The sequence below is a fragment of the Corallococcus caeni genome, assembly GCF_036245865.1.
In the GTDB taxonomy this organism is placed as follows: domain Bacteria; phylum Myxococcota; class Myxococcia; order Myxococcales; family Myxococcaceae; genus Corallococcus; species Corallococcus caeni.
Genome location: NZ_BTTW01000010.1, coordinates 282,088 through 323,146, shown reverse-complemented (window position 1 = coordinate 323,146; position 41,059 = coordinate 282,088). Strand labels below are relative to the sequence as shown.

The following is a 41,059-nucleotide window of genomic DNA, read 5'->3' as shown; positions in this document are numbered from 1 at the left end:
TTGCTGTCAGCTTCCTTCACCGCTTGCCGTCCGTGTGTTGCCTGCCGGACTGCTTCTCTTCGGTGGGGGCGCGGCTTCTATCTCTTCGCCGCGTTCGCTGTCAACCCGCTCGTTGACTGCCCTATTTTCTTGTCGGCCCTGCGCTCTCTCCGAAGTGCCTTCCGCGCCAGTGCGCGGGCTTCGAAGCGAGGGGCGCGGCTTGTACCACCACCGCATCCGCGATCAACCATTTTTGGTGGCGACCGTTTGCTGCTGTCCGCCCTGCGTTCCGAGCTGCTTCGTTCGGAGCCGTTCGGGCGGGGCGCGGCTTCTACCTCTTCGCCGCGTTCGGGATCAACAACCTTCGTCGATCCTTTTCGTCCCCCGCGCTGACTCTCCTAGGCCCGGGGGCCAGCGGTTCGTTGCGCGGGGGGCCAGTGTCTAACGCTTCGGTTCGGCGACGTCAAACCCTGGTTGAGCCGGGCCTGATCATTCGTCCCCAGCCGCCGGGGATATGGACGCGCGGGCCCACGATGTGAACCCCTTCTTCCTGGCAGCAGCCTGCTGGGTCGTGGAGCGAGGCAGCTTCCTTTGTGCTCCGAGGACGGTGGCCGGACGGGCGGGCTCCTGGGCGCCGTGCGGCTCCGCACACAAGAAGGCCCCCGACCTTTTCACGGGTCGGAGGCCCTGGGCCCTGCGGATGCCGCTTCAGCTCACGGCGTCGCGGGGTCGAACGTGGACAGGCTCCAGCCCATGCGCTCGTGACCGAACTTGTTCCAGTCCGGGTTCTTGCCGTCGACAACCTGGGCGTCCGTGTAGGACGGCGCCGCGGAGCCGGAGCCGGAGCCGGAGAAGATGTTCACGCTGATGGTGGAGCCCGTGTACGTCGGGTGCGTGTTGTCGGACTGGATGTAGTCGTAGCTGGTGCTGCTGTTCGCCAGGTGGCCGTTCGCGTCGCGCAGCGTGCTGCGCAGGGTGACGCTGATGCGCTGCACGTAGGCGTCCTCGGTCTCGCCGGCGCGGTACGCGATGGCCGCGGAGTCCACCTGGCCGTCACCGTTGCGGTCGTAGTCCGCGGCCATCATCTCCGCGAAGGCGTCCGCGCACTTGAAGCCGTACTTCGCCGCCAGGTTGCAGGCGCGCCAGTTGCTGCGCGCCAGGAGGGGCAGGAAGTACTGCTGCTTGTTCACCTTCTGGCCCGTCGTCGCGTCCGTGCAGGCCGTCAGCACGTTGTCCGCGTCATAGCCGGGGTAATAGATGTTCGAGATGACCTTCACCTTGGCGGTGGTCGCGTACTGGTTGATGGTCTGCATGCCACGTTCCATGTACGTGGTGCAGGTCGCCAGCGCGTTCTGAAGGCCGCTGTAGTTGCACGTGCCGGTCTGGTCCGTGAACGCGCTGCGGGCCTGCAGGTAGTCGTTGCCGCACATCTCGAACATCACGACGCGCGTCCTGGCGTCCTGCATGTACGAGCGCTCGGAGACGATCTTGTTGTTGTAGATGTCGTCCGCCTTCGCGCCGGACTTCGTGCGGCGGATGACCTCCACGTTCGTGCCCCACTTCTTCGCCGCGTACTCACCCTCCACCACCGGGGCCGCACGGCGCGCCACGCTGCTGATGCCGCCGTTGTAGCCGGCGAAGATGGAGTCGCCGTAGGCCACCACCCGGTACGTCTGCGACGCCGAGCGGTTGATGGTCCACGACGTGTTCTGGTTGATGGTGCTGGCCATCGCGGTGCCACTGAGGGTGGTGGCGGCGAGGACGGCGGCGAGGGACAGCCCGCTGCGACGAACGGACATACCGGCTCCTGAAGAGGTAGGGGGTTCCCGCCCCGGCAATGGGGAGAGGCCGCGCACGGTACACGGGTTTGATTCTGGAATCACTCCTCAGACCAGAATTAACCCCGCAATATGTATTCCATGTTGAACATGAATTCCGCCACGGCGCGTCAGAATGGCGTGTCCTTCGCTGACGCGACGCTCCGAATTGACGCATTGTTTCACGGCTAGAGTGCGCGGACATGAACCTCTCCCGGAGTGCCCGAGCGTTGGGTCAGTGGCTGCTGCTGGGCGCCATCGTGGGGGGCGTGTGCGGCGTGGCGTCCGCGGTGTTCCTGGCGCTGCTCGAAGAAGCCACGGCGTTCCGGCTGGCGCATGAGTCGCTGGTGTACGCGCTGCCCGTGGCGGGGCTCGTCGTGGGCGCGGTGTACGGCCGGTGGGGTGCGTCCATCCGGGGCGGCAACAACCTGGTGCTGGACACGGTGCACGTGGGGGACGCGGTGATTCCCCTGCGCATGGCGCCCATGGTGCTGCTGGGCACGGTGCTCACGCACCTGTTTGGCGGGAGCGCGGGACGCGAGGGCACCGCGGTGCAGATGGGCGCGAGCCTGGCGGACCAGATTGCCTGGCGCTTCCGCGTGACGCCGGACACGCGGCGCGAGCTGCTGGCGGCGGGCATCGCGGGCGGCTTCGGTTCGGTGTTCGGCACGCCGCTGGCGGGCACGGTGTTCGGGCTGGAGGTCGTGTGCGTGGGCCGGCTGGGCTACGAGGCGCTCCTGCCGGCGCTCACCGCGGCCGTCGTGGGCGACCTGGTGACTCGCGGGCTGGGCATCCACCACACCGCGTATCCGTCACCCCAGGTGCTGGCGTTGACGCTGCCCGTGCTGGGCCGGTGGCTGGTGTTCGCGGTGGGCATCGCGGGCGTGGCGGTGGCCTTCATCGAGGGCACGCATGGGCTGAAGCGGGTCCTGGAGCGCCGCGTCCCCTGGCTGCCCGTGCGCATGGCGCTGGGCGGACTGGGCGTGGTGGGGCTCTGGAAGCTCGCGGGCACCAGCGACTACCTGGGCCTGGGCGTGCCCGGCATCCTGCGCGCGTTCGAGGACGCGTCGCTGCCCTGGGGCGCGTTCGCGTGGAAGCTCGTCTTCACGGTGGTGACGCTGGGCGCGGGGTTCCTGGGTGGCGAGGTGACTCCGCTGTTCTTCATTGGCGCGGCGCTGGGCAACGTCCTCGCGCGGTTGCTGGGGCTGCCGGTGGACCTGGGCGCGGCGGTGGGCATGGCGGCGCTGTTCGCGGCGGCGGCCAACACTCCGCTCGCGCTGTCGTTGATGGCGGTGGAGCTGGTGGGCGCTTCCGTGCTGCCCCACGTGGCCATCGTCGCCACGGTGGCGTACCTGCTCACCGGGCACCGGGGCATCTATCCGTCCCAGCGCATCGCTCGGAGGAAGCTGGGGGGGCCGCTGCTGGACCGCGTGGTCGCGCTGCGTGACCTGCATGCGGCGCCACCGAAGCCTCCAGAGCCTCCGGCGTCCCAGGCGGACGCATAGGCGTTCCGCGCAGACGCGAGCCCCGCGGCTCACGCCGGTCCACCGGGCGTGGGTCGGGGAATGGTCCTTGCTTGGATGCCTCTCCCGCCGCATGCCCCGGGAGGGCCAATGCCAATGGACTTCGACGTCTGCGTCGTCGGGCAGGGACCGAGCGCGACGTTCTATCTGCACACCTACAACGCCCGGCCGGACCTGAGGGACCACGTCGTCTGGACGAGCCTGAACCCGTGGATGACCCATCCGGTGGCGTCCGAGCGCTTCGGCCGCGGGCGCGATTACTCGCTGGGCCAGAGCTCGTGGATCAACAGCGTGAAGAACCAGCGCGTGCACTCCACGGCGCTGATGCGGCGCGAGGACTTCTACGCGGAGCAGAGCGAGATCCTCTCCCAGGCGCGCACCGAGCGCGGGCTCACCTTCCTCGTGGGATGGGTCCGGAAGATTGAAGCGCTGGGCACCGGGGGCTACCAGGTGTCGGGCGTCGTCGCCAGACCGGATGGAAGAACGGAGGAGCGCACCCTGCGGGTGAACAAGATCCTCCTGATGATGGGCAACGGGGCCGAGCGCGTCCCCACGCCGGAGGACGGCATCCACATCTGGCCCCGGCCGGAGAACAACCCCCGGGTGTTCTCGCTCGATGCGTACATGCGGATGGTGCCGTACGGGTTTGGCCCCAACCATGAGTCGCTCGAGGGCAAGACGGTCGTCGTCCACGGGGGCAACGCCGCCATCGATGCGGTGCAACAGTCCTTCAACTACGGGATGAACGTGGTGTGGCTCACCCGCGGCGGAGCCCAGGTGCTGCCAGACACGCCCCTGACGCTCGTGGATCTGCTGGCGAGCGGTGGGCGGCTGGGCGACGACAACCACTACTACACGGACGTGACGGGCCTCATCGTGATGAACAAGGACGGGCGCCTGGGGGTTCGCATCACCTCCGTGAAGCAGCCCGCCGAAGGGGCGTTCCCGGCGCGGAGCAACATGGCCTTCGACGCCGACTTCTACGTGTACGCGCTGGGGCAGGACGCGCGCGTGGGCCCCACGGGCGTCCAGAAGCTGCTCACGGACAGCGGGCTGGTCAGCACGCCCATCAAGGACACGGACTTCGAGCCCATCCCCGACCGCAACTTCGTGCTCTACCAGCCCCGGTCCCCCACCGAGCGCTATGACGGCATCCTGGGACTGCGCAAGCCCAACCCCGCGGGCGGCTACGTCGACATCCTGGGGGCGGCCTCCATCGCGGCGCTGCCGCCGACGAGCAAGTACATCCGGCGGCTGAAGTACGGCGTCTACCACCAGGTGGGCGCCGTCCTGGACGTGCGGCAGATTGGCGGCATCCGCGCCGTGATGAAGGCCTACAACTCGCACGTGGAGGCGTACTCGGACGCGCGCGGCAGGAAGACGGACCTGCACCTCAACTACTTCGCGGCCATGCCGGACGACATCGCCGCGTTCCTGGCGGCGCGGTACGACATGACGCCCACGTTCGCCAACATGATCACCGACTTCCTGCTGTGGGTGCGCGTCCAGCCCGGCAACACCAATGGCTTCCAGTCCGACATGGTGGGCCGGATTGAACAGGCGCTCGAGCGCAGCGAGGCCATCTCCCTGGAGTTCGAGACCGCCGCGAAGCGCATCCAGAAGGAATGGGAGACGGTGTTCGGCGTGACGTGGCCGTCCGAGTCCCAGCGTCACCAGAGCATGACGGACCGCGTGTTCGGCCGTCCGCCCCGGCCCGTTCGGGAGCGCCCCCGGGTGAGCGGGGGCCAGTCGTGTCAGGTCGAGTTCCTCAGCAAGGGCGGGAGCTTCAAGGGCTGAGCCCCGCGCCCGTGACGGCTACTTGCAGGTGAACGACCAGCGGCAGGTGCCGGACGCGCACTCGCGATCGCTGGAGCACGCCGCGCCCCGGCCTCGCTTGTTGATGCACTTGCCGGAGTTGAGCCCCCACCCGCAGAACTGGTTCGTGCCGCAGTGCGAGTCGCTGTCGCACAGGCAGCTGCCGGTGGGGTTCACGTAGCAGTCCGCGCTGCAGCGGTCCGTGGTGCACTCGCGGTCCGACTTGCACGTCTGACCGTAGGCCTTGGAGCGCGGCGTGTAGCACCAGCCCACCGCGTTGAAGCAGCCTCCGCACGCTCCGGAGAGACACTGGCCGTCGCGGCTGCACGACGTGCCGTCCGTCTTGCGGTCCACGCAGTCGTTGTCACTGGGGTTGCCCGGGATGTCGTTCTGGCAGTAGCGGGACGCGCCGCAGTCCCCGTCGTCGTTGCACACGCAGCGGCCGTCGAAGGTGGCGCAGAGCACGGAGGTGCACTGCTCGCTCTGGCACTCGTCGTCGAAGCGGCAGCCCTGGTTCAGCGTCTTGGAGTCCGGCGCGTAGGCCTTGCCGCACACGGTGGGGTAGGCCTTCTCACGCTCGTCCGGTGGCACCCACGGCGCGATGCCGCTCGTGTCGACGTCCAGCGCGGGGTCCGCCATGCCGGTGCGCGCGCTGCTCGCGGTGCGCTCCCACATGCGGATGAACACCTCCGCCGAGCGGTCCAGCGGCGTGGTGTCCGCGCCCAGGTTGCGCACGTCGCGGAGCAGGTCGGGCAGCAGGCCCACGTGCGCGAGCCCCTGCTCGTCGAACGGCGTCCCCAGCCGGCCCGGGGCTTCGAGCTCCTGCTGGTGGGCCTGCGCGTCCGCCTCCGCCTGGAAGCCCGCCGAGCACGCGCCGTTGGGACCGAAGCGCGGCCGCGTCTGCTGGATGAAGCCGTTGAAGTCCGCGCCGAAGGCCATGGGGACCTTGAGGCCCTGGCGGCCGAACTCGTAGGCCTGGGCGAAGGAGCGGCTGGAGCCCTGACAATCATTGGCGATGTTCGCGGGCGTGTACGTGCGCGTCTCGTCGTGCGCGGTGCGCAGGCCGAACATGCCTCCCGTGCGGCGGAGCAGCTGCACCACCCAGGCGGGGGTGGTCTTCTCGTTCCCGGCGAGCTTGCCGTTCATCACCTCGCGGAAGTGGCCGTGGCTGATGAAGAGCGGGTAGTAGCGGTTCGTCTGGGAGACGGCGTAGGCGTCACGCACGCCCTTCTCCGACAGGTGGGCCAGGTCGATGAGCATGCCCTTGTCCATCATCGCCTGGAGCAGCTGCTGGCCGTCCGCGGTGAGGCCCTTCACGTTGCGGCACTGGGCGTCCACGTCGAAGCCCAGCGTGAAGCCGGCGGCGGTGATGCCGCAGTCGGTGTCGATGTGGCAGTTCTCCAGGAACTGCGCGGCCTGGAAGATGGCGTTGTGCGGGGCCGCTCCGCCGAAGCGGTTGTCCAGCTGGTGCACGGGCTGGAGCGTGCGCACGCCCAGCGCGTGGAAGCGGTTGAGCTCCGCTCGCCAGTCCTTCGTGCCGAAGAGCTTGCTGGTCTCGATGGAGAGGACCATGGCGAGCTTCCCCTGCGAGATGATGCGCCGCGCGTCCGCGGGCGACAGGGCGATCTCCACCCAGTCATTGGCCGCGTCGAAGGCGTGGGCCATCTGGAGCTGGACCTCCACGTCCATCATCTCGTCGCAGGCGCGCTTGCGGTTCTGCGGGGGCAGCGCTTCGCAGAGGAAGCCATTGCTGACGGCGGACACCACCACCAGCGACATGCCTCCGTCGTGCGCCTGCTTGAGCCACCCGCCCCAGGACTGCTGGTGGGCGATGGTGTCCCAGCGGGGCCATTCCGAACCGGGCTGACGGCGGCCCATGTGCAGGCCGGTGTCCCCTTCCGTGCCCTCGATCTTCCCGATGAACTCCGAGCCCACCGCGCCCGCGACGCCGAAGAGCTGGGACAGGACGGGCACGCCGCTCAGGTCCACGCCTCCGGAGTTGGGACACAGGTTGAGCAGGCCGCTCAGGTCCATGCGGACGCGGGCGTGGTCGCTCTCCGGCCAGCCGCCGTCACAGGTGTCGAGCGTGCCGTTGACGCCGCCGTGGAACCAGCCGCCGCCGAAGGCCTCCTCGGCGAACATGTGGTGGTGCAGTTCGGCGAAGCCCGGGACGTCCACGCCCTGCTTCTGGGTGGCTGGCTGTGGCGGGGGCTCCAGGTCCTCGATGGGGGCACAGGACAGCGAGGCCGCCAGCGTCAGGGCCAGGGGACTCCAGCGGAACCACGGGAGGGGACGGGACACGAACGCTCCAGGATGAGGGGAGCGTCCACATGCGTCAGCCCGGACCCGGCGTGCAAGACGCGGCGTCCCAGAGTGCGTTCCGTGCGCGGTCGCCGTGGTGCCCGGCTTCGTGGCGGGGGCGAGCCCTTCCGTGTGCAAGAACTCCACGTGCCCTGTGTCGAGCGAGCAGCCGGGCGGTAGGCCCTCCTGGGCCAGCGCACATCTACCCGTCAATAAAGTGCGCACCCGCTCAACTGCATGAGTTCATGCCTATTTGCACCCGTTGATGCACCCGATTATCTACTCATCCATCTACCCATGGCCGCACCTCCCGTCCGACAGCTCCTGGAAGCCGTCCAGCGTCTTCAACCCGTCCGGGTGGAGACGCTTCAGGAGCACTTCGGCGTCTCGCAGCAGACCCTGTCGCGTTGGCTCAGGGACGCGGGTGATTTGATCTGCCGCATGGGCCGGACCCGGGGTGCGCTGTATGCGCGGACGCGCTCCCTGCCGGAGCTGGGGACCCGCGTTCCCGTCCATCGGGTGGACGAAGCGGGACAGCTTCATCGCGCGGGAACCCTCCACTTCCTGTCCAATGGCGGGACCTGGCTGGAGCAGGCCAACGGGCCCGGGGAGCGTTTCGAAGGCCTGCCTCCCTTCGTGGAGGAGATGAGCCCCCAGGGATACATGGGCCGGGGGTTCCATGAGCGGCATCCAGACCTGGGGCTCCCCCTTCGCACCACGGACTGGAACGAGGATCAGGTGCTCATCGCCCTGGCCCGGCGCGGGGAGGACTGCACGGGGGACCTCATCCTGGGACAGGAGTCGCTGGACCGGTACCTGGCCACACAGGTCCACGCGGTCCACCGCGACAGCTACCCTGAGCTTGCCAGGAGCTTCCTCGCGGAAGGTGCGGGTTCCTCCGCAGGAGGTGAGCAGCCGAAGTTCGCCGTCCATGCCGATGGCAGGCATGTGCTCGTGAAGTTCGCGGATGCGAGCGAAGGCCGGGCGGGACAGCGATGGCGGGACCTGCTCGCGAGCGAGGCTCTTGCACTGGAGGCGGTCCGCGCGGCGGGCATCGACGCGGCGACCGCGCGCTGGTTCGACCTGCGGGACCACCGGTTCCTGGAGGTCGAGCGGTTCGACCGCGTCGGTCTTCGCGGAAGGCGCGCACTGCTGTCATTGCGCGCCATTGATAACGAATACATCAGGCTGGGGACGAACTGGACGGAGGTGTCGCTGCGGCTGCTCGCAGAGCGTCGCCTTCCTCCGGAGGACGTCCGGCGGATCCGCTGGTTGGATGTCTTTGGCCAGCTCATCGGAAACATCGACCGGCACCTCGGCAATGTCTCCTGCTTCGTGGAAGCGTCAGGACGGTTCCGGCTCGCGCCGCTCTACGACATGCTGCCCATGGTCTTCGCACCCGATGGCGCGCACCTGGTCGAGCGGACCTTCAGGCCCGCAGCTCCAACCTCCAACACCCTGGATGTCTGGGCCGACGCCGCCGGCCATGCGCTGAAGTACTGGGACAGGCTCATTGTCTCGCAGGACCTCAGCGAGGAGTTCCGCCAGCGCTGCGCCACCTGCCGGGGACAGCTCGCGGAGCTCATTGCTCGCGTGCCGCTTCACGGCACGGTCTGAGCCGTCAGCCCCACGGCGCCGTCGTGCCGCCTCCGGAGCTCGGGGGTGGCCACCTGGAACTCCGCGGGCAGCATTCTCAGGATGCGCTCGCGGCGGTAACGGGCGGTGGCCAGGCGCTGCTCGAGGGCGGCCTGCTCCGCTCGGGTGGCCTTGTCCTGCGTCGCGGTGCGCTGGGTCAGGGCGGCCAACCTTCTTGAGACCTCTTCGATTTCACGGTCGATGAGCACCGGTTGGATGTTCCGTTTGGCTTTTGCCTTGCGGCCCTGGGCGTTGTTTTCAATCCAGACCGGCAGGACCGAGACGTCTGCCAGCGACACCGGGGCTCCCTGCTCCGCCCTCGTTACTCCGACTCGCAGGAGCAGCGTGTCCCGCTTGTCCCCTTCCTTCCCCTGCTGCCCCTTCACGTGCCGGTAGAAGCGCGCCTGGTTCGCCACCAGGTTGCCCAGCGAGTACGCGATGAAGCCGCGGCGCCCGGACTTCGTCGTGTACGCCTCCAGCGGCTGGAGCACATGCGGATGGTGCCCGATGACCGCGAACGCTCCGGCTTCCAGGAAGGCCTGCCCCAATGCCCGGTCCTGGGGATTGGGCGCTTCCGTGTACTCACGCCCCCAGTGCCCCATCACGAACAGCGCGTCACACTTCGCTGCCGCGGCTCGCACCTTCTCCAGGGCTTCCTCCGGCTTCAGCCCTCTTCGGGAGACGTGCTCCGGATAGGGCAACAGCGCCACGTGCGGCGCGTCCGCTTCCTTCGGGTTGCTGAAGCCGTTCAGGCTCCTCGTGAAGGAGAGGAAGCCCAGCTTGATGCCTCGCACCTCCACGAACACCGGCTCCCAGGCCGCGTCCTTCGTGGCTCCCGTGCCCGTGTGGCGCAGCCCCACCGCGTCCAACTGACGCAGCGTCTCAACCAGGCCCTCCACGTGCTGATCCCTTGCGTGGTTGTTGCCCGTGGACACCACCTTCACGCCCGCGCGCACCAGGGCCTGTGCCATCGCTGGCGGCGCGTTGAAGACCAGCTCCTTCGTGAATGCCTTGTCGTTGGCCGTGACGGGCGTCTCCAGGTTCACCACGCCCACGTCCGCTGTTCGCAGCACGTCCGACAGGGGGCCGAAGACGTGGTCCCAGCCTTCGTGGTTCCCGCTTCGCGCGTGGGCCTTCGCCACCGACTTCACTTCGCCGTGCGGAATCACGTCCCCGCCAAAGACGAGCTCCACGCGCGCGGGCGCGGCCATCCCCATGAACGGGATGAACAGCAGCAGGGCCCCCCACCCTCGCATCACTCCGGCTCCCGGACCCCGATGAAGACCTCCCGGTTCCAGGGGTCTCGCCGCGTCGTCGCGGGGATGCCGGCCTCCCGCATCCACTCGAGCCAGTCGTCACGCCGGAACAGGCCGAAGCGGTGGCGCTCCTGCGACATGCTCACCGTTCCGTCCGCTTCCCTCAGCAGATAGGCGAACGCGGTCTCGAATGTCTCGTCATCCGGATCCGGGTCCCACGTCCACATGAGGTAGCGCATGCCTCGCCCGTCCGGTGAGTCGTGACCTCCGGACTCGGTGAGGGGCTCGAAGGTCTCACGCACGCAGTCCGGCAAGAGCACCACCCTGCCCCCGGGACGGCAGTGCGCGGCGGCCGTGCGGACCGTGGCCCTCGCGGCGTCCCGGTCCACCGCGTACATGATGGCGTCGTGCACCATCACCCGGTCGAACGTGCGTCCCAGCCGCAGGGACGTCATGTCCCCCACCAGGTTCTCGCACTCGGGATTCACGGCCCGGCTCACCGCGACCATCTCCGGCGAGCGGTCCGTCAGCGTCAGCGTGAAGTGCTTCTTCAGGTGGAAGGCCAGGCTTCCACCGCCCGACCCCAATTCCAGCATCGTGCGCCCGGGGCCCTCCTCCGGACGCAACATGGGGAGCAGGTCTTGCGCCTCCTCCACGTACTCCTCCGGTGGCGAGAACAGCGGCCACCAGGAGGCGAGGTCCGTGTAGAGGTGGGGCTCCTCCACGGGGGGCGGAATCACGGTGCGCAACGACGCCATGCAGGGCTTCCTCGGAGGCGAGTCACCGTTCTACCGCCAGGACCTCCAGTGCGTCCATGAGCCCTAACGGACCTGGATGGCGTCCGCGACCACGTAGGTCCCCGCCGTCACCCAGCGGCTCAGCTGGACCTTGTTCCAGCCCGCCGGGAAGCTCCACGTGCCCAACGTGTTCCACTTCGCTCCGTTGAGCGTCTGGTTCACCTTCACGTTCGCCAGCTGCGTGCCGGACGCGTTCGTGATGATGAAGGGCGCCGCCGTGGAGCGGTCGGTCGCCGCCGTCCACCAGGCGTCCACCGTCTTCGTGCCCGCGGCGGAGAGATAGAACCAGAACGTCGCCGGCTCCGACACCGCCGCGCCCGGGGACACCAGGTAGCTGGTGCCGTAGTAGCCCGCCACGTTCGTGGAGGACGCCCAGCTGGTGCCCGTGAGCTGGATGTAGCCCTTCGTCTGGTCGTTGTTCGCGTTGTTGCTGTCGATGACCAGCCCCGTCGTCGAACCGCCGCCGGACGTCCACAGGTACGTCACGTCCACCCAGTCGTTGTTCGACATGCCCAGGTCCGTCCAGAACGTCCCGTCCGCGATGTCGATGCCTGCGGGGTTCGACGGCCGGCGGCCGAACTGATCCAACCCGCCGTTGAAGTTGTCCTGGTACGCCGCCTGCGCCTCGGGCTTGCCCTGCGGCAGCGTCTTCCACATCTCGCGCACGCTGGACGGGTTCCAGTAGTCGTCCTTCGTGTTCCACGGGCCCACGTCCCAGACGGACGTCGTCGCGCACTTCGCCGTCTTCGAATAACAGACGCGCACCTGGTACTCGGAGCCTCCGTTCGACGCGAGCCCCCGCCGCGACGGCAGCGCCACGAAGCGGTCGTTGCTCTTGATGACGTGGCCGTTCGCCGTCGTGCCGCCCACCAGGCCCTCACGGGTCGCATAGACGCGGTAGGTCAGCGGCGCGAGCGTCTGGAGTCCTTCCTCCGTGCCGCTGCCTTCACGCCAACCCTCCAGTTCCACGCCCTGCACCACCGGGCCCCGGCCGCGCTCGTCCGCGATGAGCGCCAGGCGCACCTGCACCTCCGTGCCCGAGCGGGGCAGGCGCACGGACTCGTCGCCGGTGGCGGTGCGCCACTCGGTCCAGGCGCCTCCGGGGACCCGCACGCGCACGTCCACTTCGACGCCCTGCCCCAGGCCCACCGCCGCCTGGACGCGCGGACGGAAGGTGTCCACGGGCTGCTCGAGCGTGCGCGCGGGGAACTCGAAGAGGCCCGTGAGCCGGCTCAGGCCTTCAGGACGTCGCATCACCGCGTTGGGTTCGTAGCGCAGCCCTTCCCGCGTGCCCACGAGCTCCGACGTGCCCGTTCCCTCGGAGAGGTTCTCCGTCCAGCGCTGCGCGCCGGCCTCCTGCCGGAGCGACTCCGGCGCCGGTTCCGCCGCCGCCACTCCTTCCGCGAAGACCGCGCCCAACATCACCGCCATCAAGGTGGACCGCCACGACGCGCGCATGCCTGGACTCCCGGGAAATGGACAAAAACGTTTAGACCGTTCAACGTTTAAATCCGTCTTTCCCGGTTCTCAAGAGCCAAGGCGTGAAACAGCGTTGGCTCAACGCGGCATGTCTCGCGCGAACGTGCCCTGACCTACTTCGTACCGAAGAGGCGGTCTCCGGCGTCGCCCAGGCCGGGCAGGATGTAGCCGTGCGAGTCCAGCTTGTCGTCGATGGCCGCGGTGAAGACGCGCACGTCGGGGTGGTGTTCGCGCAGGTTCGTCAGGCCCTCCGGACATGCGAGCAGACACACGAAGCGCAGGGAGCCCGGGCGGCTTCGCTTCACGCGCTGGAGCGCCGCCACCGCGGAGTTGCCCGTCGCGAGCATGGGGTCGCAGACGATGACGTCTCGGTCCTCCAGGTTCGCGGGCACGCGGTAGTAGTACTCCACCGCGCCCAGTGACTCCGGGTCGCGGTACAGGCCGATGTGGCCCACCCGCGCGGAGGGCACGAGCTGGAGCAGGCCGTCCAGGATGCCCTGCCCCGCTCTCAGGATGGGCACCAGCACCAGCTTCTTGCCGTCCAGCGCCCAGCCCGTGGTGCGCGCCATGGGCGTCTCGATCTCCTCCTCGCGCAGCTTCAGGTCGCGCAGCGCCTCGTACCCGAGCAGGAGGGAGATCTCCTCCAGCAGCGCCCGGAAGGCCGCCGTGCTCGTGTCCGTCCTGCGCATCACCGTCAGCTTGTGCTTCACCAGCGGATGATCCACCACCGTGCAGTTCGGGAAGTCCATGCGTCGTCCTCCGTGTATGGGTTTCAGAACACCGTGCCGTCACTGCGGATGCGGATGGGCGGCACGCCCCCGGGGCGCAGCTCCGCCGCCACCCGGCGCCCCGCCGTCCACGTCCCGCCCTGGAGCACCTTCGCCAGCGGCAGCTCCTCCGGGGTCAACTCCAGACGCCCGCGCACCAGCGCGGCCACGCGGTCCAGCAGCGCCACCGTCAGCGCCCGCCACTCCACGATGGGCGCGTCCCCCGGGGCGTAGACCTCCATGGTCAGGCGCGGGTCCTGCGGCACCAGCACGCCCAGGTCCACGAAGAGGCCGCCGTTGCGGTACTCCGGCAGACCGGTGAGCGCGTCCAGCTCCGTCACCGTCACGCCGGCCTCCGCCAGCGGCTCCACCAGCGAGTACGCCAGCCACTGGGACAACTTGTGGAAGGGCACCAGCGCGTCCGCGCTGCCCGGTGGGCCCAGCGCCGGGTGCGGCCACACGTCCCCCAGGTTCACGCCGTCCACCGTCGTGCGCCCCGGCCAGATGGGGCCCAGCACCTCCAGCACCGTGCCCAGCACCTCCGCGGCCCTCACGCTGCGGCGGTGCGCGGCCAGCATGTCGAACATGGACCCCGGCCGGGGCAGCACGCGCGACAGCCCCTGCAACAGGTGCAGCCGGCCCTCCACGCCCAGCAGCGGGTTGGACTCCGACACCTGGAAGCCGCGCTCCAGTTGCTCGCGCGTCATCCGGCTCAGGGCCTCCGCGTCCGCGCGCAGCGGCCGGTCGGGGTCGGATGAGAAGCCGCCCGCCATGAACATGCGCAGCGACGCCACGGCCAGGCCCTCCGAGCGCACGTACGAGGCGCCCCCGGGCTCCTGGTAGCGCCACGCCGGGCCGCTGCCCGCGTCCAGCAGCACGCTCACCACGCCCAGGTCCACCTTCGCCCTGGCGCGCTCCTCCGGCGGCAGCGAGGCCAGCCTCGCCTCCAGCTGCGCGAGCCGGGGCACCCCTCCCGCGTCGAAGTGGCGCCAGCGGCTGTGCACCGGGATGTCCAGCCGGGGGTACGCCTCGTGCGTCACCGCCAGCACCCGGTCCACCACCGTGGGCAGCCGGGACGGCTCCACCTTGAAGTACTCCAGCCGGCCGGCGAGCCCCAGGTCCAGCACCTGGTGACAGCGCTCGCGGATGGCCGCCGGGCTGCGCAGCCACGCCACCGTGGGGGACACCTCCTGCACCCGGATCGCGTCAAGCATCGAGGTCCCTCCCCTTCACCTGCGCCAGTTCGCCCGCGTCCGCCACCGGCCCGCGCGTGAAGTAGCCCGCCGCCTTCTTCGCCTCCATCTCCACCCTCGCGTCCGCGGGGATGAGCCCGTCCGGGATGGGCACACGCTCCAGAATCTCGATACCCGAGCGCACGATGGCGTCGTGCTTCATGTCGCTCATGGAGACGAAGCGGTGGATGCGCGTGATGCCCAGCCAGTGCAGCACGTCCGGCATCAGCTCCTGGAAGCGCATGTCCTGCACGCCCGCCACGCACTCCGTGCGGTGGAAGTACGTGGCCGCGGAGTCGCCGCCCTCCTGGCGCTTGCGCGCGTTGTAGACCAGGAACTTGGTCACCTCGCCCAGCGCGCGGCCCTCCTTGCGGTGGTAGACGATGAGCCCCACGCCACCCTGCTGCGCCATCCGCACGCCCTCCTCGATGCCGTGCACCAGGTAGGGCCGGCAGGTGCAGATGTCGCTGCCGAAGACGTCCGAGCCGTTGCACTCGTCATGCACTCGCGCCGCCAGCGGCACGTCCCGGTCCGCCAGCGAGGCGATGTTCCCAAACACATACAACGTCAGCCCACCAATGGGCGGCAGGAAGACGTGCAGGTCCGGGCGGGTGATGAGCTCCGGGTACATGCCGCCGGTGTGCTCGAAGAGGCCCCGGCGCAGCGCGCCCTCCGTCAGGCCGAAGCGTTCGGCGATGCCGGGCAGGTACCAGACGGGCTCCACCGCGGCCTTCACCACCTTCACGTCCCCGTTGGCCGCCACCAGCTCGCCGTCCACCTTGAGGCGCCCGGCGGCGATGGCCTCGCGCACCTCCGGCATGTTGATGTGGGCCCTTGTGACGGCGATGGTGGGCCGGTAGTCCACGCCCTGCTCGGCGTAGGCGCGGAACGCCTGCGACGCCACCGCGCCCCAGGGGTCCAGCGACACGATGCGCCTGGGGTCGCTCCACGACGGGTACGGGCCCACCTGCGCCGCGGGCGAGGTGTTGGTCAGGTCCGCCTTGTGGTCCTGCGGCAGCTTGCCCGCGGACACCGCCAGCGCGCGGTAGATGGAGTACGCGCCCGAGTGCGTGCCGATGACGTTGCGGTTCGCGGCGTCGGAGAGCGTGGCCACCACCGGGCCCCGGCGCAGCGGCTCCGACTCGCCCCAGCGCAGCGGCACTCCGGGCACCTGTCCGTCGGGGTGGGACGTGAGACGGATGTGATTGACGGGCTTCTTGTCAGCCATGGGTGCACCCTCCTTGTGGGGCGCGGGAAAGGTCAGACGTCTGGGAATGGGGGAGAGGCAGGGGGACGCCGGCGCGCGGCGTCAGCTCATCCAGGAGCCGTCGGTGCGCGCGGACCACTTGCGCGTCACCTTCTTGAGCTGGCTCCAGAAGTCGAGGCTCGACGGTCCGGTGACGTCCCCGTGGCCGAACTTCGACTCGCCCGTGCCGCCAAAGGAGAAGGGCTCGCGCGGCACCGGCACGCCTACGTTCACGCCCACCATGCCGGCCCTGGCGCCCTCCACCACCGACTGGGCCACCGCGCCGCTGGTGGTGAAGATGGACGCCGCGTTGCCGTAGGGCGACGCGTTCTCCACCGCGAGCGCCGCCGACAGCGTGGGCACGCGCACGATGGACAGCACCGGGCCGAACAGCTCGCGCCGCGCGGCCTCCATCTCCGGCCGCACGCCGTCCAGCACCGTGGGGCCCAGCCAGTGGCCGTTCGCGTAGGCCTCGCCCGCGGGCCGCTTGCCGCGCCCGTCCAGCAGCACGCGCGCGCCGTCAGCCTGGGCCTTGGCGATGGCCGTCTCCAGCCGGTCCACCGCGCCCCGGTCGATGAGCGCACCCATGCCCGGGCCGACCTCCAGCCTCGCCGCCCGGCGGACCAGGTCGTCCACCAGCGGCTGCACGTCACCCACCGCGAGCATCACGCTGGCCGCCATGCAGCGCTGGCCCGCGCAGCCGGTGAACGAGTCCACCACCGCCTGCGGCGTGAGGTCCGGGTCCGCGTCCGGCACGACGATGAGGTGGTTCTTCGCGCCGCCCAGCGCCAGCACGCGCTTGCCGTGGCGGCTGCCCTCCACGTAGACGTGCCGCGCGACGGGGGATGAACCCACGAAGGCCAGCGCCTTCACGTCCGGGTGCTCCAGCAGCGCGTCCACCGCGGGCTTCGCGCCGTGCACGACGGAGAAGACACCGGGCGGATAGCCCGCCTCCACCATCAGCTCTCCCAGCGCGGTCGCGGTGAGCGGCACCTTCTCCGACGGCTTGAGGATGAAGGCGTTGCCCACCGTGACGGCGATGGGGAACAGCCACAGGGGCACCATCGCGGGGAAGTTGAACGGCGTGATGCCGGCGACGACGCCCAGGGGCTCGCGGCGGTATTCGCAGGTGACGCCCCGGCTCACCTCCAGGTGCGCGCCGCTGTCCAGGTTCTGGAGCGACAGGGCGAAATCACAGACCTCCAATCCCTTGAGCAAGCCCGCGCGGCCCTCCGCCACCGTCTTGCCGGATTCACTGGCGGCCAGGTGCGAGAGCCTTTCCAGTTGCGACTCCAGCAGCGCGCGGAAGCGTTGCAGGAATTGGGTGCGCTCGCGCAGCGGGGTGACGCGCCAGCCCTGCGCGGCGGCCCTGGCGGCCTCCACCGCCTGGGCGACACCGGAGGCCGTCGTCAGCGGCACGCGGCCGATGAGCGCGCCTGTGTAGGGACTGCGGACCTCCTGCGCGGACGCTCCGGCGGGAGAGACCCACTCTCCGCCCACGAGGTTGCGACAAGAGACAACGCTCTCGGGAAACCGAACAAAGGACACGCGCACCCCCCCGGTGTTGCGTGACGAATGGACGGCAAGGATAGACGCAAACCTGGAAGCCAGGGCAAGGCGGGGGGCGTCACCGTGTCATTGCTTGATCGGAAGCGATGGATCTCCCCAGCTTGCTGTGTCGCAAACCCGACCCATGCACACGGCAGGGATTGCCACGGCCCGGGTGCGCGAACGTGCGCGCCGCGCCTCGTCAGGCCTGGGAGAGCATCCGCTGGTGCCGCTCCGACAGCGCGGTGACATCAATGAGGGTGCGCAGCTCCGCGATGGCGGTGGCGTCCGCGGTGTCCGGGTTGAGGCCGAGCGAGATGGCCTCCAGGTACAGCTCCAGCGACAGCAGGAAGCGCGAGTCGGCGGTGAGGGGGTCCCCCTGCTCGCGCATCAGCTCGCCGTCCTCGCGCACCAGCTTCGCGAGCATCCGCGTGCGTGCGGCGGTGCCGAGCAGGCGCGAGGAGGACTCGGCGTCCGCGAGGACGAGCGCGCCGTACTCCATGCCCAGCACGGTGAGGGCGGTGTCGCGGATGTGGTTGCGCGCGTCCCCATACCGCTTCTCCTTCCGGGCCTTGAGGATGCTGGAGATGGCGGCGGCGAACTGCTCGACAGCTCGCTCGATGAAGTCCTTGCGGAGGGACATGGGGCACTCAGGGTAAGCCCGTCCCGGGGCGCACGCACCTTTCCCACCGTGACGCCACCCCGCTGTCACATGAAACCCAGGGGGTTTCGCGCGTTTTCACTGTCCGGTGAGACAGCGAGAAAGCGGCGGACCGCACCGCCGGTGTCCGCGTCCCGGGAATCCGACGACCAACCCGGAGGGCCGGGCCCGTATCCCTTTCAAGCGCGGATCCACGGGAGCCCGGGGTGATTCGCGCGCCCCCGCCGTCATTCACCTGGAGAGTCATCGTGGGAGCGCATTCCGCTCGCGCACCGCTGCGTCCGTTGTCCGAGGCACCCGCCCTGGAATGGAGTGTCCGGTGGGACGTCACCGATCCCGAGCGCATCCGCATCATCCTCGCCGCCGCCGCCGCGCTGGGCTCGCCCGCCCTGCTGCGCCAGGGGGACACGGCGTCGCCTCTGCGGCTGGAGACGCTGGAGCCGGAAGGCGGAGGACTCCACTGGTCCGGCCTGACGGTGGAGCCGGGCGCGGACGCGTGGGAGGTGGAGGTGTCCGGTCACGGCTGCGTCTACCGGATGCTCCTGTCCGGCGAGACGGTGGAGCCGGGGACCTGGGTGACGCCGCCGCCGCGCCAGTTGATCCAGGTGCGCCGCCGGGCCCACCGGCGTGCTCGCGCCCCCGCGGACCTGCGCGTGCGGCTGCCGCTGCCCGGCTGGCTGGGCCGCGAGCGCGAGGCGGTGGACGTGTCCCCGCACGGACTGTCACTGCGGCTGGGCGCGGGAGAGCGGCTGTCCCCGGGCCGGGTGCTCCAGCCCGTCGAGCTGCGCACGGAAGGAGGCGAGGCCATGTCGCTGCGCGGTGAGGTGCGCCATGTGTCCGAGCGCGCCGACGGTGAGCTCCAGTGCGGGCTCCAGGTGACGCCGCTGTCCTTCGAGGATGCGGAGCGATGGCAGGCGCTGGTGGCCCGGGTGCTCCATCCGGCGACGCGCACCGATGGGGCCCTGGCGGAGGAGCACTGGCGGCTGTTCATCGACTCCGGCTACTTCAACCTGGCGGGCCGGTCCGCGGAGGACTTCGAGGCGCGGCGGCGGAGCTTCGTCGAGCTGGGCCGCCAGGCGGGTTCGAAGGGCGCGGTCCTCACCGAGGTGGTGTGGCCTTCGGAGCGCGGCGTGGAGGCGACGCTCTCCGCGATGAAGCCGTACCGCTCCCTGTGGATGGTGCACCAGCTGGCGCGGCGCCAGGACGCCACGCGGTTCGAGCGCCTCAAGGGCCAGATGCTGCGCGACGTGTACGTGCACTGCGTGGAGCATGCGCAGCGGGACAGCGGGTTCAGGTGGCTCGCGGCGTACATCGAGTCGACCGTGCCCTTCACGTACCGCGCGCACGTCGGCTTCGCCGACCGGATGGCGGCGACGGGGCGGACGTTGCTCCTGCCGCTGCGAATGATTGACGTCGAGTGCGGTCATCCCCCTGCCCCACAGCGGACGGGCCTGGAGGTGGGGCCCGCGACGGAGGCGGAGCGGCGGCTGCTGGTGGAGCGGATCGCCCTCACCCGCCCCGCCTGCTACGCGGAGGCGCTGGACCTGCGCCTGGAGACGCTGGACCTGCGGGACGCGGCTCGGGAGTGGCAGACGGTGGGGCTGGAGCGTGAGCGGCGCCTGCTGGTCGCTCGCGAGGGCGCGAAGCCGGTGGCGGTGGCCGTCCTGGAGGCGGGACCGCCCGGCACCAACCCCTTCGGGCTGCTGGACTCCGTGCGGCTGTTCGCGCTGTCGCCGCGAGCGCGACAGGCCTACCCGGCGCTGATGGACGGAGCGCGCCGCTGGTTCGCGCACCGGGGCCGCGACAGCTTCACCTTCCTGGCCGAGGAGGCCGGCGACGTGGAGGCCGCAGGCCTGCACGACGCCGCCCCCGACGCGAAGCCCTTCCTGTGGCTCATCCCCGCCGACCTCGCTCCCGAGTTCCTGGAGCACCTCCACGAGCAGACGGCACCCCGTCCGCTCTCCCATCCCCAGAAGGAGCTGTCATGAGCCTCATCCAGACGCAGTACCTGCCGCACGTGAAGGAAACCCGAGCCCGCCTGGAGACGGACGCCGTCGTGCGCACGCTCCTGTCGCCGGACATCTCGCCGGACCTGATGGCGCGCTTCCTCATCGAGTGGTCCGCCCGGGGCGCGTACATGACCGAGCCCGTGGACGGGTGGATCCGCGGCGCCGGTGAGCGCTGCATCGCGCTGGGACAGGAGAAGGTGGGCCGGCAGCTCATCACCCACGCGAAGCACGAGGCCGGCCACCACCTGATGACCCTCCAGGACGCGCGCGTGTTGACGGAGCAGTGGAACGCGAGCCACACGCAAGCGATGGACGCGGAGGCGCTGGTCGCCCAGGCGCCCACGGCCGCCATGCGCGAGTACCGGCAGGTGCACGATGAGGCCATCACCGGCGACCTGCCGCTGGGACAGGCGGCCATCGAGTACGAAGTGGGCTACCTGGCGGTGGTGCTGGTGCCGCGCATCCTGGCGCGCGTGCGCGAGGTGCTGGGACAGGGCACGCTGGACACGCTCACCTTCCTGCGCGAGCACGCGGAGGTGGACGTGGGCCACACCGCGCTCAACGAGCGGATGATGGAGGGGCTCCTGAGCACCCACCCCGAGGAAGGCCGGCGGCTGGCGGCGTTCGGCGCGCGCGGGCTGGACTGCTACCTGCGCTTCCTGGACGACTGCCTGGAGGCGGCGCGCCGCAGCCTGGGCACCGGCGTCACCGCCGCGGCGGCCTGAAGGGACTCACGGCGCCGCGTGGCTCCGTGACTTCCAGTACTCGCGCTGTGCCGGCACGGAGACGAGCTGTCGCTCCGGATAGCGCAGCGCGGTCAGCTTCCCTCCGAACACGCAGCCCGTGTCCAGACAGACGGTGTTGTTCACCCACTCGGCCTCCGGCACGGAGGTGTGTCCGTACACGACCGTCGCCGGGCCCTGGTACTGCTGCGCCCAGTCGGCGCGCACCGGCAGGCCGTAGGCGTCCGCTTCGCCGGTGGTCTCTCCGTAGAGGGCGAAGTCGCGCACCTCGGGGGTGTCCCGGCCGTGCATGGGCTCCTTCAGGCCCGCATGCGCCACCACCAGGTGGCCATCGTCCAGGACGTAGTGCGGAGAGCGGGCTTCGATGAAGTCGGCGACCGCCTGGGAGAACCCGGGCGGCTCGCGCTCCAGCTGCTCCAGCGTCATCGCGAGGCCGCGCCCCACTCGCACGTCCTTGCCACGCAGCTTCTTGAGCAACTTGATTTCATGGTTGCCCGGCACGCACAGCGCCGTGCCCGCCTCCACCATCCCCATCACCAGCCGAAGGACGTCCGTCACGCCGGGGCCGCGGTCCACCAGGTCGCCCAGGAACACGACCTTGCGGCCCGCAGGCGTGCCCACGTCGTAGCCGGGCGCTCCGTCCGCGCGCGGTGCGACCGTGTAGCCCAGCTCCGTCAGCAGGGCCTTCAGCTCGTCGAAGCACCCGTGGATGTCCCCGATGATGTCGAAAGGCCCGTGCTCGTCCTGGCGGTGGCTGGGGAGCGGACGGTGCTCGAACGACACCGCGTCCACCGTCTCCGGCGTGAGCACGTGCACGTGCCGGATGCCTTCCTTCGTCAGCCCCTTCAGCGCGTTCTGGAGCTGCTGCACCTGGTTGCGCAGCGCGCGGGGACTGGGATGCGACCCGGTGCGCGTGCGGTTGCGCTCCAGACAGAGCGCTTCCGGCGTGTCCATGGCCACCGCGACCAGGGCGACGTGGTGCTCACGCGCCACGGTCACGTAATGACGGCGCGACTCGGCGCTGAGGGGCACGCCGTCGATGACGGTGAGCGTGCCCTGCTTGAGCCTTCGCGCCACCTCGTCGTGCAGCTTCGCTTCGTTGCCCGTGCCGGACAGCACGTCCTCCGGGAGGAAGTGCGCGTTCGCGACGGTGGACTTGCCGGAGCCAGAGGGACCGATGAGCAGCACGAGCGACTGCTCGGGAATGGGAATCTTCATGATGGGAACACCGGGATGGAGGTCGGCGTGCCGACCGGCGCCCCTTCCGGGGCAGGGCGCACGCCACCACTCCAGCGCGCGATCCCTTCCGGTGCCCGGGTCACGCGAGCCTTCGCGGACCCTCCGGCGTCAGACGGGATGCGCAATCCACGGATGAGCGCGTTCCCGCCTGACATGCGTCACTTCATGGGCAGCAGATACGCTTCCAGGTACACGTCCGGAAGACGGTCGATGTCGCCCTCCGGCGCCCGCTGGTAGCCCCGGCGCTCGTACATGCGCGCGACGCCCTTGGCGCCCCGGCGCACGTGGAGGGAGATGGCGTCCACGCCCCAGCGCTTCGCGAGGGCTTCCGTCTCCACCAGCAGCGGCTGGGCCAGCCCCTGTCCCTGGAAGCGCACCCCGGTGGCCAGGGCGCGCAGGTCCGCCGTGTTGGGCAGCCAGGCTTCGGTGCCGGGCGCGCCGGGCGGGTACAGGGCCACCGTGCCGGCGATCTGCCCGTCCACTTCCGCCACGAGGATGGTGCACACCTTGCGCCGGGAGGCGACGTCGCGCAGGAACGCTTTGCGCTCCTCGGAGTAGACGACCTCCGGCATCAGCTTCGCGTACTGCGTGGTGTAGGCCTCCACCAGCAGTTCCCCAATCACTTTGTCGTCCTCGGGCCGCGCCTCGCGGAGGATGACCCGGTTCGTCACGTCCGTGCTCATGCGCCGCCCTCTAGCATGAGGCCCCAGAGCACGCCTCCGGCATGCGCGGCGCCTACATGCCCACCGAGCCCCCGGACATGAGCGTTGTACATCCCGGGTCCGACACGGTCCCTCAACAGGCCCGGCTGTCGGACCGGTTTCCACGCCCCGGCTGGGGCGGGCGCCCTCCGGCCGCCGACTGCCCAAACCTGTCCGACTGTCGGACCCGTTTCCGCGCCCCGGATGGGGTGGGAGCGCGCCGAACCAGAGTCGTCCAAACCTGTCCGACTGTCGGACCAGTTTCCGCGCCCCGGATGGGGTGGGAGCGCGCCGAACCAGAGTCGTCCAAACCTGTCCGACTGTCGGACCAGTTTCTACGGTGCCCGGCAGCCAGGGCGGCTCCGCGAGGAATCCAGGTCCGCGGGTTTGGTGCGTTGCGGCAGGCTTCCATGCTTCGGACCTGGCTACCTCCGTGCCTGCTTCCGACGCGCGGGTACGGTCACCCGGGCTCGCTGACGGCGCATGCCGCCGAGCGCCCAGGCCGCGAACAACAGGCCTCCCGCGACCGCCGCCGTGCCGCCTCCGCCCGTGGTGCAGCCTCCCGCCTGCGCGCCGGCGACCGCGCCCGGTGCCACGTCGGAAGAGGAGCCGGGCGTCCCCCGCGACGGTCCTCCCGCGGCCTCTTCCGGCGCGGATGCCGTGCCTCCGTCCGCCGGCGGCTTCGTGCCTGCGTCCGGCGGCGTGCCTGCGTCCAGCGGCGTGCCCGCGTCCGGGGTCTGGTGGGCGGTCAGCTCCTCGTAGCGCTGGATGAGCTTCAGCCTCGCCGCGTCGAACGCGGCGCCGTCGTCCGTCACTCGCGACGCGGCCGGAATCAGGTCCCTGGCCACCTTGCGCGCGAAGTCCGGGTCTCCCGCGTCACTCACCGCCTTGAGCCACTCATAGTCCTGCATGCCCTGGCGGAGGAGCTTGAGCCGCAGCGACGCCACCGGCACGTCCGTCCTGCCGCCAATGGCTGCCGGCGTGCCCGGGTAGAAGAGCGTCCCATCCCCGTTGCCATTGAAGCGGTACTGGTCCGTCCACGCCGTGGAGAGCATGCCCACCGTCTGGTAGTAGAGCTCGCCCGTCGCGCCCTCCAGGAACGTGACCCACTCCATCGCGCGCGCCTTCGCCGCCGACCGGTCCAGCATGTACGACGGCCAGCCCGCGCCCGGCTGGTTCTCCGGCGCGTTGGTCCCATACGCACAGCCGTGGCTCATGCAGCTCTGATACATCCACAACGCGGTTCCCGGACGCTCCAGGAAGCCCGTGTACGTCCCGCGCTGGTCCCCCCGGAAGTTCGCGTCCGTGCCGTCCAGGTGGTTCACCAGCGGCACCGCCACGTCCACGTGCTTCTCCAGGCCGTTGCCCTTCAGCTCGCGCGAGTTCGTCGTCAGCATCGTGCGCAGCCCGGGGGCCGCCTGGCGCACCAGGTCTCCCGTCGCGCGCACCTGTTCGAAGGTCGTGCCGTAGGGCGGCTCGTCCCCCAGCTGCACGTAGGCCCGGTCCAGCCAGCCCCGCTCCTTCATGTGCGCCGTGAAGTCCCGCAGGTTCGCGGCGTCCAGCGGCCCCACGTACTCCAGGCTCGTCATCCGCGCGCCTTGCAGCCGCGTGGGCGCGGTCCCGTCCAGGTACGGCCCCCACGTCGCGTCGAAGTCGCTCCACGCCGGCGGCCACGGCTGGCGCGGGAAGAGGCTGGACAGCGTGAAGCGGTGCTCCAGCGCCATCCGCTGGTAGCGCGCGAGCAGCGGCTGCAGCTCCTCCGGCGTGCAGTCCTCGCGCCCCGTGTGCGCGCGACAGACGTGCGGCGGCCAGAGCAGGAACGCCGACGGCAGCGAGGACGTGCTCGGCAGCGCCGCGTCCACCACCGTCAGCCTCGCCGTCACCTGCCGCTGGAAGCCTCCGTCCGCCTCCACCGTCACCGTGCCCACGTAGTCGCCGGGCGGCGCATCCTGGGGCACGTGCACGTCCACCCAGACGGCCCGGGCCTCTTTCGCGGGCACGTCGAAGGGGAAGGCGCCGCGCGTCTCACCGGCGATCTCGTCCGTGTCCGGTACCAGCCCGTCCGGCCACGCGCCCACCGCCTCTCCCGCCACCGACGCCTTCTTCGTGGAGACGAGCGCTTCGCGGTACAGCGTCACGTCCGGCCCGGACAGCGTCGTGGCGCCCGGGCCCTCCAGCGCGGGCAGCTTCGCGCGGACGTTCTTCAGCCCCGTGTCGCCGCCCTGCAGCGCGACCTGGAAGGAGACGAACTCGTTGCGCGCGGCGGTGAGCCGCACCTCGGTGGCGCTCCGGGCGGCGGTCCCCGGCCGCACCTTCACCATCATCCCCTCGCCCCACACGGCGGGCCCGGCCGCGAACACCGGCAGGGCCACGGTCAGCGACAACAGGGCAGTACGGAACGGTCGAATCGAAGGCATGAAGGGACCAACGCGCCCCGGCCCCGCGTGGCTTCCCGCATCGGCCATCCCTTGTCAGCCGGACAGGCAGGCGGCCGAGGGCCCCACGCCTCGTGCGGTGGGTCCAAGGCGTCGTTCCTGAAGGCCAGCGTGCACGCGGCTCACAGGAAGTCGCCGATGAGCCCCGGGAGCTGTTCCCCCAGCTTCTGGAGCAGGCCTCGCCTCTTCCAGCCCTGCCAGTGGACCTCCGCGGCGTGCGTGAGGTCCTGCTCGAAGGCGGCGGCCAGCTCCTCCGCCAGCACCGGGTCCTCCACCAGCACGGAGCCCTCGTCGGTGTGGTTGAGCGCCAGCGGATCCAGGTTGGTGGAGCCCACGACGCTCAGCGTGTCGTCCGCGACCAGCGTCTTGGAGTGCATCATCGAGAGCTCGTACTCGTAGATGCGCACGCCCCCCTCCAGCAGCCGCGCGTAGGACGCCCGCTGCGCGGCGCGCACGGGCCCTACGTCGTGGTAGCGGCCGGGCACCAGCACGCGCACGTCCACGCCCTCGCGGGCCTTGAGGATGAGCATGTCGCTGATGGCTTCCGATGGCAGGAAGTACGAGTTGGCGATCCACAGCCGGTGCTTCGCGGCCGCGATGGACAGCAGCCACATCCTCGACGCCTGCGAGAGGAAGCGGTGGCCGGTGCTGGCGACGAAGCAGGCCCGCGCGTTTCCGGCGGGAGCGAGCTCCGGGAAGGACTCCGGGGGCAGGAAGTCGCCGCCGGACTCCTGCCAGTTCTGCGCGAAGGCGATCTGCATGCCTCGCACGACGGGGCCCCGGACCCGGATGTTGGTGTCCCGCCAGGTCTCCGGCGCGTCGCCATTTCCCAGCCAGCTGCGCCAGATGCCGAAGCCTCCGGTCAGCGCGACCTCGCCGTCACGGATGACCATCTTGCGGTGCATGCGCGCGCGGATCCGCACCGCGTCCAGGGACGTCACCGCGCCCTGATAGGGACGGTAGATGCGCACGTCGCAGCCGGCGTCCGCGAGCACGGGGGCCACGACCTCGAAGTTCACGCTGCCCAGCGGATCCACGATGATGCGGCACTGCACGCCGGGGGCGCGCTCGCGCAGCGCGATGAGCAGCCGGTCCGACGGGATGCCCGGACGCCAGATGTAGCTGGCGATGTGGATGCTGGAGCGGGCGGCGCGGATCTCCTCCTCGATGACGTCGAAGACGCGGCCGTTCTGCACCAACTCCACGCCGTTGCCGGGCTCCATGGGGAAGCCCAGCGTCTGCTCGATGGCGAGCTCCCTCGCCTCCGGGTCCTCCGGCAGCGCGCGCAGGCGCAGGTCCTGCCGGTGGTTCGGGTAGGGACACCCCGCGGCGAGCAGGGCGAGCAAGATGGGCCAGACCAGCCGCACGGTCCGGAAGCTAGGGCAGCCCCCGCCCTTCCGCATCCGCCGTGTGACTCCGAGAGGAGGAAGGGCGTCAACGGGCAGAGCCACCGTCCACCCGCCGACGGTTGAAGCGCGTGAAACACATACCCGGTGGTGCCGGACACGCCGCATGCGCACTGCTGGGAGCGCACAGCGGGGCACGCGAGGAGGACGGACACGGCATGGGTCGACGGGGGATGGCACCAGCACTCGGGACGCTCCTGCTGGTGGGCCTGCCAGGCGCACCGTTCGCGACCGCCGCCGTGAGGACACAGGAGGCTCCTCCGGCAAGCTCGGGCCCACCCGCGACCGGCGGTGGCGCCGCACTTCAAGTGCCCTTGCCGGATGCTGGCGACACACTCGCGCCTCGCGATGAACCCCACGAAGCGGAGCCGCCCGCATCCGCCGCGCCGCCGCGCGAAGCCGGCGCTCCCGAGCCCTCCGCGCCGCGACCCCGGGACGCGCCGCCTCCGTCCCGCGCGCCGGACCCGCCTCCGCCTCCGCTGGAGCCCACCGTCAAGGATGCGCCGTTGCTGGACGCGGATCCTCCGCCTCCCGCCGTGCCTCCGCGCGCGCTGCGGCCCTTCATTCCCCACGGAGAGCCCGACACGGAGGCGCCCTTGTCCGGCGCCACCCTGGCCGCGCATGGCGGCGTCACGCTGCTGCCCCTGGGCGCGGTCTGGGCCGCGACCCGCGTGGGCGGGGACACGCGCCTGGGTGCCACCGCCGCGGAGGCCGCCGCTGGCACCGTGCTCGCCTCGCTTCCCGGACGCTTCCTCTTCGTCCACCCCTCGTATCCGCAGGGCCGGTGGATGGAGCTGGAGGTGGGCGCGTTCGGCGCCGCCATGGTCGTCACGCCTCCCGTCGCCGCGCTCGGCACCTGGGGCATGGGCGAGGTCGCGTTCGGCGACAGCGAGGATCGCGGCCGCGCGTACCTGGGCGCGCTCGGCGGCGCGACGGTGGGGATGCTGCTGGGCCTCGCCGCGCATGAGGGCCTGCGACACCTGGCCGGCTCCAGCGAACGGCTGGACTTCCTGCGCCGCTACCTCGCGCTGTCGCTCATCGGCTCCGGCGCGACCGTTGGCTATCAGTGGAGCCGCACCCCCACTCCCAGGCGTTGACGCGCCGTTTCGCCGCACCGGCGTTTCAATTTTCTTCCCGCGTGCGGCGCCTCGGCGCCCCGCCCTCCACGCCAGCGCACGAGCCCGAGACATTGGCGCTGGTGTTGTCAGCCCCCGTCCCTAGAGTGCTCCGTGCAGCGCCAACACCACGTAAGGAGACGACACCATGCAGGCTCGCAAGAACGTCCGTCGCATCGCCTTCGTCCTCGCCGCCGCCGCCACCGTGATGGGCCTGGGCATCGCCGCCACGCCGTCCTCCGCCGACGCGCAGGACTGCACGCCCCAGTGTTTCAAGAACCCCATCACCGGGCAGATCACCTGTACGTACCCCTGCCCGTAGTCCCGGGCCGGCCACGACCGTGATGAAAAAAGGCCCCACCCGCTTCATGCCGGGTCGGGGCCTTCTTCATGCCCGGAAGGCGCGTGCGCGCTACTCCGAGCGCATCGCCTCCACGGGGTCCAGCTTCGCCGCGCGCGCCGCCGGGTAGATGCCGAAGAGCAGCCCCACGCCGCAGCTCATCACCAGCGACACCACCACGGACCACAGGGGGACCTCCGTGGGCAGGTTGATCATCCACCGGGCCAGGTGCGCCAGGCCCGCGCCCAGCGCCACGCCCACCGCGCCGCCCACCAGCGACAGCACCACGGCCTCCAGCGCGAACTGCGCGAGGATGCGGTAGCGCTTGGCGCCCAGCGCCTTGCGGATGCCAATCTCCCGGGTCCGCTCCGTCACGGCGACCAGCATGATGTTCAAGATGCCGATGCCGCCCACCAGCAGCGACAGGATGCACACGCCGAAGCTGGCCGCGGACACGGCCGAGGAGAGGTTGTTGAACATCTCCGTGGCGCTCTTGTTGTTGTAGAGGAAGAAGTCGTCCGGTTCTTCCGGCTTGAGCCCGTGGCGGCGGCGCATGAGCAGCGTCACTTCATCCTGGGCGCGCTGGAGCACTTCCGCGGACGTCGCCTGGATGCTGATGCGGAAGTCGCGCACGCCGAACATGGACGCGAACGTGGACAGGGGAATCATGGCCTGGTTGTCCTGGCTGCCGCCGCCCAGGAAGCCGCCCCGGCGCTTGAGCGTGCCCACCACCTGGAAGGTGCGCCCCAGCATCCGGAACTCGCGGCCCAGGGGGTCCAGGCCGGGCCACAGCGTGTCCGCCAGGTCCTTGCCAATCACCGCCACGCGCCGCCCGTCCACGAACTCCGCGTCGGTGAAGGGCCGGCCGGTGTCGAGGCTCACCGCGTTCGTGTAGAAGTACTCCGCCGTGCCCGCCCAGACGCTCACGTTGGGGCGCGACTCACGCTCGGCGGTGGAGGCCTTCTGGCCGCCCTTGGAGTCCTCGCCGGCCGCCCGCGCGATGGACGGCTGCGTGCGGATGGCGTCCAGGTCCGCGTAGGTGAAGCGCGGACGGCGCGCGAGCTCCGCGACGGACAGCTCTCCCTGGCCGAAGGGCAGCCGCTGCACCTGGAAGCAGTCGGAGCCCAGCTCCGACATCTGATTGTTCACCTGGTTCTTGAGCCCCTCGATGAGGGACATCATGGACACCACGGTGGTGACGCCGATGACGATGCCCAGCAGCGTCAGGAAGGAACGCAGGGGGTTGGAGCGGAACGTGCCGAACGCCAGCCGCACCGTGTCCCAGAAAGCCATCCACATGGTCAGGTCTCCCGCTCGCGCCTAGTCGTGGCGGAGCGCTTCCACGGGGTCCAGGTTCGCGGCGCGCGCCGCCGGCCAGATGCCGAACAGCAGGCCCACCACCGCGGAGAAGCCCACGCCCAGCACCACCGTCAGGGGCTGCACCGCCGCCGCCAGGGGCGTGAGGTAGTTCACCAGCCACGCGATGGTCATGCCCACCGCGGTGCCCAGCGCGCCGCCCACCGCGGACACGCTGGCCGCCTCCATGAGGAACTGGAGGATGATGGTGTGCTTGCGCGCGCCCAGCGCCCGGCGGACGCCGATCTCCCGCGTCCGCTCACGCACGGACACCAGCATGATGTTCATGATGCCGATGCCGCCCACGAGCAGGGTGATGAGGCCCACGCCGGTGGCCGCGCCGTAGAGCGCGCCGGTGAGCTGCTTGTACATGTTGGCCAGCTGGTCCGGCCGGTTGATGGCGAAGTCGTCCGGCGCGCCGGGCTTGGTGTTGCGCTCGCGGCGCAGCGTCTCCGTGAGCCGGTCCTGCACGCGGGGCACGTTCTCCTGCTGGTCCACCGCGAGGACGAAGTTCACGTCGCGCTGGGTGCCGAAGTGCCCCTGGAACGCGGGGTACGGCAGCATCACCACCAGGTCCACGTTCTGGCCCAGCACGGTGCCGCGCTCCACGATGACGCCCGCGACGCGGTAGGGGCGGCGGTCCACGAGGATGCGGTGGCCCACGGGGTTGATGCCCGGGAAGAGCACCTTGCCCACCTCCGCGCCAATCACCACGACGGCGGAGCGGTTGTCCACGTCCGCCTGCGTGAGGAAGCGGCCCTGGCCCATCTCCACCGAGGACGTCATGGCGTAGTCCGGGCTGGTGCCCATGGTCTGCACGGAGGCGAGCTTCCGGTTCTGGAAGGCCACCTCCGCGTTGACGAACATCATGGGGGCCACCGCGACCACGTGCTCGGAGGCGTTGCGCAGCGGATCCTCCAGGTCCAGCGAGAGCGCCTTGCGGTTGCGGTACGCCCACCAGTCCCCGTTCATCACCCAGGGGAACTTGGACACCTGGAGCGTGTTGGAGCCGATCTTGTTGAGCTGGTCGGCGAAGGAGCTGTTCAGCCCCTGGATGATGCCGACGATGGCCAGCAGGGTGCACACGCCCACGCCGATGCCCACCGTGGTGAGCACCGTCCGCAGCCGATTGGAGCGCAGCGAGGTCAGCGCGATGCGCGCCCCCTCCCACACGTCGACCCGGAAGTTCACGAAACCACCCCTTCACGCTGGAAGCCGTGCGGCCCACCCCACCGGGAGGCTCCCCGGCGGACGGGCCGCGTCAGGCACTCTACGCCCAGGAAGGCCGCCCATTGCACGCGCCTTCGCCGGGCGCCCGGTCCACGGCGGGGTTTCCCGGTTTCAGGGCAGCACGGTCACCGTGTCACCGGTCAGGCGCACCTTGACGGTGACCTCGTTGGGCAGCGTGTCGGCCTCGTCCACGATGTGGTTCTCGTCCACGCCCACGCGCACGGTGTACTCGCCGTCCGGGGTGTCGGTGACGTCCAGCCACTGGCAGGGGAGGTCCGCGGTGTAGACGTCCGACCAGCCGGGCGAGATGCCCGTGCCCGGGTCGTACCAGGCGAACGGGGTGCCGTCCGCGCAGTACTGGGTGAAGTCGATCATGTAGAAGCCCTGCTTGCGCCCCACCGACGTGGTGTTACCCGCCGCGTCCTTCAGGTCGTAGCCGGCGAAGTTCGTCAGGTGGTGGTGGTCGTGGCACTCGTCGTAGACGAAGAGGTCCGGCCGCTCCTCCGGGGAGGGCACCACCAGCGGGCCCGTGCCCAGGTTCATGATGGACGTGGTGAAGCGCAAGAGGCGCCGCTCGCCGCCGGCGGGCACGCAGCCCTCGCGCACCTCGCAGGAGTCCGCCGTGAAGGAGCGCCGCTCCAGGTAGAGCGTGCGGGCGAGGACGTCCCGGTCCACCGTCAGGTCCGGCTTGCCGTTCACGGGGTCCACCTGGAGGTTGCACGCCTTCGTCGGGGGCAGCGCGGGCGCGGGCTCCCGCGAGTCCGGCACCGCGCCGCCGCCAAACACCATCACCCGGCCCAGGGCGGCCGTGCTGCTGCCTCCCGAGGGTGTACCGCTGAGTGCCGGGGACACGCCCACCACCAGGTCGTCGTACCCGTCCCCGTCCAGGTCGCCCGCGGAGGCCAGGCCCAGGTAGTCGGTGCCCATTGACGTCTGGGGTGCGAGGCGGTTGGCGCGCGGCCACGCCCACACCGGCTCCAGCGGGCCGGACACGTTCGCGGAGGGGCGGAAGAGGTACGCGCGGCCCACGGCGCCGATGACGAAGTCGTGGCCCGTGCCGCCCTCAACCATGGCGCCCACGGGGGCGACGGTCTTGCTGAAGGTGAGGAAGGACTGTCCGAAGAGGGGGAAGGCCGCGTCGTCCATGGGCTGCCAGGTGACTTGCGGCGCGTAGCCCGGGCCGGCGGCGTCGGACAGGTGCAGGCGCTGGCTGCCGTTCAGGAGCAGCAGCGCCTCCGCGCGGCCGTCTCCGTTCAGGTCGGGCAGCGCGGCGAAGGACTCGGCCTGGCCGGTCCACACGGGCTGGGTCGTGAGCGGCCCTTCACAGACGCGAGCGCTGCCCGCCTTGCAGCCTAGGAAGAGCTCCACCGTGGAGTCGCTGTGGGTCACGGCCAGGTCCTGGACCCCGTCCCCGTCGGCGTCGCCCGCGGGGTTGGGGACGCCGCTCAGCGTGCGCACGGCGGTGAAGGCTCCCTCCGGTGCTCCCAACGTCGCCCGGTACACGGTGAGTTCCCCGGCGAGCGTGGAGACGGCGAGCTCGTCCTTCCCGTCCCCGTCCAGGTCCAGCAGCCGCGCGCCGTTGAAGCGCAGGGTGGCGGAGTCCGGCGCGCGGAACACCGGCTGCGTCAACACCTGCGACAGGTCCGGTCCGCCCTTGAAGACGCTGACGCCGAAGGAGGTGGCGACGAGCACGTCCGCGTACGCGTCCCCGTCGATGTCGCCCGTGGTCACCGTCATCTTGTAGCTGGAGGCGCGGGGGCTGGGGTGCACCCACGTCAGCGTCGTGGTGACGGGCGTCTTCGAGAAGTCGCGCGCCTCACCCGCGTACACCATCACGCGGCCCGGATCCGTCCTGGTGCTCGAGCAGGGCGCGGACGTCACCAGCAGGTCCTTGCGCCCGTCCCCGTTGACGTCGCCCAGCGCCACCGTGCGGCCGAAGCACTCGTTGGGGTTCGTGCCGTCGCCGGTCACCTCCCAGCGCGGCGTCTCGGAGAGGGTGGGCCCCGCGGAGGTGCCACCGTCATCCCCCGGGCCCGCGTCCGGCGTGCCGGCATCGGGTCGGGGCTTCGGATCATCCTTGCAGCCCGTCAGGACCAGCAGCCCCACCACCGCGAAAGACCGCGCGAACCGCATCCGCATGTATCGCTCCCCCAGGGAATGAACCGGCCGGCCTTCCACCGGCCCCGTCCCTGTCCCCGAGGAGCCCCTTCGCCAAGAAACGATGCGCGGGGACCTTCTTCGCGCCGCCTCAGGGCAGCACGGTCACGGTGTCCCCCTTCAGCCGCACCTTGACGGTGGCCTCGTTGGGCAGCGCGTCGAGTTCGTCGATGATGTGGTTCTCATCCACGCCCACCCGCACGGTGTAGTCGCCATCCGGGGTGTCCGTGACGTCCAGCCACTGGCAGGCGGTGTCCGCGGTGTAGACGTCCGACCAGCCCGGGGAGATGCCCGTGCCCGGGTCGTACCAGGCGAACGGGGTGCCGTCCGCGCAGTACTGGGTGAAGTCCACCATGTAGAAGCCCTGCTTGCGTCCCACCGACGACGTGTTGCCCGCCGCGTCCTTCAGGTCATAGGTGGCGAAGTTCACCAGGTGGTCGTGCTGGTGGCACGCGTCGTAGACGAAGAGGTCCGGCCGCTCCTCTGGAGAGGGCACCACCGCGGGCGCGGTGCCCAGGTTCATGATGGACGTGGTGAAGCGCAAGAGGCGCCGCTCGCCGCCCGCGGGCACGCAGCCCTCGCGCACCTCGCAGGAGTCCTGCGTGAAGGAGCGGCGCTCGATGAAGAGCGTGCGGGCGATGACGTCCCGGTCCACCGTGAGGTCCGGCTTGCCGTTCACCGGATCCACCTGGAGGTTGCACGTCTTCGTCGGAGCCAGCGCGGGCGCGGGCTCCTCCGAGGCTGGCACCGCGCCGCCGCCGAACACCACCACCCGGCCCGGCGCGCGCGTGCCGTCGTTCTCCTGCGACAGGCCCACCACCAGGTCGTCGTACCCGTCCCCGTCCAGGTCGCCGGGGCTCGCCACGTTGGGGAGGCTGAAGCCCAGCATCGTCTGGGGCAGCAGGCGGTTGGCGCGAGGCCACGCCCAGACGGGCTCCAGCGGACCGGACAGGTTCGCCGTGGGGCGGAAGAGGTACACGCGGCCCAGCGCGGTGAAGACGAAGTCGTGGCCCGTGCCGCCCTCGGCCATGGAGCCCACGGGGAGGGCCTGGACGGCCACGCTGGGGAAGGCCGGGTCGTCCATCAGCTGCCACGCGGGCGTGGCGGAGTAGCCCTGGACGGAGGCGTCCGACAGGTGCAGGCGCACGCTGCCCCGGAGCGAGGCGAGCATCTCCGGACGGCCATCCCCGCTCAGGTCCGGAATGGACTTCATGCCCTCCGCCGTGCCCTTCCACACCGGCTGCGTGGTGAGCGGCCCATCACACACGCGCGAGCTGTCCGCCTTGCATCCCGGGAAGAGGCCGTAGCTGCTCGCCTCGTCGAACAGGGCGATGAACAGGTCCTGGGCGCCGTCCCCGTCGGTGTCCCCCGCGGGCGACGCGTAGCCGGACAGCACGCGCACGTTGGTGAAGGGGGCCGTCCCACCGGGGGTCGCGCGGTAGATCGTGGTGCTGCCGGAGAAGGTCGTGACGACCAGGTCGTCCAATCCGTCGCCGTCCAGGTCCAGCAGCCGCGCGCTGCCGAAGCGCAGGGTGCTGGAGTCCGGCACGCGGAACACCGGCTGGGCGAACACCTGGGACAGGTCCGGCCCGCCCTTGAACACGCTGACGCCGTAGTAGCTCTTCACCACCACGTCCGCGTACGCGTCCCCGTCGATGTCGCCCGTGGACACCGTCAGCTGGTAGCCCGACGTGCGCGGGCTGGGGTGCACCCAGGACAGCTTCGCCGTGACGGGTGTCTTCGCGAAGTAGGACGCCTGCCTCGGGTACACCATCACGCGGCCGGGGTTCGTGGGGCCGCTCGTGCACGGCGGTGAGGCCACAAGCAGGTCCTGGAGGCCGTCGCCGTTGACGTCGCCCAGCGCCACGCTCCGGCCGAAGCACTCCTTCGGATCCACGCCGTCCCCCTCCACCTGCCAGCGCGGCGTCTCCGAGAGGGTGGGCCCGGCGGTGCCGGCGTCGTCCTGGGAGCCCGCGTCGGCTCCGGCGTCCGGCACTCCCGCGTCGGGCTGGGGCTTCGGGTCGTCCTTGCAGCCCGCCGTCAGGAACAGCACCCCGGCGCAGGCCAGCGCTCCATGGATCCGCATGCGTCACTCCTCGGGCAGGACAGGGTCGCGGGCATGGCACGTCCCGCCTTGAAGGGGCCGGAGGATAGGGCCGCGCGCCCATGGCGTGGAAAAGACCCTTGCCCCCTGACGGGCTTCTCCGCGCCTCCATTCACGGGGATTCCCGGAGGCAGGGCGGCCAGGCAGGCGGGCGTGGCCAGCCTCCACCGCCGTCCCCAGATTCGCGCGGATGCATGCGCGCCATGGCTGAGACCACCGCCGACACCGTCCCGCAGCCCTACGCCGCGCCGGCGTCCGAGCGGTTCAGCCGCTCCCAGAAGGCGTTCACGCTGGCGGGGGCGCTCCTGGGGCTGCTGCTGGCGGCGCTGGACCAGACCATCGTCGCCACGGCGGGGCCCACCATCCAGGCGGACCTCCACATCGCGCCGGAGCACTACCCGTGGCTCACCACCGCGTACCTGGTGGCCTCCACGATGATGGTGCCCGTGTGGGGCAAGCTGTCGGACCTACTGGGCCGCCGCGCGGTGCTGGTGGCTGGCATCGCCGTGTTCCTCACCGGCAGCTTCCTGTGCGGCGTGTCCCGCTCCACGCTCGCGCTCATCCTCTGCCGCGGGGTGCAGGGGCTGGGCAGCGCGGCCCTCTTCACCGGCTCATTGGCGGTGGTGGCGGACCTGTTCCCGCCGGCCGACCGGGGCAAGTACCAGGGCCTGTTCGGCGCGGTGTTCGGCCTGTCCAGCGTCGTTGGCCCGCTGGCCGGCGGCTTCATCACCGACGCGCTGGGCTGGCACTGGGTGTTCTTCATCAACCTGCCGGTGGGCGCGCTCGCGCTGGCGCTCATCCTCCTGCGCATGCCGCCGCTCAAGCCGGAGGGCGTGCACGGCGGGAAGCTGGACCTCCCGGGCGCGGCGGCGCTGGCGGTGGGCGTGGTGCCGCTCTTGCTCGCGCTCAGCCTGGGCCATGGCGCGGCGACGCCCCGGGCCGGAGGGTTCGCGTGGGGTTCCGCGCCCATCCTGGGGCTGTTCGCGCTGTCGGCGGTGGGCCTGGGCCTCTTCGTGTGGCGGGAGCGCCGCGCGAAGGAGCCGCTGCTGGAGCCGTCGCTGTTCCGCCTGCGCGCGTTCTCCGTGGGCAACGCGGCGGTGTTCACCATTGGCGCGGTGTTCCTGGCGTCCGTCACCTTCCTGCCGCTGTTCATGGTGAACGTGGTGGGGCTGTCCGCGACGCACTCCGGGCTGACGCTCACGCCGCTGACGCTGGGCGTGGTGGCGGGCAACGTGCTGTCCGGGCAGCTGGTGTCGCGGATGGGCCGCTACAAGGCGCTGATGGTGGGGGCGCTCTTGTTCCTCATGGGCGGCTTCGCGGTGATGGGCTTCACGCTGACGCCCGACTCCAGCCAGGCGGAGGTCACGGTGAAGATGGTGCTGGTGGGCCTGGGCCTGGGCCCGTCCATCCCGCTCTACACCGTGGCGGTGCAGAACGCCGTGCCGCAGCAGCGCATTGGCGTGGCCACGTCCGCGACCACGTTCTTCCGGCAGCTGGGCATGACGGTGGGCGTGGCGCTGCTGGGCACCGTGTTCGCGGGCACGCTGGGCCGGGAGCTGAACGCGCGCACGCGGCAGGCCACGCAAGGACTGCCCCCGGACGTGCAACGGGAGCTGCACGCGTCCGCGCCAGGAGGCCTGGGCGGCGAGGACGCGCCGCGGGGCCAGCGGTTCCAGCCGGAGCAGGTGAAGGCGAAGCTGCGGGAGGGCTTCGAGGAGGAGCGGCGACAGGCCCTGCGGGAGGGACCCGAGGCCCGCGCGCGCGTGGACGCGGACGAGGCCCGCGCGCTGTCCACGGTGGACCACGTGGAGCGCGCGCTCAAGGAGTCCTTCACCCGCGCGACGATGGCGGTGTACCGCTTCGCCATCCTCGTCGCGCTGGCGGCCCTGTTCGTCACGCTGCTGCTTCCGGAGCTGCCGCTCCGGAAGGGCGGGCCGCGCAAGACCCCGGCGGAGGCGTAGCGCCTACTTCTTCCCCGGCGGCGTCACGTCCGCCTCCGGCGCGGTGGGCCGCGCGAGCGTGCCCGGCGCCTCCGCCAGCGCGTACGCCATCCACGTCACCGCCGCGGTGCTGCGCGACAGGTCCTGGGGATCCACCTTGTCCAGCGTGTCCGCCATGGAGTGGTGCACGTCGAAGTAGCGGCTGCTGTCCACGCGCACGCCCACGAAGGGCACGTGCGCGGGCTCCATGGGGCTCAGGTCCGCGCCCGTCGCGTGGCCCACCAGGAATTCGGCCGCGCCCAGCCCCTCCAGCGGCGCCATCCACGGCCGCAAGAGCGCCTCACCGCCCGGCCCCGCGTGCAGGCTCACGCCCAGGGGCCGCCCGCCGCCCGCGTCCATCTCGATGGCGGCCACGTGCCTGGGCAGCTCCTTCGCGTGCGCCTCCGCGTACGCGCGGCCTCCGCGCAGCCCGTTCTCCTCGTTCATGAAGAGCACCACGCGCACCGTGCGCCGGGGCGCCTGGGGCAGCTTCGCGATGAGCCGCGCGGCCTCCATCACCATCACCACGCCCGCGCCGTCGTCATGCGCGCCCGTGCCCACGTCCCACGAGTCCAGGTGCGCGCCCAGCAGCACCACCTCGTCCGGCTTCTCGCGGCCCCGCACCTCCGCCACCACGTTGGACGAGTCCGCCTCCGGCAGCTCCGAGCACCCCAGCACCAGCCGCACCTTCACCGCCCCGCCCTGGAGCATCCGGTGCAGCGTCAGCGCGTCCTCCACGGACACCGCCGCCGCGGGCAGGCGCGGGCCGCCCTCGTCGAAGCGCGTGGCCCCGGTGTGCGGCGTGCGCAGCGACGCCGTGGCCAGCGAGCGCACCAGCGCGGCCACCGCGCCCTGCTTCGCCGCCGCCGCCGGGCCCCGGCTACGCAGCCCCGCGAAGCGGCCGTAGTCCGCCGCCTCCGCCATGGTGTGGTTGAAGAACACGACGCGGCCCTTCACCTTGTCCCCCAGCGCCGCCAGCTCCTCCAGCGAGTTCACCTCCACCACCTCCGCCGTGATGCCCTCCGGCGGCGTGGGCGCGCTGCCGCCCAGGGCCAGGAGCGCCAGCGGCAGGCCGCGCGTGCGCTCCGAGGGGAGGATTTCGCCGTGCTCCTCGCCGCGCACCCAGCGCGGCACCTTCACCGGCTCCTTCCACGCCTTCACCCCGTCCGCCTGGAAGGAGCGCAGGGCCCACTGCACCGCGGCCTCCGCGGACTCGGAGCCGGACAGGCGCGGCCCCACGCCGTCCGTCAGCTCCGCCAGCCGCGCGTACGCATGGCCTTCCGCGAGCGCGGGCCCCACCAGCCGCCCCGCGGTGGTCTGCTGCGCGGCGCTCAGCTTCGACATGGCCGGGGGCGCGGCCTTCACCGACGACGTGGCCGGCGACTTCGGCGCGGGGTCCTGGGAGGGTGCGGTGGCGGTGTTCTGGGGCGCCGCCGACGTGAGGAGACGCAAGGCCAGCGAGACGGGCAGGACGAAGGTGGACGTGGACACTCGAATCCTCGAGGGGACCTGGAGAGTGAGCGGGGCGAGGTGGAAGTCCCAGGGGCCACCGCGCGCCGAGAGGGGGAACGCGGCGCGCGGGGCTCAACTGGGACGTCACGCACCGGTTCCGCGGTTGGGGAACGCGAGGCCCGGTACATACGCCATCTTCCAAGAAGAAGAGGACGTGCGTGCATTCTTTAAAGAAATTCTTCGCAGCGTCAAGGCGGGAAGTGAGCATTGCGACCCGCGGGTGATGTGAGTGTTCACGAGTCTCCGCTACGCAAGACGTCCCATGACACCCACCCCTCCCGGGCGACTCGAGACGTCCTGCCAGAGCCTGGAGGACCTGGGTGCGTGGCTCGCGTCCCGTGATTTCGGCCGCTTGGAGGATGACGCGCTGCCCATGCTGCTGCTCGCGGTGCATGGGCGGGACTTCACGCGCGACTTCCGCGAGGAGTTCGCCGCCGAGGACGACTGGGCCCCCGCGCTGGCGCGCACGGCGCACGCGGTGGGCCGCGCCTTCGCCTTCCTCCGCGAGGACGCGGGCATCCCGCACCTGGACTTGGTGCCGAGACCGGACGCGCTGCCCCTGCTGTGCCGCTTCTTCCACCTGCACCCCCAGCCTCCGCTCGCGGCCCGCCTGCGGCTGTCGCACTGGCTCTGGCGCCACGCGCTCTTCGACAGCAGCCGCTCCTCGCCTGACCCAGCGGCGCTCGCGCTCCTCACGCCGGACGCGGACGCCTCCGTGCGCGCGCTGCTGCACCGCGTGGGGCCGCCGCCGCGCGGCTGGGAGCGCTATTCGCAGCCCGGCATGGCGGGGCTCGCGTCGGTGGCGGACCGGGTGGAGGCCAACGCGCTCCTGGCGCTGAAGCCCCGGCACCTGCTCACCGGCGCCGTGCTGGAGCCGGGCCCGCTGCTGGAGGTCCAGGGCGCGGTGGCGTTCCTGCCCCTGTTCCCGCCGCCGCTGTCGGGCGGCGCGCCGCCGCCGGGCCCGGGCAGCGACCTGCTGCTCACGCTGGCGAACCAGGTCTTCCACCCGGTGCTCGCGCCGGGCCGCTCCCTGCTGGGGCTGGTACGCACGGGCGTGACGCCGCCGGTCGTATTCCCCAGCCACGCCCTGGGCCCTGACGCCCTGGCCGCCCTGCGTCAAGGCGACGGAGCGGCCTTCCTCGCGCTGCGGCGCGACGCGCTCGTGACGCACATCCGGGCGTTCATCCAGGCACGGACGGGCGCGGATTCGGAGGGGGATGCTTCGATTCCGGAGGAATGAACCCCCCGGAATTCTCCGTTGCCCACCCTGGGGACCCGGGCGACAGTTCCATGGCCGTCGGTCGCCCCCTGACCCGCGGTCCCCCGCTCATGAGCGTGCCCCCTTCCGACACCGAACAGGCCCTGCGGGCCGAGGTCGAACGTCTGCGGCTCCGCCTGCGCGCCGCGGGGCTGGAGGACGGCGCCGGCACGCCCACCGCCACCGCGGTCCCGGAGACACCGGCGCTCCATGACGCCGACGCGCCGCGCGTGCAGCACGAACAGCTGCGGCTGGCGCAGGAGGCGGGCGGCATCGGCGTGTTCACGCTGGACATCGCCACCCACCAGCTGACGGTGACGCCGGAGTTCTGCCGGCTGTACGGCCTGCCGCGCACGGACACCGTGCCCGCGGCCGTCGTCGAGGCGCTCGCGCTGGACGAGGACCGGCACCGCGTGTCCAACGCGCACACGCGGGCCACGGGACAGGTGCCCCCGTCCGTGGAGTACCGCATCCGCCGGCCGGACACCGGGGAGGTGCGGTGGATCCACCGGCGGGCGTCGCTGGTGCACGACGCGTCCGGCAAGCCGGCGCGGCTCATCGGCATCACCCAGGACGTCACCGAGCAACAGCAGGCCAAGGAGGCCCTGCGCCTGGCGAACGAGCGCGTGCAGCTGGCGCTGAACACCGAGGTCATCATCGGCACCTGGGTGTGGGACGTGCCCGACAACCGCGTCGTCGCGGACGAGCGCTTCGCGCGCTCCTTCTCCCTGGACCCGCGGCAGGCGCGCGAGGGACTGCCCATTGATCAATTCATGGCGTCCATGCACCCGGAGGACCGGCCCGGCGTGCAGGCGGCCATCGCGCGCACGCTGCAGGCAGGCGGTTCGTACCGCGCCGAGTACCGCGTGCGCCGCGCCGACGGCGTGTACTGGTGGGTGGAGGCCAGCGGCCACTGCGTCCTGTCCCCGGACGGCGCGCCGCTGCGCTTTCCCGGCGTGCTGGTGGACATCGACGCGCGCAAGCGCGCGGAGCTGCGGCAGGCGGCGATGCTGGAGATGGCGGACCGGCTGCGCGAGGCCTCGGCCCCGGACACCGCCGCGCAGCTGGCCATGGAGGTGGTGGGGCGGCTGATGGGCGTGCCGCGCGCGGGCTACGGCACGGTGGACGCGACGCATGGGCTGGTGCTGATGCATCCGAACTGGGTGGCCTCGCCGGACGTGGGGCGCGTGGAGGGCGTGCACCGCTTCCACGACTACGGCGTGTTCCTGGACGACCTGCTCAAGGGCGAGGTGGTGGCCATCCCGGACGTGCGGGAGGACCCGCGCACGGCATCCCACGCGGCCACGCTGGAGCAGGTGGGCATCCGGGCGCTGTTCAACATCCCGCTCCTGGAGCACGGCCGGTTCGTGGCGGTGCTGTTCCTGCACGACGCGCGGCCGCGCCCGTGGACGGAGGATG

At 71.0% G+C, this 41,059-nt stretch carries 29 protein-coding genes (1 of these 29 cut by a window edge); 10 read left to right on the top strand and 19 right to left on the bottom strand.

Going from position 1 to position 41,059, the window contains the following annotated elements; all coding sequences use genetic code 11:
• Positions 1-692: 692 nt before the first annotated feature.
• Positions 693-1,778: an SGNH/GDSL hydrolase family protein gene (locus tag AABA78_RS34240; RefSeq protein WP_338269663.1), complete on the bottom strand. Its 1,086-nt coding sequence runs from the start codon at positions 1,776-1,778 to the stop codon at positions 693-695.
• A gap of 221 nt (positions 1,779-1,999) precedes the next feature.
• Here AABA78_RS34240 and AABA78_RS34235 point away from each other — a divergent pair, with 221 nt between their 5' ends.
• Positions 2,000-3,301 (top strand): chloride channel protein, encoded by a 1,302-nt coding sequence (locus AABA78_RS34235; protein ID WP_338269661.1) that lies wholly within the window; start codon positions 2,000-2,002, stop codon positions 3,299-3,301.
• A 114-nt stretch (positions 3,302-3,415) separates the two neighbouring features.
• Complete coding sequence (locus AABA78_RS34230) at positions 3,416-5,116, top strand: hypothetical protein (RefSeq protein WP_338269660.1); 1,701 nt, start codon at positions 3,416-3,418, stop codon at positions 5,114-5,116.
• Positions 5,117-5,134: 18 nt separating this feature from the next.
• Here the strand turns inward: AABA78_RS34230 and AABA78_RS34225 are convergent, their stop codons facing one another.
• Positions 5,135-7,435, bottom strand: coding sequence for a membrane dipeptidase (locus tag AABA78_RS34225; RefSeq protein ID WP_338269658.1), 2,301 nt, complete (start codon positions 7,433-7,435; stop codon positions 5,135-5,137).
• Positions 7,436-7,732: 297 nt separating this feature from the next.
• On the opposite strand from AABA78_RS34225, the gene yjjJ reads away from it, so the two are divergent.
• Complete coding sequence (yjjJ, locus tag AABA78_RS34220) at positions 7,733-9,052, top strand: type II toxin-antitoxin system HipA family toxin YjjJ (protein ID WP_338269656.1); 1,320 nt, start codon at positions 7,733-7,735, stop codon at positions 9,050-9,052.
• Here the strand turns inward: yjjJ and AABA78_RS34215 are convergent.
• The 8 genes from AABA78_RS34215 to AABA78_RS34180 form a co-directional block, all read right to left on the bottom strand.
• Entirely contained in the window at positions 9,037-10,326 is a 1,290-nt protein-coding gene (locus AABA78_RS34215; RefSeq protein ID WP_338269654.1) for a CapA family protein, read from the bottom strand. The two genes, yjjJ and AABA78_RS34215, sit on opposite strands and share 16 nt — an antisense overlap.
• Positions 10,326-11,084, bottom strand: coding sequence for a class I SAM-dependent methyltransferase (locus AABA78_RS34210; RefSeq protein ID WP_338269652.1), 759 nt, complete (start codon positions 11,082-11,084; stop codon positions 10,326-10,328). The genes AABA78_RS34215 and AABA78_RS34210 overlap by 1 nt, the downstream gene beginning before the upstream one ends.
• 63 nt (positions 11,085-11,147) lie before the next feature.
• A complete protein-coding gene (locus AABA78_RS34205) occupies positions 11,148-12,581 on the bottom strand; it encodes a DUF8814 domain-containing protein (RefSeq protein WP_338269650.1) in 1,434 nt (477 codons plus the stop codon).
• A 134-nt stretch (positions 12,582-12,715) separates the two neighbouring features.
• Positions 12,716-13,351 (bottom strand): uracil phosphoribosyltransferase, encoded by a 636-nt coding sequence (upp, locus tag AABA78_RS34200; RefSeq protein ID WP_120525099.1) that lies wholly within the window; start codon positions 13,349-13,351, stop codon positions 12,716-12,718.
• Positions 13,352-13,374: 23 nt separating this feature from the next.
• A complete protein-coding gene (locus AABA78_RS34195; RefSeq protein ID WP_338269648.1) occupies positions 13,375-14,583 on the bottom strand; it encodes a URC4/urg3 family protein in 1,209 nt (402 codons plus the stop codon).
• Positions 14,576-15,829 carry a GTP cyclohydrolase II gene (locus AABA78_RS34190; protein WP_338269646.1) on the bottom strand — a complete coding sequence of 418 codons (1,254 nt, stop codon included), beginning with the start codon at positions 15,827-15,829 and terminating at the stop codon, positions 14,576-14,578. Before AABA78_RS34190 ends, AABA78_RS34195 begins: the two co-directional genes overlap by 8 nt.
• An 81-nt stretch (positions 15,830-15,910) precedes the next feature.
• The gene (mmsA, locus tag AABA78_RS34185) at positions 15,911-17,395 is read right to left on the bottom strand and encodes a CoA-acylating methylmalonate-semialdehyde dehydrogenase (protein WP_338269645.1); all 1,485 of its coding nucleotides are present in this window, start codon (positions 17,393-17,395) and stop codon (positions 15,911-15,913) included.
• 202 nt (positions 17,396-17,597) lie between these two features.
• Positions 17,598-18,038 (bottom strand): hypothetical protein, encoded by a 441-nt coding sequence (locus tag AABA78_RS34180; protein ID WP_338269643.1) that lies wholly within the window; start codon positions 18,036-18,038, stop codon positions 17,598-17,600.
• Between the two features lie 266 nt (positions 18,039-18,304).
• On the opposite strand from AABA78_RS34180, the gene AABA78_RS34175 reads away from it, so the two are divergent.
• Together AABA78_RS34175 and AABA78_RS34170 are read left to right on the top strand one after the other, a co-directional pair.
• The gene (locus AABA78_RS34175) at positions 18,305-20,044 is read left to right on the top strand and encodes a PilZ domain-containing protein (protein WP_338269641.1); all 1,740 of its coding nucleotides are present in this window, start codon (positions 18,305-18,307) and stop codon (positions 20,042-20,044) included.
• Positions 20,041-20,790 carry a heme oxygenase-like domain-containing protein gene (locus AABA78_RS34170; RefSeq protein ID WP_338269639.1) on the top strand — a complete coding sequence of 250 codons (750 nt, stop codon included), beginning with the start codon at positions 20,041-20,043 and terminating at the stop codon, positions 20,788-20,790. The genes AABA78_RS34175 and AABA78_RS34170 overlap by 4 nt, the downstream gene beginning before the upstream one ends.
• A 6-nt stretch (positions 20,791-20,796) precedes the next feature.
• Here AABA78_RS34170 and AABA78_RS34165 read toward each other — a convergent pair whose 3' ends face one another.
• The 4 genes from AABA78_RS34165 to AABA78_RS34150 form a co-directional block, all read right to left on the bottom strand.
• Positions 20,797-22,026 carry an AAA family ATPase gene (locus AABA78_RS34165; RefSeq protein ID WP_338269638.1) on the bottom strand — a complete coding sequence of 410 codons (1,230 nt, stop codon included), beginning with the start codon at positions 22,024-22,026 and terminating at the stop codon, positions 20,797-20,799.
• 179 nt (positions 22,027-22,205) lie between these two features.
• Positions 22,206-22,730 (bottom strand): GNAT family N-acetyltransferase, encoded by a 525-nt coding sequence (locus AABA78_RS34160; RefSeq protein ID WP_338269634.1) that lies wholly within the window; start codon positions 22,728-22,730, stop codon positions 22,206-22,208.
• Positions 22,731-23,173: 443 nt separating this feature from the next.
• A complete protein-coding gene (locus AABA78_RS34155; RefSeq protein ID WP_338269632.1) occupies positions 23,174-25,165 on the bottom strand; it encodes a DUF4091 domain-containing protein in 1,992 nt (663 codons plus the stop codon).
• A 140-nt stretch (positions 25,166-25,305) separates the two neighbouring features.
• Positions 25,306-26,550: a phospholipase D-like domain-containing protein gene (locus tag AABA78_RS34150; protein ID WP_338269631.1), complete on the bottom strand. Its 1,245-nt coding sequence runs from the start codon at positions 26,548-26,550 to the stop codon at positions 25,306-25,308.
• Between the two features lie 212 nt (positions 26,551-26,762).
• Here AABA78_RS34150 and AABA78_RS34145 point away from each other — a divergent pair, with 212 nt between their 5' ends.
• Together AABA78_RS34145 and AABA78_RS34140 are read left to right on the top strand one after the other, a co-directional pair.
• Positions 26,763-27,686, top strand: a complete 924-nt coding sequence (locus tag AABA78_RS34145) for a hypothetical protein (protein WP_338269629.1) — start codon at positions 26,763-26,765, stop codon at positions 27,684-27,686.
• Between the two features lie 166 nt (positions 27,687-27,852).
• On the top strand, positions 27,853-28,026 hold the full coding sequence (locus AABA78_RS34140; RefSeq protein WP_164933109.1) for a hypothetical protein: 174 nt from the start codon (positions 27,853-27,855) through the stop codon (positions 28,024-28,026).
• Positions 28,027-28,116: 90 nt separating this feature from the next.
• On the opposite strand, the gene AABA78_RS34135 is transcribed toward AABA78_RS34140, so the two are convergent.
• From AABA78_RS34135 to AABA78_RS34120, 4 genes are all read right to left on the bottom strand, one after another.
• Positions 28,117-29,337 carry an ABC transporter permease gene (locus AABA78_RS34135; RefSeq protein ID WP_171412911.1) on the bottom strand — a complete coding sequence of 407 codons (1,221 nt, stop codon included), beginning with the start codon at positions 29,335-29,337 and terminating at the stop codon, positions 28,117-28,119.
• A 27-nt stretch (positions 29,338-29,364) separates the two neighbouring features.
• A complete protein-coding gene (locus AABA78_RS34130; RefSeq protein WP_171412912.1) occupies positions 29,365-30,591 on the bottom strand; it encodes an ABC transporter permease in 1,227 nt (408 codons plus the stop codon).
• A 150-nt stretch (positions 30,592-30,741) separates the two neighbouring features.
• Positions 30,742-32,769 carry a lysyl oxidase family protein gene (locus AABA78_RS34125; protein ID WP_338269627.1) on the bottom strand — a complete coding sequence of 676 codons (2,028 nt, stop codon included), beginning with the start codon at positions 32,767-32,769 and terminating at the stop codon, positions 30,742-30,744.
• Between the two features lie 109 nt (positions 32,770-32,878).
• Positions 32,879-34,873 (bottom strand): lysyl oxidase family protein, encoded by a 1,995-nt coding sequence (locus AABA78_RS34120; RefSeq protein ID WP_338269625.1) that lies wholly within the window; start codon positions 34,871-34,873, stop codon positions 32,879-32,881.
• A gap of 221 nt (positions 34,874-35,094) precedes the next feature.
• On the opposite strand from AABA78_RS34120, the gene AABA78_RS34115 reads away from it, so the two are divergent.
• Positions 35,095-36,852 carry an MDR family MFS transporter gene (locus tag AABA78_RS34115; RefSeq protein WP_370469500.1) on the top strand — a complete coding sequence of 586 codons (1,758 nt, stop codon included), beginning with the start codon at positions 35,095-35,097 and terminating at the stop codon, positions 36,850-36,852.
• A gap of 3 nt (positions 36,853-36,855) precedes the next feature.
• On the opposite strand, the gene AABA78_RS34110 is transcribed toward AABA78_RS34115, so the two are convergent.
• Positions 36,856-38,361 (bottom strand): M20/M25/M40 family metallo-hydrolase, encoded by a 1,506-nt coding sequence (locus AABA78_RS34110; RefSeq protein ID WP_338269622.1) that lies wholly within the window; start codon positions 38,359-38,361, stop codon positions 36,856-36,858.
• Positions 38,362-38,644: 283 nt separating this feature from the next.
• Between AABA78_RS34110 and AABA78_RS34105 the strand changes: the two genes are divergently transcribed.
• Together AABA78_RS34105 and AABA78_RS34100 are read left to right on the top strand one after the other, a co-directional pair.
• Positions 38,645-39,622, top strand: coding sequence for a hypothetical protein (locus AABA78_RS34105; RefSeq protein ID WP_338269620.1), 978 nt, complete (start codon positions 38,645-38,647; stop codon positions 39,620-39,622).
• 89 nt (positions 39,623-39,711) lie between these two features.
• Positions 39,712-41,059: the 5' portion of a hybrid sensor histidine kinase/response regulator gene (locus AABA78_RS34100; protein WP_338269618.1), read on the top strand. The gene runs 2,054 nt beyond the window's last position; 1,348 of the gene's 3,402 nt are visible here — the first part of the coding sequence; its start codon is at positions 39,712-39,714; its stop codon lies off the right edge, out of view.

Bases quoted from the DNA above. Each gene is read 5' to 3' on its own strand.
- AABA78_RS34205 (WP_338269650.1), bottom strand. From the start codon at position 12,581: ATGCGCGCGTCGTGGCGGTCCACCTTGATGGCGGTGATGTTGGGCGCG.
- upp (WP_120525099.1), bottom strand. From the start codon at position 13,351: ATGGACTTCCCGAACTGCACGGTGGTGGATCATCCGCTGGTGAAGCAC.
- yjjJ (WP_338269656.1), top strand. From the start codon at position 7,733: ATGGCCGCACCTCCCGTCCGACAGCTCCTGGAAGCCGTCCAGCGTCTT.
- AABA78_RS34165 (WP_338269638.1), bottom strand. From the start codon at position 22,026: ATGAAGATTCCCATTCCCGAGCAGTCGCTCGTGCTGCTCATCGGTCCC.
- AABA78_RS34135 (WP_171412911.1), bottom strand. From the start codon at position 29,337: ATGGCTTTCTGGGACACGGTGCGGCTGGCGTTCGGCACGTTCCGCTCC.
- AABA78_RS34210 (WP_338269652.1), bottom strand. From the start codon at position 11,084: ATGGCGTCGTTGCGCACCGTGATTCCGCCCCCCGTGGAGGAGCCCCAC.
- AABA78_RS34160 (WP_338269634.1), bottom strand. From the start codon at position 22,730: ATGAGCACGGACGTGACGAACCGGGTCATCCTCCGCGAGGCGCGGCCC.
- AABA78_RS34155 (WP_338269632.1), bottom strand. From the start codon at position 25,165: ATGCCTTCGATTCGACCGTTCCGTACTGCCCTGTTGTCGCTGACCGTG.
- AABA78_RS34195 (WP_338269648.1), bottom strand. From the start codon at position 14,583: ATGCTTGACGCGATCCGGGTGCAGGAGGTGTCCCCCACGGTGGCGTGG.
- AABA78_RS34215 (WP_338269654.1), bottom strand. From the start codon at position 10,326: ATGCGAGGGTGGGGGGCCCTGCTGCTGTTCATCCCGTTCATGGGGATG.
- AABA78_RS34170 (WP_338269639.1), top strand. From the start codon at position 20,041: ATGAGCCTCATCCAGACGCAGTACCTGCCGCACGTGAAGGAAACCCGA.
- AABA78_RS34180 (WP_338269643.1), bottom strand. From the start codon at position 18,038: ATGTCCCTCCGCAAGGACTTCATCGAGCGAGCTGTCGAGCAGTTCGCC.
- AABA78_RS34120 (WP_338269625.1), bottom strand. From the start codon at position 34,873: ATGCGGATCCATGGAGCGCTGGCCTGCGCCGGGGTGCTGTTCCTGACG.
- AABA78_RS34115 (WP_370469500.1), top strand. From the start codon at position 35,095: ATGGCTGAGACCACCGCCGACACCGTCCCGCAGCCCTACGCCGCGCCG.
- AABA78_RS34190 (WP_338269646.1), bottom strand. From the start codon at position 15,829: ATGGCTGACAAGAAGCCCGTCAATCACATCCGTCTCACGTCCCACCCC.
- AABA78_RS34105 (WP_338269620.1), top strand. From the start codon at position 38,645: ATGACACCCACCCCTCCCGGGCGACTCGAGACGTCCTGCCAGAGCCTG.
- AABA78_RS34235 (WP_338269661.1), top strand. From the start codon at position 2,000: ATGAACCTCTCCCGGAGTGCCCGAGCGTTGGGTCAGTGGCTGCTGCTG.
- AABA78_RS34125 (WP_338269627.1), bottom strand. From the start codon at position 32,769: ATGCGGATGCGGTTCGCGCGGTCTTTCGCGGTGGTGGGGCTGCTGGTC.
- AABA78_RS34140 (WP_164933109.1), top strand. From the start codon at position 27,853: ATGCAGGCTCGCAAGAACGTCCGTCGCATCGCCTTCGTCCTCGCCGCC.
- AABA78_RS34230 (WP_338269660.1), top strand. From the start codon at position 3,416: ATGGACTTCGACGTCTGCGTCGTCGGGCAGGGACCGAGCGCGACGTTC.
- AABA78_RS34240 (WP_338269663.1), bottom strand. From the start codon at position 1,778: ATGTCCGTTCGTCGCAGCGGGCTGTCCCTCGCCGCCGTCCTCGCCGCC.
- AABA78_RS34145 (WP_338269629.1), top strand. From the start codon at position 26,763: ATGGCACCAGCACTCGGGACGCTCCTGCTGGTGGGCCTGCCAGGCGCA.